Annotated in this window: 40 protein-coding genes, 2 tRNA genes and 1 pseudogene (1 of these 43 running past the window's edge); 36 read left to right on the forward strand and 7 right to left on the reverse strand. The window is 68.7% G+C overall.

What is annotated here, in order from left to right:
- The 3 genes from VFZ09_RS05940 to VFZ09_RS05950 all read left to right on the forward strand — a co-directional run.
- Positions 1–576, forward strand: a 576-nt coding sequence (locus VFZ09_RS05940) for a phosphatase PAP2 family protein (protein ID WP_329726500.1), incomplete at its 5' end; no start/stop codon positions are given.
- A 189-nt stretch (positions 577–765) separates the two neighbouring features.
- Positions 766–1,821: a hypothetical protein gene (locus VFZ09_RS05945; RefSeq protein ID WP_329726501.1), complete on the forward strand. Its 1,056-nt coding sequence runs from the start codon at positions 766–768 to the stop codon at positions 1,819–1,821.
- A 141-nt stretch (positions 1,822–1,962) separates the two neighbouring features.
- The gene (locus tag VFZ09_RS05950) at positions 1,963–5,073 is read left to right on the forward strand and encodes a hypothetical protein (protein WP_329726502.1); all 3,111 of its coding nucleotides are present in this window, start codon (positions 1,963–1,965) and stop codon (positions 5,071–5,073) included.
- Between the two features lie 181 nt (positions 5,074–5,254).
- Here the strand turns inward: VFZ09_RS05950 and VFZ09_RS05955 are convergent, their stop codons facing one another.
- The 5 genes from VFZ09_RS05955 to VFZ09_RS05975 form a co-directional block, all read right to left on the reverse strand.
- Entirely contained in the window at positions 5,255–5,812 is a 558-nt protein-coding gene (locus VFZ09_RS05955) for an imm11 family protein (RefSeq protein WP_329726503.1), read from the reverse strand.
- Between the two features lie 13 nt (positions 5,813–5,825).
- Positions 5,826–6,698, reverse strand: a complete 873-nt coding sequence (locus VFZ09_RS05960; protein WP_329726504.1) for an AHH domain-containing protein — start codon at positions 6,696–6,698, stop codon at positions 5,826–5,828.
- 235 nt (positions 6,699–6,933) lie between these two features.
- Positions 6,934–8,760 (reverse strand): vWA domain-containing protein, encoded by a 1,827-nt coding sequence (locus VFZ09_RS05965; RefSeq protein WP_329726505.1) that lies wholly within the window; start codon positions 8,758–8,760, stop codon positions 6,934–6,936.
- A gap of 60 nt (positions 8,761–8,820) precedes the next feature.
- Positions 8,821–9,924 carry a heparan-alpha-glucosaminide N-acetyltransferase domain-containing protein gene (locus VFZ09_RS05970; protein WP_329726506.1) on the reverse strand — a complete coding sequence of 368 codons (1,104 nt, stop codon included), beginning with the start codon at positions 9,922–9,924 and terminating at the stop codon, positions 8,821–8,823.
- A complete protein-coding gene (locus VFZ09_RS05975; protein ID WP_329726507.1) occupies positions 9,921–10,451 on the reverse strand; it encodes a DUF3105 domain-containing protein in 531 nt (176 codons plus the stop codon). The genes VFZ09_RS05970 and VFZ09_RS05975 overlap by 4 nt, the downstream gene beginning before the upstream one ends.
- Positions 10,452–10,661: 210 nt before the next feature.
- Here VFZ09_RS05975 and VFZ09_RS05980 point away from each other — a divergent pair, with 210 nt between their 5' ends.
- The 8 genes from VFZ09_RS05980 to VFZ09_RS06015 all read left to right on the forward strand — a co-directional run bounded on the left by VFZ09_RS05980 (position 10,662) and on the right by VFZ09_RS06015 (position 19,139).
- Entirely contained in the window at positions 10,662–12,572 is a 1,911-nt protein-coding gene (locus tag VFZ09_RS05980) for a M2 family metallopeptidase (protein ID WP_329726508.1), read from the forward strand.
- A 126-nt stretch (positions 12,573–12,698) separates the two neighbouring features.
- Positions 12,699–12,902, forward strand: coding sequence for a cold-shock protein (locus tag VFZ09_RS05985; RefSeq protein ID WP_324951851.1), 204 nt, complete (start codon positions 12,699–12,701; stop codon positions 12,900–12,902).
- 207 nt (positions 12,903–13,109) lie between these two features.
- Positions 13,110–15,089 carry a hypothetical protein gene (locus VFZ09_RS05990; protein ID WP_329726509.1) on the forward strand — a complete coding sequence of 660 codons (1,980 nt, stop codon included), beginning with the start codon at positions 13,110–13,112 and terminating at the stop codon, positions 15,087–15,089.
- A gap of 108 nt (positions 15,090–15,197) precedes the next feature.
- The gene (locus VFZ09_RS05995) at positions 15,198–15,965 is read left to right on the forward strand and encodes a hypothetical protein (protein ID WP_329726510.1); all 768 of its coding nucleotides are present in this window, start codon (positions 15,198–15,200) and stop codon (positions 15,963–15,965) included.
- A gap of 4 nt (positions 15,966–15,969) precedes the next feature.
- Positions 15,970–16,824, forward strand: coding sequence for an SDR family oxidoreductase (locus VFZ09_RS06000; protein ID WP_329726511.1), 855 nt, complete (start codon positions 15,970–15,972; stop codon positions 16,822–16,824).
- The gene (locus VFZ09_RS06005) at positions 16,821–17,450 is read left to right on the forward strand and encodes an acetoacetate decarboxylase family protein (protein ID WP_329726512.1); all 630 of its coding nucleotides are present in this window, start codon (positions 16,821–16,823) and stop codon (positions 17,448–17,450) included. The genes VFZ09_RS06000 and VFZ09_RS06005 overlap by 4 nt, the downstream gene beginning before the upstream one ends.
- A gap of 14 nt (positions 17,451–17,464) precedes the next feature.
- Entirely contained in the window at positions 17,465–18,490 is a 1,026-nt protein-coding gene (locus VFZ09_RS06010; protein WP_329726513.1) for a polyprenyl synthetase family protein, read from the forward strand.
- Between the two features lie 10 nt (positions 18,491–18,500).
- Positions 18,501–19,139, forward strand: a complete 639-nt coding sequence (locus VFZ09_RS06015) for a hypothetical protein (protein WP_329726514.1) — start codon at positions 18,501–18,503, stop codon at positions 19,137–19,139.
- Between the two features lie 45 nt (positions 19,140–19,184).
- On the opposite strand, the gene VFZ09_RS06020 is transcribed toward VFZ09_RS06015, so the two are convergent.
- Positions 19,185–19,871 carry an FKBP-type peptidyl-prolyl cis-trans isomerase gene (locus VFZ09_RS06020; RefSeq protein ID WP_414640675.1) on the reverse strand — a complete coding sequence of 229 codons (687 nt, stop codon included), beginning with the start codon at positions 19,869–19,871 and terminating at the stop codon, positions 19,185–19,187.
- A gap of 164 nt (positions 19,872–20,035) precedes the next feature.
- On the opposite strand from VFZ09_RS06020, the gene VFZ09_RS06025 reads away from it, so the two are divergent.
- The 15 genes and pseudogenes from VFZ09_RS06025 (at position 20,036) to VFZ09_RS06095 (ending at position 32,549) form a co-directional block, all read left to right on the forward strand.
- Positions 20,036–20,374: a PilZ domain-containing protein gene (locus tag VFZ09_RS06025; protein WP_329726515.1), complete on the forward strand. Its 339-nt coding sequence runs from the start codon at positions 20,036–20,038 to the stop codon at positions 20,372–20,374.
- Positions 20,375–20,476: 102 nt separating this feature from the next.
- Positions 20,477–21,271, forward strand: a complete 795-nt coding sequence (locus tag VFZ09_RS06030) for a hypothetical protein (RefSeq protein WP_329726516.1) — start codon at positions 20,477–20,479, stop codon at positions 21,269–21,271.
- A gap of 9 nt (positions 21,272–21,280) precedes the next feature.
- Positions 21,281–21,670, forward strand: a complete 390-nt coding sequence (locus VFZ09_RS06035; RefSeq protein ID WP_329726517.1) for a PEGA domain-containing protein — start codon at positions 21,281–21,283, stop codon at positions 21,668–21,670.
- A 302-nt stretch (positions 21,671–21,972) separates the two neighbouring features.
- Positions 21,973–22,398 carry a DnaA N-terminal domain-containing protein gene (locus VFZ09_RS06040; RefSeq protein ID WP_329726518.1) on the forward strand — a complete coding sequence of 142 codons (426 nt, stop codon included), beginning with the start codon at positions 21,973–21,975 and terminating at the stop codon, positions 22,396–22,398.
- 125 nt (positions 22,399–22,523) lie between these two features.
- The gene (locus VFZ09_RS06045) at positions 22,524–23,696 is read left to right on the forward strand and encodes an AI-2E family transporter (protein WP_414640676.1); all 1,173 of its coding nucleotides are present in this window, start codon (positions 22,524–22,526) and stop codon (positions 23,694–23,696) included.
- An 81-nt stretch (positions 23,697–23,777) separates the two neighbouring features.
- Positions 23,778–24,500 (forward strand): uracil-DNA glycosylase, encoded by a 723-nt coding sequence (locus VFZ09_RS06050; protein WP_329726519.1) that lies wholly within the window; start codon positions 23,778–23,780, stop codon positions 24,498–24,500.
- Positions 24,501–24,588: 88 nt separating this feature from the next.
- Positions 24,589–24,660 (forward strand) — tRNA-Val (locus tag VFZ09_RS06055).
- A 74-nt stretch (positions 24,661–24,734) separates the two neighbouring features.
- Complete coding sequence (gene thrS, locus VFZ09_RS06060) at positions 24,735–26,663, forward strand: threonine--tRNA ligase (protein ID WP_329726520.1); 1,929 nt, start codon at positions 24,735–24,737, stop codon at positions 26,661–26,663.
- A gap of 61 nt (positions 26,664–26,724) precedes the next feature.
- Positions 26,725–27,474, forward strand: a complete 750-nt coding sequence (gene infC / locus VFZ09_RS06065; RefSeq protein WP_329726521.1) for a translation initiation factor IF-3 — start codon at positions 26,725–26,727, stop codon at positions 27,472–27,474.
- Positions 27,475–27,569: 95 nt separating this feature from the next.
- Complete coding sequence (rpmI, locus tag VFZ09_RS06070) at positions 27,570–27,779, forward strand: 50S ribosomal protein L35 (protein ID WP_043407585.1); 210 nt, start codon at positions 27,570–27,572, stop codon at positions 27,777–27,779.
- Positions 27,780–27,866: 87 nt separating this feature from the next.
- A complete protein-coding gene (gene rplT, locus VFZ09_RS06075) occupies positions 27,867–28,214 on the forward strand; it encodes a 50S ribosomal protein L20 (protein WP_047857553.1) in 348 nt (115 codons plus the stop codon).
- A gap of 153 nt (positions 28,215–28,367) precedes the next feature.
- A complete protein-coding gene (gene pheS / locus VFZ09_RS06080) occupies positions 28,368–29,417 on the forward strand; it encodes a phenylalanine--tRNA ligase subunit alpha (protein WP_329726522.1) in 1,050 nt (349 codons plus the stop codon).
- Complete coding sequence (pheT, locus tag VFZ09_RS06085; protein WP_329726523.1) at positions 29,417–31,828, forward strand: phenylalanine--tRNA ligase subunit beta; 2,412 nt, start codon at positions 29,417–29,419, stop codon at positions 31,826–31,828. Before pheS ends, pheT begins: the two co-directional genes overlap by 1 nt.
- 110 nt (positions 31,829–31,938) lie before the next feature.
- Positions 31,939–32,277, forward strand: a pseudogene (locus VFZ09_RS51555) (integration host factor subunit alpha); the annotation flags it as partial.
- A 195-nt stretch (positions 32,278–32,472) separates the two neighbouring features.
- Positions 32,473–32,549: transfer RNA gene (locus VFZ09_RS06095), tRNA-Pro, on the forward strand.
- 179 nt (positions 32,550–32,728) lie between these two features.
- Here VFZ09_RS06095 and VFZ09_RS06100 read toward each other — a convergent pair.
- The gene (locus VFZ09_RS06100; RefSeq protein ID WP_329726524.1) at positions 32,729–33,097 is read right to left on the reverse strand and encodes a hypothetical protein; all 369 of its coding nucleotides are present in this window, start codon (positions 33,095–33,097) and stop codon (positions 32,729–32,731) included.
- A gap of 124 nt (positions 33,098–33,221) precedes the next feature.
- On the opposite strand from VFZ09_RS06100, the gene VFZ09_RS06105 reads away from it, so the two are divergent.
- The 10 genes from VFZ09_RS06105 to VFZ09_RS06150 all read left to right on the forward strand — a co-directional run.
- The gene (locus tag VFZ09_RS06105) at positions 33,222–34,517 is read left to right on the forward strand and encodes a TIGR02270 family protein (RefSeq protein WP_329726525.1); all 1,296 of its coding nucleotides are present in this window, start codon (positions 33,222–33,224) and stop codon (positions 34,515–34,517) included.
- Positions 34,518–34,636: 119 nt separating this feature from the next.
- Positions 34,637–35,641 carry a DUF2169 domain-containing protein gene (locus tag VFZ09_RS06110; RefSeq protein WP_329726526.1) on the forward strand — a complete coding sequence of 335 codons (1,005 nt, stop codon included), beginning with the start codon at positions 34,637–34,639 and terminating at the stop codon, positions 35,639–35,641.
- A gap of 185 nt (positions 35,642–35,826) precedes the next feature.
- Positions 35,827–36,726 (forward strand): beta-ketoacyl synthase N-terminal-like domain-containing protein, encoded by a 900-nt coding sequence (locus VFZ09_RS06115; RefSeq protein ID WP_329726527.1) that lies wholly within the window; start codon positions 35,827–35,829, stop codon positions 36,724–36,726.
- Positions 36,723–37,112 carry a PAAR-like domain-containing protein gene (locus VFZ09_RS06120; protein ID WP_329726528.1) on the forward strand — a complete coding sequence of 130 codons (390 nt, stop codon included), beginning with the start codon at positions 36,723–36,725 and terminating at the stop codon, positions 37,110–37,112. The genes VFZ09_RS06115 and VFZ09_RS06120 overlap by 4 nt, the downstream gene beginning before the upstream one ends.
- A 10-nt stretch (positions 37,113–37,122) precedes the next feature.
- Entirely contained in the window at positions 37,123–37,650 is a 528-nt protein-coding gene (locus VFZ09_RS06125) for a hypothetical protein (RefSeq protein ID WP_329726529.1), read from the forward strand.
- Between the two features lie 19 nt (positions 37,651–37,669).
- Positions 37,670–38,647 (forward strand): type VI immunity family protein, encoded by a 978-nt coding sequence (locus VFZ09_RS06130; protein WP_329726530.1) that lies wholly within the window; start codon positions 37,670–37,672, stop codon positions 38,645–38,647.
- A gap of 494 nt (positions 38,648–39,141) precedes the next feature.
- Positions 39,142–40,092 (forward strand): efflux RND transporter periplasmic adaptor subunit, encoded by a 951-nt coding sequence (locus VFZ09_RS06135; RefSeq protein WP_329726531.1) that lies wholly within the window; start codon positions 39,142–39,144, stop codon positions 40,090–40,092.
- Complete coding sequence (locus VFZ09_RS06140; RefSeq protein WP_329726532.1) at positions 40,089–41,045, forward strand: efflux RND transporter periplasmic adaptor subunit; 957 nt, start codon at positions 40,089–40,091, stop codon at positions 41,043–41,045. The genes VFZ09_RS06135 and VFZ09_RS06140 overlap by 4 nt, the downstream gene beginning before the upstream one ends.
- The gene (locus VFZ09_RS06145) at positions 41,035–43,275 is read left to right on the forward strand and encodes a peptidase domain-containing ABC transporter (protein WP_329726533.1); all 2,241 of its coding nucleotides are present in this window, start codon (positions 41,035–41,037) and stop codon (positions 43,273–43,275) included. The genes VFZ09_RS06140 and VFZ09_RS06145 overlap by 11 nt, the downstream gene beginning before the upstream one ends.
- 169 nt (positions 43,276–43,444) lie before the next feature.
- A protein-coding gene (locus VFZ09_RS06150) for a non-ribosomal peptide synthase/polyketide synthase (RefSeq protein ID WP_329726534.1) crosses the window boundary here: on the forward strand, positions 43,445–57,671 show its 5' portion. The gene runs 2,969 nt beyond the window's last position; 14,227 of the gene's 17,196 nt are visible here — the first part of the coding sequence; the start codon lies at positions 43,445–43,447; the stop codon falls past the right edge of the window.

The following is a 57,671-nucleotide window of genomic DNA, read 5'->3' on the forward strand; positions in this document are numbered from 1 at the left end:
GGCGCGCCCAAGACGAACGAGTTGACCACGACGGGCTTCACGCCCAACTTCCCGGCCTATCCCTCGGGCCATGCCACCTTCGGTGCGGCCGTCCTGCACATCACGCGCCTCTACCTCGCGTCGATTGGCAAGGCCACCCTCAACCCGGACGGGAGCGATGACGTCGGCTTCGACTTCATCTCGGAGGAGTTCGACGGGGTGAGCCGGGATGTCGATGGCAGCGTGCGCACCCGGCACGTCCGCCGCTATGCGAGCCTGCTGCAGGCGATCGTCGAGAACTCGGTGAGCCGCGTCTACCTGGGGGTGCACTGGCGGTTCGACGGCACGACGGGCGGCTACGACTCCGACGGCAAGGGCCCCTCCGCCACGTTCAACCCGGATCCCGACAGCGTGGTGGTGCCGCGCGACTCCATCGGAGGCGTGCCGCTGGGGCTCGGCATCGCCGAGGCCATCTTCAACAACGGGCTGAAGCCGAGCACCGCCAGCCTGGCCCAGGGGGTGCCCCCGCCGCCGGCCACGCCCTCCAAGGAGGAGCCCCTGGGCCGCCGGCGGGACAAGAAGGACAAGAAGAAGTAGCGGCGGCTCACTTCGAGTGGAGGCGGCGGCCATCGAAGCCGCCGGCTCTCCGATACGATTTGTCCGCCCCACCGACTGGCAGGGCACCCGCTGCCCCTCTCGCACACGCCGGCGGCGAGAGGGGCAAACAACGTGTTGAAGGATTACGGGGCGAGCATCCACGCGGGGTGGCGTAAGGTAGCAGGCTCCATGGTCTCCATCCGCTCTACTGCTCTCTGCTGCATCGTCGTGCTCGGCTTCGTCGCTGCTTGCGGCGAAGAGCCCACCTCCCGCCCCCTGTGCAACAGCGTCGGCGCCGTGCTGTGCGGCGGCGCCTGCGTGAGCACCGAGAGTGATTCGGCTCACTGCGGTGGTTGCGACAAGGCCTGCGCGACCGGCGAGGCGTGTGAGAGCGGCGTCTGCGTCGCGCTCTGTCAGATCGACGGCAAGCAGGTCGCCGCCGGGGCGGTGAACGAGGCGAATTCGTGCGAACAGTGCACGCCGGCGACGTCCGCGACCCAGTGGACGCAACGCGCGGACGGGACGTCGTGCAACCCGGGACAGGTCTGCTCGGCCGGCGTGTGCAGCCCGAAGTGCTTCATCGATGGCGTGGTCCACGCCGCGGGTACGCCGAACCCGGCGAACGCCTGCGAGACGTGCGTGCCGGCGGCTTCGACGACGAGGTGGACGGCGCGCGCGAGCGTTCCGCTGCTGGTCGGCGGCGACGACATCGCGGCGCAAGGCTGGACGACGGTCATGCAGACGCCGAACTCGCTCACGTACGGCGCCGACTACGTTCGCCTCGCGACGTCGACGAACAGCGGCGGATCGACGAGCGGGCAGTTGCTCATCACGCGGCCGAACGCATTCGACGCAGCGAAGCCGTTCAAGCTCCACGTGACGATGCAGGTCGAGTCGGTGAACAACCACAACTCGCTCGACAGCGGCGCGGCCATCATGGGGAGCTTCACGCCGCCGTTCGGCAACGGCACGGATCGTGCGCAGATGCTCTACCTCGACAACGCGGCGATCGGCTGGTCGGACGACACGCAGTCCGCGGCGTTCCCGGTGACCGGCGGCGGGTACCATGTCTACGAGCTGGCGGTGGATGCCGCGAAGGTGGCGACGGTGAGCATTGACGGCGTCACGAAGCTCACGCGGAACAACTTCACGGCGACCGGCACCCTCGCCATCGGCGACCAGACAAACGACCCGAACGTCGACGGAGCGGTGCGGATCAAGTCGGTCGAGCGGCTCTGTCCCTAGGGCCTCAACAGTTCCCCCATTTCTCTCATGCGCTACCCGGTGGAGAACCGAGCCACGGCACCCGGTTCCGTCATCGGCTCCCCCCTCCGCGGGCCAACCTGCTAGAACCCGCACCCCATGAGAAATTCGATTGCGCTTTGGGTGGGGGTCGCAGTCTGTCTGTTCGCGCCGGTGGCCTCGGCGCGCGACTGGTTCGTTCGCGCCGGCTCGGACGGCGACGGGTCGATGGCCCGGCCGTTCAGCGATCCGTGGGAGGCGCTCGACAAGGCCCAGTCGGGCGACGTCATCCACGTCGCGGGCGGCAAATACTTCGGCCGGCTCGGCAATGGCATGTGGGAGGTGCCCGTCGACGACCTGCAGCTGCTCGGCGGCTACGACGCGGACTTCAAGAGCCGCGATCCCTGGAAGAACCTGACCCAGCTGCTCTGGGACAAGAGCTCCAAGAACCGCCCGAAGCAGGAGCGGCTGCTGTCGGCCAAGAAGAGCACCGTCGTCGACGGCTTCACCCTCGATCAGCGAGACCAGTGCCCCTACGAGACGGCGGAGCAGCTCGGCCGCAAGGAGTACCCGTCCTGTGACGGCCCGATGCGGTTCGCGCTCCCGGCCATCGTGCGCAACTGCGTCATCGTGAACCCGGGCTTCGACGGCATCGTCGCGCCGGCCGGCTCCACCCTCGAGAACAACCTCGTGGTGAACGCGGTGAACTGGGGCATCAACATCAACAGCACCACCGACAAGCAGGCCGTCGCGGTGGTGAAGAACAACACCATCGCCTTCACCATGTCGTTCAAGGAGCCTGGCAAGGGCGCCTACAACGGCTCCGGCCTCGCGCTGAAGGCAAACGCCACCGTCACCGGCAACATCATCGCCTTCTCGGACAGCAACGGCATCTACATGACCGCCAACCCCGAGAAGAGCACGCTCGCCGACAACGTGTTCTTCATGAACCTCTACTCGAATCTGAAGTTCTTCTCCGACGGCAAGGACATGCCGGTCGACGACAAGGAGATGGACCTGCTCGAGGAGGTCGGCTTCAAGAAGGTCGCGAACAACGAGGTGAAGAATCCGCAGCTGCCGATCGACGCCGCGTGGCTGGACCAGGTCTCCAAGCGCACCGCCGCCACGCCCGGCAAGCTGACGATGGACGACTTCAACAAGGCGCGCCAGGCGCTCGGGCTCCCGATGATCGCCAAGGGCGGCACGCCACCGTCGGGGGTGGCCCCGGCGATGGACCTCGACAAGGCGCTCAAGCTGCTGGCGCCCAAGGGAGCGGGCCAGGCCGGCGCGCGGGTGAAGCCGCTGACCGTCAGCTTCCAGGAGGTGGCGGCCGCGGCGCCGGAGAAGGCGTACAAGCGGATGGAGGTCAGCGCGTGGCTGAGCAAGCCGGAGGGCGTGGAGGGCCAGCCGATCGAGCTCGTCGTCGCGCTGAGCTCGGTGGCGAACGTGAGCGGCGTGCCGGCCCCGTTCAAGCCGGATGAGCACGCGGGGGTGTTCCTGCACGAGCCGACGGGCAGCTACGGCCGGTTCGTCGGCTTCTACCGGAAGGGCTCCACCGTGCAGCGGGTCGCGGATGCCGCGACCGGCGACTGGGGAGGCTCTGGCCCTCCGCAGAAGCTCTTCCTCGCCAAGGGCACCGTCTACGTGATGAAGGGCTTCCCGAAGGCGGGCTTCTTCGTCGACAGCCTCGAGCCTTACGAGGCGGCCGCGGCGAAGGCCAGCAGCCGTCCGCAGGGCCGGGACTGGTTCGTGCGGGCGGGAGCGAGCGGCGGCGACGGGTCGCGCGAGAAGCCTTTCAAGGATCCATGGCAGGCGCTGGAGAAGGTCGAGAGCGGTGACTCCGTGCACGTCGCCGAGGGCGAGTACTACGGGAAGCTCAAGACGGGCCGCTGGAAGATCGACGCCCCCTTCATCTCGCTCATCGGCGGGTACGACGCGCAGTTCCGCGAGCGCAACCCGTGGAAGCACCCGACGCGCCTGTTCTCGCCCGCCGAGTACAAGGGCCGCCGCGATGGCTACGTCGTCGAGGGCACGGATGACCACACCGGCGCGGTGGTCGACGGCTTCGTGTTCGATCGCGCGACGGACAACAAGTACAAGCCGAATGGCGATCTCGACTACGACCAGTCGGAGAAGCTCGAGCACCTGTGGCTGTCGAAGCCCGAGTGCGTCGTCCGCAACAACCTGTTCGTGAACGGCGCGGAGGGCGCGGTCCGCATCGGCAGCGGCAACACGCTCGAGAACAACATCTTCATGAACCACCACACCCGCACGGTGGTGGTGCAGCGCGGCTTTGGCACCGCGCCGATCATCTTCCGCAACAACACCGTCGCCTTCTCGTGGGACATCCGGTTCGGGCAGGGCAATGGCCGCAACGGACATCTGCTGTCCGTGGAGAACGGGGTCAACGCGATCATCGACGGGAACATCTTCGAGTTCGCCGACAACGACGCGATCCGTCTGATGGCGAACCCCGCCGACGTGGAGCTCACGAACAACACGTTCAACCACAACCTCTGGTCGAACGTGATGCGGCCCCAGGAGAGCGTCACGGTCGATGACAAGACCTTTGGCCAGCTGAAGGACTTCAAGTTCAAGAAGCTCGCGGGCAACCAGGTCATCTCGGCGGGCCTGCCCGTCGACCAGAAGTGGTTCGACGCCTACCTGAACCGCACCGCCTACGTGCCGGGCAAGGTGACGATGGACGACTGGAACCAGCTGCGAGAGATGATCGGCCAGCCGGTGCTCGCCACCGGTGGGCAGGGACCGTCCGGCTTCATGCCGCTCTATCCGTGGGAGAAGGCCCTCGAGCTCTTCCCGGCGAACCCGAAGGTGACCGCCGGCGCGCGCGCGAAGGACCTGCCGGTCTCCTTCACCGGCGTGGCGAGGGCCGAGTCGAACTTCGACTATGAGGACGTCACCTGGGGCGACGCCGCGAAGAGCGCCGCGACGTGGGGCAACCTGGAGGGCAAGCGCGTCGCGATGCGCGTCGTCATCCGCGGCATCGACAACCAGTACCAGCTCCCGGAGCTCTCCAAGGACGAGTACACGGCCTTCACGGTCACCGGCCCCGAGGGAACCGACTCCGGCGGGCTGCCGATGCGGATGTACGTGAAGAAGGGCAGCAAGGCCGAGCGCGCGGTACGCCAGGCGAAGTCGTACAGCTCGGGGACGCCGGAGCAGTGGTACGTCATCAAGGGTGTGGCGCGCGAGCAGCGGCAGCTCATCGCCGAGGTCATCGAGCGCGCCGACTGAGGGCCCGGCTCTGCGCTCGGTGACTGACGACGGACAGGGCGCCTCGGCGTCCTGTCCGTCTCAATCTGGTCCGATCAAGGCGGCGGGCAACCTCGATTGGAAGCGGCGGGAATCGAACCCGCGCCAGGCACTCCCTTCATGAAGCAGCCCCGTCTTTCCAGGCGGGCACCGTCTGGGTGATTCAAACCTCGTCGAACCGGGCGCCCGTCACGCCCAGTCGTTGCATCGCCTCCTTGATGCGCTCCGAGACGATGAGGGCAATCTCCCATCCCCAGGGACGGAAGAGGTGTACGCCTCCGACTTGAGTGGGATCGATCCTCAAGCCGTACACGGAAAAATATTGCCCGGTCTTCTCTGGTACTCCGTCTTCGGGCATCCAGTGATTGACCTCTTCGCAAGCGGCATCATCGATACATTTCACGACGCGCAGCACATTCAAGAGGCAATATTGCTCAGGCTGTGTCTCAACGTTCGCCGGGATGAGCTGTACGTCGGTCGGTGCCAGTTCGGCCAGGACCGAGGCCACCTTGGCGTGGACGACGGGTGCTGTATCCGCCAGGGAGAAGTCGAGCGCTCTTCCGGGCTGGAGGAAGGGAACTCGAACAGGACCGGTGACGCGTAGCGGCTGGCCCTTGAGGAATACGCCACTTAGAGGCTGGCCCGTCCGTGCATCGGTCGGGGTTCCCAGTATCCAACCTCCCGGGACATTCACGTCGTCCATCAGTTGGAAGTAGCGCATTCGCCGCGTATCCCTATCCTGCCGCAGGTGTTGTAATCAACTGGTTCAGTCTTGTCCCAGGAGTCGAGCACTCCACGCCCAATCGCCAAAGCGCTCGCGTGAGTCGTTCACGGCATTGCACCACGCCGACGCAGTCATCCGTGGCGAGCTTCAATACGTCACGAACCTGCCGATGGTACTGCTCGGGATGCGGGCCCCGGTGGCCTTTGACCCTCACCGTGTTGGCGGGGTCGTTCATGGTCATTCCCGCCTTTTCGAATATCTCTCGGAACCTTGGCGTCCACGGCCCTCCACGGGCGTCGGACGTGTCATTCTTGTTGGTGGCGATGTGGTGGATGTCTCCGTCCTCGTCCTCCTCCTCCTCGTCGAGCCGGGCGGGCTTGGGGGCAGGGGACTTGCTGGCCTGCTCGATTTCCGATTTGACCTGTTCGGCCGCGCGGCCGATTTCCCGGAGTTGCTCTTCCAGCACCCGTTTCTGACGGGATTCATAGAGCGTGGGATCCTCATCGCTCTGGATGGTGACCAGGGAGAGGAAGATAACGCCCACTCTCCCGAGCACCGAGACCGTGCTTCGGGCCGCCGTGGCCTCGCCTTCGGCCGCGAGAACCTCGGAGCTTGCCGCGGTGCTCGCTTTGGCGGTGACCATCGTTCGTCCCGTGTTCGCGACGAACTGGTTGTAGTCCGCCAGGGCTTTTTCCGCGCCCGCGAGCTTGCCGCTGAGCAATGCCCACTGTTCCGGCGTGAGCTGGCCACGAGTCGCCGTCAATGCCGCCTTCGCATGGTCCAGACGCGCGGCGATCTCCGCGCTCGTGTCGCCGTAGGCGGGGCCTGTCCCGAGCAGAAGCGCAGCCACCGCGAGCCATGCCCTGACTGCCTTCGCTGACATTTCAGTCTCCTTGGAGTACGCGAGCGTAAACGAGCATCGGGCTCACCCACCATCAAGCTGCCCGGCTGACTCCTTGCGCATCTCCTCGTCCAGCGCGGCGATACCCGGTTGCCCACGGCGAGTGCACGCCTGGCCCCTGCGCGAGGGCCACATAAGGCTGCGTGGTGTTGAAGCTCAAGGCAACCTCTCCTGGAAGCGGCGGGAATCGAAGCCGCCGCCTCCTGCCTCTGTTGGCTCAGCGGCCGTCGCGGGCCATGGAGTTGCCCAGCAGGCCGCGCGCCCGCACCACCAGCTTCGCGAACTCCTCGCGGTCCGCCTGGCCGTCGATGGCGCCCTCGGCGAGCTTCTGCATCGTGGCCAGGTTCCACCCCTGGGCGCTCGGGCTGCCGCGCAGCACGTCCGCCGTGGCCGCCACCGCCAGCGCGAAGCGGAAGTCCGCCGAGGCCCCATCCAGCGTCGCCCGCATCAGCTTCTGCTCGAAGGGGAAGGCCTGCTCGGCCGCCTCGGTGCCGTTGGGCGCCTTGGCGCGGATGCGCACCGTGCCCAGCGGCGCCTTCTCGCCCGTCAGCTCCACCTCGTACACCGCCGTCACGCTGTGGCCCGCGCCGATCTCTCCCGCGTCCACCTTGTCGTCACGGAAGTCCTTGTCCGCGATGTCCCGGTTCTCGTAGCCCACCAGCCGGTAGCGGCTCACCACCTTCGGGTCGAACTCCACCTGGATCTTCACGTCCTTGGCGATCACCTCCAGCGTCCCGGTGAGCTGCGTCTCGAAGACCTTCCTCGCCTCCTTGTAGCTGTCGATGTAGAAGCAGTTGCCGTTGCCCTTGTCGGCCAGCTTCTCCATCAGGTCGTCCCGGTAGTTGCCCATGCCGAAGCCGATGGCGGACAGGGTGACGCCCTCCTTCACGAATCCCTGGATGCTGTTGAGCATGGCATCCGCGGAGACGTTGGGGCCGATGTTCGCATCACCGTCCGTGAGCACCACCACGCGCGACACCGCGTTGCCCGAGGCCTTCTTCACCGCGTGCTTGTAGGCCATCTGCATGCCCGAGCCCATGGCCGTGCCACCGCCGGACTCCAGCGTGTCGATGGCCTTGTAGATGGCCTCCAGGTTGGTGGCCGGCGTGGGCGAGAGCACGTCCCGCGTGCTGCCCGCGTAGGTGACGAGCGCCACCGTGTCGTTCTCGTTGAGGTTCTTCACCGCCAGCTTCATCGCCTCCTTGGCCAGCGGCAGCTTGTCCGGCTGGCTCATGGAGCCACTGGTGTCCACCAGGAAGACCAGGTGCGCGGGCTTGCGCTGCGAGCGCGACACCACCTTGCCCTGCACGCCCACGCGCACGAAGTGGCGCTTCGCGTCGAAGGGCGAGGGCGCTCCCTCGAGGTGCACCGTGAAGGCGCCCTGCTCGGGCGGCGCGTAGCGGTACTTGAAGTAGTTGACGAACTCCTCCACCCGGACGGCGGCGTGCGGCGGCAGCGCTCCCTGGTTGAGGTAGCGGCGCGACACCGCGTACGACGCCGTGTCCACGTCCACCGCGAAGGTGGAGAACCGATCCTTCGCCGTCTCGGTGAAGGCATTGGCGGCGTGGTGGGTGAAGCTGTTGCCCTGCGACTGCGGCTCCGGCTGCTGCACGGCCATGCCCCCCGCGGGCATCGAGCTCATCCGAACGGGAGCAGGAGGAGGCGGCGGCGTGGCGGGGGCGCCTGCCGCGGTGCCCATCATCGGTTCCACCGCCACCGGCCCGGCGAGGGAGGATTGCGGAGTGCCCGGGGCAGCGCGCTTCGCGGGCATCGGCTTCGGGCTCGGCCTGGCGACATCGGCCTTCGCTTCAGAGGCCGCCGCGATAACCCCATCGTCGTCCGACTCGGCCCGCGCGGGCGTGGGTTCCGGCGGGGCAGGGGCGGCGGCCTCCTCCTTCGAGGCCTCGCGCGTCTGGGACTGCCACGCGACCGACTGCTCGGCGCTTCCCCTCGTGCTGGGCGCGTAGCTACAGGCGGGGACGAGGCTCAGGGCGAGGGCGGCGCTCCCCCAGCGGGTCAGGCGGTTCGGCTTGGTCGAGGACATGTGCGCTCCGGTTGTTTCCGTGGGAACGGACGCTCGGAACGCACCACCCGCGATTTGGGTTTATTCGGGCCGGGCGATTTTTTCCCCGAAGCCCTCGCGCAGCGTCTCCCCGAGGAACCGGCCCGCCCGGCGCACCGCGTTCCGGGCCGCGTCCAACCCGACGCACAGCCCGTACGTCAGGCCGATCAGCACCACCGTCAGCAGCGTGTACTGGCCCCAGCCGCTCCGGCCTCCCCACATCTTCTCGAAGGAGAATCCGAAGATGTGGAAGTAGATCAGCGCCTCGTGGAAGAAGTACGCGGACATGGACGACGTGCCGAACGTCTCCACGAAGCGGCGCACCCGGGAGGGCTCCCCATTCGAGGCCGTCCGCCGCTCCAACTCCATCAGCCCGAGCAGCAGCAGGCACACCCACATCCAGCGCTCGGCCGCGTTGGACGGGTTGGTGACGAAGAAGCGGTGCTCCGGGTACATGTCGCGCAGCGGCTCCGCCGCCATCCAGCCCGCGAACCCGAGCCCCACGAGGAACAGCAGGGCCCGGACGAGCCCCGCGCGGCCCTGCTCACCGGCCACGGCCCCCGCGTACGCCCCGAGCCACGTGAAGCCCAGCCACGGCAGCAGGGGGAAGACGGCCCCGGTGGACTTGTTGAGCACGTAGGCCCACGGCCCCTGCGCGGCCTCGCCCAGCGGCGAGAGGAAGAAGACGACGAGCGCCAGCGCCAGCGCCACGCCTCGCAGCACCCGCGGCCTCGAGGCCAGCCAGGCCGCCACGGGCAGGACGAGCAGCAGCGACAATCCCACGCAGTGGAGGATGTCCAGGCGCACCAGCCACTTCGGCTCGCGGAACAGGGGGAACCACATCCAGTTGACCAGCGTGGCCACGCCGAGCACCTGCAGGGCCCGGCGCAGGTTGCGCCCGAACCGCTCGCTCCGCTTGCCACTCGCGGCGCTGCGGACCAGCAGCATCGCGAGCGCGAAGCCCGCGGCGAAGAGGAAGGACGGCGCCACCAGCCCGTCGATCATGAGCAGGTGCTTCGTCGTCTTGCTCTGGCGCAGCTCGGGGGTCAGCAGCACCAGCGCGTGGCACTGGACCATGAACAGCACGGCGATGCCGCGCAGCCAGTCGATGGCGCGGACGCGCTCGGAAGTGGGGGAGGCACTCATGGCAGGCAGGCGAGCTCGGGTTCGGGGGCTTCGGCGTCCTGGTGCTGCAGCAGGCAGCGGATGGCGTTCGCGTCTGGCGCGTCCCCACCCCAGGAGCGCCGCCACAGCAGGCCGGCGACACGCGTGGGAATCCGCGAGTCCGGAGCGACGATGGCGCGGATCACGCCGTTGCTGCCGGCCTTCGCCTCCTGACGCAAGGACTCCAGCGTGGCGACGATCTCGGGGCAGCCCTCGGGACAGTTGTAGAGGAAGACCGCGTGCCCGTGCTCCAGGTTGTGCAGCCACACGCACCGGTTCTGCTCGGCGTCGTGGACCCGGCAGCGCACGGTGTCACCGCAGTGGTCCCCGCTCGTGGGCGGGTTCAGCCCGTCTCCGCACGCGGTGCTCGTGCAGGTGAGGTGCCTCGCGGTCGCGGGCGGGGGGGACAGGGTGATGCCGTAGCGGGAACAGTCCTCGGGGTCGCTCGGGCCACAGGCGAGCAGGGAGGACAGCAGCAGGGCGGGGAGGGCACGGTGGAACAGGGACATCGGGGCCCTCTTACCACGGGTGCAACGCATGGGCTCAACCCGGGACACGCGATACCGTCACCCCGACCCTCTCCCGGAGGGCGAGGGAGGAGGGGGCGCGGGATTGTGTCCTCGTGGATGGGGCGGTTTCTTGGAGGCCCTGCTCGTGAACACCCCCGTCACTTTGAAGGTGCGCTGCCCGAGGGCCTTCCTCTACGGTTGCGCCCCGACATGAACAGCACCTCTCCCTTCAAGTCCCTCGTGCGCGCGGCCCTCGTGGTCGTCCCGCTCATCACTTCCTGTACGCCCTCGGCGCATGGCTCCACCGCCGGCTCCGCCGAGGAGACGCGCCCCGCCGCCGCCGCGCACGCCGCGGAGCCCCAGAAGCCCGCCGAGGCCGCGCAGCCCACCGCCGAGGACGCGCGCCAGTTCGCCGCCCGGTTGAACGCGGACCTCAAGCGTCTGTGGACGCGGCAGGCCACGGCCGACTGGGTCAAGGCCACGTTCATCACCGAGGACACCGAGCGGATCGCGGCCTTCGTCAACGAGGAGGTGCTGGCCTACGTCAGCGAGGCCATCAAGCAGGCCGCGCGCTTCAAGGACGTGCAGGGCCTGGACGCGGACACCTCGCGCACGCTGCACCTGCTGCGGGTGTCCTCCACGCTGCCCGCGCCGAGCGATGCGGAGAAGCGCGCGGAGCTGGCCGCCGTCGCCGTGAAGCTCGATGCCCTCTACGGCAAGGGCAAGTACTGCGGCAAGGACGGCAAGGGTCAGTGCAAGGACCTGGGCGAGCTGTCCGATGTGCTGGCCAAGAGCCGCAACTACGACGAGCTGCTGGAGGCGTGGACGGGCTGGCACACCATCTCGACGCCCATGCGCCCGCTCTACCAGCGGCTGGTGGAGCTCTCCAACGAGGGCGCCCGGGAGATCGGCTTCGCGGACACCGGCGCGCTCTGGCGCTCCAACTACGACATGCCGCCCGAGGCCTTCGAGAAGGAGGCCCAGCGGCTGTGGGGGCAGGTGAAGCCCCTCTATGACGATCTGCACTGCTACGTGCGCGCCAAGCTGGCCAGGCAGTACGGCGAGGACAAGGTGCCCGCTGGCAAGCCCATTCCCGCGCACCTGCTCGGCAACATGTGGTCCCAGGAGTGGAACAACATCTACTCCATGGTGGAGCCCTACAAGGGCCAGCCCAGCCTGGACGTGGACGCCGAGCTGAAGCGGCAGAACTACGACGCCCTCCGCATGGTGAAGCTGGGCGAGAGCTTCTTCACCTCGCTGGGGCTCAAGCAGCTCCCGGAGACGTTCTGGCAGCGCTCGCAGTTCACCAAGCCGAGGGACCGCGAGGTGATGTGCCACGCCAGTGCCTGGGACATCACCTACGACAACGACGTGCGCATCAAGATGTGCATCAAGCCCACCGAGGAGGATCTGATCACCATCCACCACGAGCTGGGCCACGACTACTACTACACGTACTACTACAAGCTCCCGGTGCTCTATCAGTCCGGCGCGCATGACGGCTTCCACGAGGCCATCGGCGATGCGATCACCCTCTCCATCACCCCGGGCTACCTCAAGCAGCTGGGCCTGCTGAAGGAGGTCCCCAAGGGGGACAAGGGCCTCATCAACCTGCAGATGAAGGACGCCATGGAGAAGGTGGCCTTCCTGCCCTTCGGCCTGCTGGTGGACCAGTGGCGCTGGGAGGTCTTCTCCGGGCGGGTGAAGCCGGAGGACTACAACAAGGCCTGGTGGGCGCTGCGCGAGAAGTACCAGGGCGTGCGCGCGCCGGTGGAGCGCACCGAGAACGACTTCGATCCGGGCGCCAAGTACCACGTCCCCGCCAACGTCCCCTACACGCGCTACTTCCTGGCGCGCATCCTCCAGTTCCAGTTCCACCGCGCGCTCTGCCAGGCCGCGGGCCAGAAGGGCGCCCTCCACGAGTGCTCCATCTACGGCAACAAGGAGGCCGGCAAGCGGCTCCAGGCCATGCTCGAGATGGGCGCCAGCAAGCCCTGGCCGGACGCGCTTGAGGCCCTCACCGGCCAGCGGGAGATGGATGCCTCGGCGATGCTGGAGTACTTCGCCCCGCTGCGCACCTGGCTCCAGGAGCAGAACAAGGGCCAGAAGTGCGGCTGGTAGGGCATCCCGGGAGTAGACACGGGTAGAGGCCCCGCCTACACTTTACGCCCGTCTGGTTGGGGTCCGACCAGCCAGGTGCGGGCGCCGGATTTCGGCGCCCGTCTGTCTGAAAGAAGAAGAGAGCAAATGGCAACTGGTACCGTGAAGTGGTTCAACGATGCGAAGGGCTTCGGGTTCATCACGCAGGATGGCGGTGGCGAGGACGTGTTCTGCCACCACTCCGCCATCAACATGGATGGGTTCCGTACCCTGGCCGAGGGTCAGCGGGTCGAGTTCGAGGTGACCCGGGGTCCCAAGGGCCTGCAGGCGCAGAACGTGCGCGCGGCGTAATCCGGCTGGCTTCGTCGCGTTGTTCCTGAAAAGGGTCCGTCCCCTGGGGGCCGGGCCCTTTTTCATGTCTGGAGTCCTCGCGTGTCCCTCTCCCCATCCAGGTTCCTCGTGAAGCGTGCCGCGTTGTTTCCCCTGCTGGCCGCGCTCGGTTGCGCGTCCGGCCCGTCCCCTGTCCCGGCGGGTGCTCCGCCCGCGGAGGCCCGTCCCATGAAGCACACCGCCGATCTCCCCGCCCTGAAGGCCGAGCTCGTCTCCCGTCATGGCGAGGCGCAGCGGGCCCGCATCGAGCGGGGCGTGGAGCAGGTGGCCGCGCTGTGGCGCGACGAGGACGGGGACCTGGCCGCCTTCGTGCGCGAGCACTTCGTCACCGGCGAGACGCAGCTCGAGGCCACCCTGGCCCGGTTGGAGACGGCCTTCGAGCAGATCGACGGCCACATGAATGAGATCAGCCGGGAGCTGCGGCGCCCCACGGACCTGGACCTCGGGCCGCTGCTGCCGGTGGATTCGCTGCTGGCCGCGTATGCCCCGGCCGCGCACGCCACCGAGGATCTCTTCCGGGCGAAGCCCGGCTTCGTGGCGCTGCTCAACTTCCCGCTCACCACGCTGGCCGAGCGGATGGAGAAGGGCCCCGGCTACACGCGCCGCCAGTGGGCCGAGGCCCGGCTCACCGGCCGCTTCAGCAGCCGCGTGCCCGCCGAGGTGCGCCAGTCCTCCGCGCGCGCGGGCGCGGACGCGGACCTCTACGTCGCCGAGTACAACGTCTGGATGCACCACCTGCTGGACGAGCAGGGACGCCGGCTCTTCCCCTCGGGGATGCGGCTGATCAGCCACTGGAACCTGCGGGACGAGCTGAAGTCCCGCTACGCGGATGCAGAGGGCGTGGCGAAGCAGCGGATGATCGTCAAGGTGATGGAGCGGATCGTCACGCAGAGCATCCCCGCGGCGGTCATCGACAACCCTCGGGTGGACTGGAATCCGTTCACCAACGAGGTGAAGGCGGCGCCGGCCAGCGAGGTGGAGAAGGACGCGCCCGAGCGCCCGGTGGTGCTGGACGGCAAGCGTGAGGAGGACGTGCGCTACGCGAAGCTGCTGGCGCAGTTCCACGCGGCGCGGATGGAGGATCCGTACGTGCCGGTGGCGCCCACGGCCGTTGCCCGCAGCTTCGAGCTGGGGCGCGAGCTGCCCGAGGCCCGGGTGAAGGCGCTGCTGGAGCAGGTGCTGACGTCACCGCTGGTGCCCCGGGTGGCCAAGGAGATCGAGTCCCGGCTGGGCCGGAAGCTGGAGCCGCAGGACCTGTGGTACGCCGGCTTCAAGTCGAGCGGGATGCTGTCCGAGGACGAGCTGAACGCGCTGACGCGCCAGCGCTACCCGACGGCGGAGGCATTCGCCAAGGATCTGCCGCGCATCCTCCAGGGGCTGGGCTTCTCGAAGGAGAAGGCGGCCTTCCTGGCGGCGCACATCCGGGTGGATGCCTCGCGTGGGGCGGGACACGCGCTGCAGGCGGCCCGGCGCGGAGACTTCCCCCGGTTGCGCACGCGGGTGGGCCCGCAGGGCATGGACTACAAGGGCTACAACATCGCCGTGCACGAGCTGGGGCACAACGTGGAGCAGGTGTTCTCGCTCTACTCGGTGGACCACACGTTGCTGGCGGGCGTGCCCAACAGTGCCTTCACCGAGGCGCTGGCCTTCGTCTTCCAGGCGAGGGACCTGGAACTGCTGGGACGTGCGAAGCCGGACGCGGCCAGTGAGCGCGAGCGGGTGCTCAACGACTTCTGGCAGACGTGGGAGATCGCCGGGGTGGCGCTGGTGGACGTCGCCGTGTGGCACTGGCTGTACGAGCACCCGGACGCCACGCCCTCACAGCTGCGCGAGGCGGTGGTGCGCATCGCCCGGGAGACGTGGGACCGGTACTACGCGCCGGTGCTGGGAGGGCAGGGGACGCCGCTGCTCGGCATCTACAGCCACATGATCTCCTATCCCCTGTACCTGATCGACTATCCGATGGGACACCTGATCTCCTTTCAGATCGAGGAACACCTGAAAAAGGCAGGCAACCTGGGAGCGGAGTTCGAGCGGATGGCGAGCCAGGGCGCGCTGACGCCGGACGTGTGGATGACGAACGCCACGGGTGCTCCGGTGAGCGCCGAGCCGTTGCTGCGGGCCACCGAAGCCTCGCTCGCCCGCTGAATGGCGCCGGGCGCGGTCCCGGGTGTTCAGTTTCAGTCAAATGTTGTATGGATTCTCGCGTCATCGGGCCTGGAGTGAACATCCGGGCCCCTGCTTGCGAGAAAGCCCTTGACCACCACCGCTGAACTGAACGCCCTGACGGCAGGTGTAGACCCGCGAGCCTTCGATCCCTTCTCCTGGTTCAACATCATCGGGGAGATTGGCTGTGTCTTCTGGATCATCGCCTATGTCTTCGCCATCCGGCAGGGATTCAGGGACCGGGCGTATGGGCTCCCCCTTGTCGCCATCTGTCTGAACTTCGCCTGGGAATTCCTGGCGTCCTGGGTCATCCCGAATCCCGTGCCGCTGTGGCATGCGTTCGACCGCATCTGGTTCTTCGTGGATGTGGTGATCGTCTACCATCTGCTGCGCTACGGGGCCTCGCTGCAGCGCATCCCCGAGGTGCGCCGCTACTTCTACCCGATCGTGGCGGTGACCACGGTGATGGGAGGCATCGGGCTCTACACCTTCTATCTCCAGTACCGGGACATCCTCGCGCTGGTGGGCGCGTTCATGGTCAACCTCATCATGAGCGTGTCCTTCATCTTCTTCTATTTCGAGCGCCGCCATCAGGGAGGGCGTGGGCTGTCGGTGCCGGCGGCGTGGTGCAAGATGTTGGGGACGCTCGGCACGTCCATCGAGTGTCACTACGTCATCGGCCTGGCCGAGCCATGGCTGCCCAGCCTGTCCTTCCTGCACTTCGTCTGTGTGTCCATCTTCCTGGTGGATCTGCTCTACGCGGTGATGGTGACGAGGTGGGCGGCCCAGGTGGCGCGTGGACAGGTGACGCCGCTCGAGCAGGTGGAGCCGCGGGAGCCGATGCTCGAGGCCGCCTGAGTCCATGTCCGGAAACGTGCCGCTGAGCGGACGGGTGTGTCTGGTGACCGGGGGGGCGTCCGGTATCGGTTGGGCGCTGGTGAAGGCCCTGGCGCGCGAGGGCGCCTGCGTCCATGCGTGTGATGTGTCCACCGAGAACCTCGCGCGGGTGGAGGAGGAGGCGCGCCGCGAGGGCCTGGCCGTGCACCTGGCCCGCTGCGACGTGGCGGACCGGCGGGACACGGAGCGCTGGGTGGCGGACGTGGTGGCGCGCGAGGGGCGGGTGGACGTGCTCGTCAACAACGCCGCCTTCATCCGCTGGGAGTCCGTGGAGGCCATGCCGGTGGAGGACGCCGAGCGCACCATGCGGGTGGGCTATGACGGCATGGTGTACGCGACGCGCGCGGTGCTCCCGCACATGCGGGCGGCCGGCCGCGGGCACATCGTCAACCTCGGCTCGCTGGTGGGGCGTGTCTTCGTGAAGGGGCCCTCGGCGGCCTATGCCGCGGTGAAGGCCGCCATCGACGCCTATACGCAGGTGCTGCAGATCGAGCTGGAGGGCTCGCCCCTGCGCGTCACGCTCGTCCGGCTGGCGGCGGTGGCGGGCACGCAGTTCTTCGGGCGCCACGTGGACTCCGCGCGCATGCCGCGCATCGCGGACCTGGTGCCCCCGCTGGCGCCCGAGGCGGTGGCGAAGGCGCTCGTGCGGGCGATCCGGCGGGGCGAGCACCACGTGGATCTGCCGCGCTTCCTGCCCGCCGTGTACCTGCTCTTCGCGCTCGCCCCGGGCCTGACGCGCTGGTTCGCCACCGTGGGTGGGGCGGGGCGCCGGGACTATTCGCTACCTCGCGGCGGTGTCCGCACGGGAGATCCGTCATGACGCAACAGACCGAGTTGGCCGAGGTTCCCTATCCGCCCGCCCCCTGGCACATGCGCGGGGAGTGCTGGGGAGGGTGGGTGAAGGCGGACCGGGACGTTCCCTGTCCGGCGCCCTGGAAGCCGCTGCTCTCCTCGCGCATGGCCATGGTGGTGCTGATGCGCTACCGCGAGGGGACGCTCCAGTATGACGAGCTGATGGTGGGCCCGCTGGTGCGGCACGGCCTGCGCATGGGCCTGTGGATCCCCCATATCTGGGTGACCAGCGAGGCGTCGCTCTGGGGCGGCCGCCGCATGTGGAGACTCCCGAAGGAGCTGGCCACCTTCTCGTGGGAGGAGGGGCGCGTGCGGGTGGCGGACGCCTCGGGTCCCATCGCCACGTTCGGGCTGGGGCAGCGCTCGGGCTTCTGGCCCCCGCTCCCGGTGCCCATGCCTGGCGTCGGAGGCGCTCCGGGCGGGTGGACCACCTTCGTGGGGTGGATGAGCGCGCGGATCGCACCGGGAGGACTCCGGGTGGACGAGTGGTCGGAGCGTTTTCCGTTCCGCCTCCAGGGCCCGGCCTCGTTCAGCGTCAGGGCCCAGAACATGTCCCTCACCGTGCCCGGTCCCACCGTCGTGACCGGGTTCTGAAGGAGGAGAGAGCCATGATGTACGACTTCGATCTGAGCGCCCTGCGCGACGCCATGCGCGCGCCGTTTCCCAGCATCGCGCCCCAGCTCGAGCCCTTCTACGCCATGCTCGAGTACCACCTGGGCTGGCGGGACGAGCGGCTCCAGCCCCAGTTCGGCGCGGCGGGCAAGCTCGTCCGGCCGCGGCTGTGCACGCTCGCCTGTCTCGCGGTGGGGGGACAGGCCGAGCAGGTGCGTCCGCTCGCGGCCGCCCTCCAACTGCTGCACGAGATGACGCTCGTGCACGACGACATCCAGGATCGCAGCGAGCAGCGCCGTGGCCGCTCCACGGTGTGGCGCCGCTGGGGCGATGCCCAGGCCATCAACGTGGGGGATGCGCTGCTCATCCTCGGGCAGATGGCGCTCGAGCGCCTGATGGCCGCGGGCTACCCGCCCAAGCTGGTGCTGGACATCATCCGCGCCATCAACCAGACGGCGCTCGCCATCTGCGAGGGGCAGTACCTGGACCTCGCCTTCGAGGAGCGGCTGGATCTCACCGAGGCGGACTACCTCGCCATGGTGGAGCGCAAGACGGCGCGCCTGCTGGGCATCTCGCTGCGCACGGGCGCGCTGGCGGGGGGCGGTTCCCACGACGCGGCCACCCGCCTGGAGGAGTATGGGATCGCGCTCGGCCTGGCCTATCAGGCCCAGGATGACGTGCTCGGCATCTGGGGAGATCCGGTGGTGACGGGCAAGCCCGTGGCGGATGACCTGTACCGCCGCAAGAAGAGCCTGCCCGTCGTCCACGCGCTGTCCCACGCGGTGCCGGAGGATCGCGAGCACCTGCGGACGCTGCTCACCACCCCCGAGCCGGCCGACGCGCACGTGCAGGAAATGCTGGACATCCTCGCGCGGGCCGGCTCGCGAGCCGCCACCGAGCAGACGGTGTCCCGCTACTCGCGCCTCGCGTGCGATGCGCTGGCGAAGGTGCCCCAGTGCCCGCCCGCGGTGCGCGAGGAGCTGCAGACGTTGGCGATGGCGCTCAAGCTGCGGACGTCATAGGCACGAGGGAATGTCGATGGAAACCCACTCGGTGGACGTGTCGCCCCCGCTGGCCCGGCCGGGCAGTGCCCTGGACCGGTTGTGCCGCGTCACCTCGTACGTGCTGCACCCGGTGTTGATGATGCTGGCCACCTCGCTGCTGCTGTCCCTGTACGCGCACGGCAACGCGCCGAGGGCCCTGGGCGAGGCGAGCCTGCTGCTGCTCGGGCTGCTGCCGGGCCTGCTCTACCTCGCGGTGGGGGTGGCGCGGGGCAAGTTCAGCCACCTGCACCTCCTCAACAAGGAGGAGCGCCACGTCGTCCTTCCGCTGGTGGTGCTAGGCCTGCTGGCGGTGTTCCTCTCGTACAAGCTGGTGGGCGCGCCCGTGGAGCTGGAGCGGGGCGTGGCGCTGGGCACGCTCGGAGGCGTGGGCGTGGTGGCCATCACCCGCTTCTGGAAGATCAGCCTGCACTCGTCCGTGGGGGCGGGTTGCGCGGCGCTCTTCGCCACCACGTCGCCCGTCACCTTCGGGGTGCTGGGAGCGCTGGCCCTGCTCTCCGGCCTGTCGCGCCTGCCCATCCGCCACCACACGCCCGCCCAGGTGCTGGTGGGCTGGGCGTATGGGCTCGCGGTACCGCTGTTTCTCCAAGCCGTGCTGCCGCCCCTGTGAGCGGCGGGGTGGGGGGCACGAACTCCGCCCCCCACCCGGGACTGCCTACTTCTTGGGCTGCGGCTCCGCCCGGGGCACGTCCGCGCCCTGGCCGCCGATGCTGAGCAGCTCGATCTCGAACACCAGGGTGGAGTTGGGCGGGATGTAGGGGGGCGAGCCCTGCTCGCCATAGGCCACCTTCGACGGGCACACGAGCTGCGCCTTGCCGCCCACCTTCATCTTCTGCACGCCCTCGGTCCAGCAGGCGATGACGCTGCCGAGGGGGAACTCGGCGGGCTCGCCCCGTTTGTAGGAGCTGTCGAACTCGGTGCCGTTGATGAGGGTGCCGCGGTAGTTCACCTTCACCTTGTCGGTCGCCTTGGGGCTGGGGCCCGTGCCGGCCTTGAGCTCCTTGTAGACGACGCCCGAGGGCAGCTTCTTGGCGCCTTCCTCCTTGGCGGCGGCCTCCAGGAACTTCTGTCCGGCGCGCTCCTGCCGAGACTTGGCGAGCGGCTGCAGGTTGGCCCCGTACTTCTCCAGCTCCACCGCCGGCTTGGCACCCGTGGCCGCGTCCGTGATGCCCTTCTTGACGAGCTCGAGCTCCGCCGGGCTCAGATCGAACATCTTGACGCTCCGGCCGATCGACAGCCCCAGCGCGTAGATCGTCTTCTCCTCCTCGGTCTTGAGCTCCTGTGCATTCGCCTGCAGCCCGGTGAGGGCGAGCATGACCGCGGCCAACATTCCCAATCGCATGTGACTCCGCCTTTCCTTCAGTGACGGCGGAACAATAGGTCCGCCCGTCTCTTCCCGCTGGCGGTTTTCTTGCCCTCCGGCCGGATGCCCCTACGCTCGCCACAGGTTGCTGCGGCGCTGAAGCGTGCTGTAGCGGTGTCCCGGCCATCGGGAGGGCGAGAGAGATGAGCGACAAGCGGAAGAACGCGCGGGTTCCCCTCGACATCTACCTGAACAAGTACATGGGGGGCGTGCCGTACATGGCGCGCGCCGCCGACATCAGCCAGGAGGGAGTGAGCCTGGCGCGCCTGCTCGAGCCCGAGCAGGACACCCGGCGCGTGGGGCTCCAGTTCCAGCTCCCTGGCTCCACCGAGGTCATCTACGCCGAGGGCGAGGTGGTGCGCGAGTGGGTGGAGGCCGGCGCGAGCCAGGACGAGCGCTCGGGCGTGCGCTTCACGCTGCTCACCCAGCGGCACCGCCAGTTGATTGATGACTACGTGACACGCAGCGCGCAGGCGCACTGAGCCGCGCCCCGTTGGCGGGGGGGCGGGCGGGCCTTCCTTGACCTGACTCGGAGGGGGCCGGTTGAATCCGGCGCTCCGAGAAACGGGAGTGGGGAGGTTCACGTGAGGCGTGCACTGTGGGCGTGGGTGCTGGCGGTTCCGCTGTCGGCACTGGCGCAGGGTAACGGGGTGGATTGGCAGCGGCAGGTCCTCCGGGTGACGGGAGATGGGCCGCCGGACGTGAAGGCCTCCAACCCGTCCCAGGCGAGGTTGGGCGCGGAGCGCTCGGCGAAGGAGGACGCCTTCGCGGATCTGCTGGAGCAGGTGAAGGGCCTGCGCCTGCGCGCGGACAGGACCGTGGGCGAGGAGATGGCCCGCGAGGAGACCCGCCGGCAGATCGAGGACGTGCTGCGCGGCTACAAGGTCGTCCAGAAGCGCTACTTCTCCGATAGCGGCGTGCAGATGGAGGTGGAGGTGCCGCTCGGGGCGTTGACCTCGGTGCTGGTGACTCCGGCGTCCGCGGGCACCGCCGCGCCCGCCACGGCGGAGCCAGCGGAGACGAAGCCGGCGGAGACGAAGAAGGACGCGCGGGCGAAGCACACCGGGCTGGTGGTGGACGCGCGGAAGCTGGGCATGACGCCGGTGCTGGCGCCGCGGGTGCTCGATGAGTCCGGCCAGCCGCTCTATGGCCTGGAGGCGTTGTCCGCCGAGGCCCGGAAGAGCACGGGCGTGGCGGGCTTCTTCAAGAGCCTGGAGGCGGCCCGGAAGTCGGAGCTGGTGGGCGCGAAGCCGCTGGTGCTCGAGGCGGCGCGGCTGCAGGGCTCGGATCTGTTGCTGGGGCCGGACGCGGCGAAGGCACTCGCGGGGCTGGACCCGCGCCTCCTGGCCGAGGGCCGGGTGGGGATCCTCATCAAGTAGAGGCGCGCGATGGACCCGGAGAGGACGAAGCGGAGTCGTGGGGGGTGGGCCCTGGTGGGGCTGGTGCTCGGGTGTGCCTCGGGGCCCGGGCAGGTGGAGTCTCCGGCGGCGGATCAGGCGCGCGAGCTGATGCGCGCCATGCGCTCGCGCAACGGCAACCTGTTGTTGCGGTGCGAGCCCGAGGACGCCGAGGTGTACCTGGACGGAGTGCTCCAGGGCGTGTGCACCGACTTCGGTGGCAAGCCGAGCGGGCTGCGGGTGGGCCTGGGGCTGCACCGCATCGACGTGAAGAAGGACGGCTACTGGCCGTACACCACGTACTTCGAGCCCAGCAATGCCCGGGCGGGGCTGACGATCACGCTCAAGTCGATGGCGCCGGAGCGCGGCGGCTCGGACTGATCCACCGCGAGAGCTCCTGAGACAGGGAACAGGAGCCTTTCGCGTAGCGGCCTGTAGCACCCTGTAGCGGCTGCTACATGTATCACGTGCGGGGGCCGATATTCCGGCTCCGCGGAGCGTTGACGCCCGGAGGATCAGCGGAGCCGGGGCTAGACGATGCGGGTGGGACGGCGCAGATCGCGGGGCATGGATCACGCCGATCAGTGCGGCCTTCTCGTGTTCGAGGAGGGTGGCACGGCGTTCCCTACGCCGGGGGAACAGGACGTGGACACCAGGAGCCGGACCCAGGGGAGGCGTTGAGCATGGCCGGGTTGGACTGGGTACAGGTGGACGTGGGGTTTCCCATGAGCCTCCCCGTGGTGTGCGCCGCTCGCACCCTGGGGATGGAGCGCCGGGCCTTCGTGGGGGCCATGGTGGAGCTGCAGATCTGGGCGGTGCAGGCCGGGGCACCGTCCGTGGACGTGTCCACGGAGGCGGGCCGCCGCTGGCGGGAGTGCCTCGCGTGGCTGCATGACCATGGGAAGCGGTACGCCCTGACGTGGCTGGCGCAGGCCCGGGCTGTGGACGTGGAGGACGGACGCCTGGTGCTCGAGGTGCCGGACGCGCACTTCCGCCAGTGGGTGCAGGAGCACTACGGCCAGATGGTGGAGCAGCTCGCCCGGGAGCTGGGTCTCGAGGGCGTGTGCTGGCGGGTGGCCGAGGGCATCCGTGCGCCGCTTCTGGGATAGACCGGGTAGTATCCAGCGGACGAACGGAAGAGGAGCCCGCCATCGGACGCAACAAGAGAGGCAAGGCGCGCGCGGAGAAGGCGCCAGTGGCGAGGGTCGCTCCAGCGGAGACATCCCTGCACGTGGTGAAGACCGAAGCGGAGCAACGGCCGGCCCCCGAGCCGAGGCCGGAGCCCCTGCTCGTGGAGCCACCGCCCGCCGAGGGCGAGCTCTCGGAGGCCGAGGCGCGGCGGGTGGATTTCGCCTGGTCGGCGGCCATGGTGGGCTCGCTGGCGCTGGTGTTCGCGCTGCTGTCGGTGTTCGGCGGGGTGGCGGTGCCGGTGCTGCTGGCGCTCGCCATGGCGTACGTGCTCAACCCGCTGGTGACCGCCATGGAGCGCCGGGGACTCAACCGCACCCTGGGGACGAGCGTGGTGTTCACCGGGAGCCTGCTGCTGCTGATCGGCGCGGTGCTCTACCTCATCCCGGTGTTCCGGGAGGAGGCGGTGAAGCTGCCGGACTTCTTCCGCCGGGCGAGCGAGCGGGTGGTGCCGCAGGTGGAGTCGTTGCTGGGACGTCCGTTGCCGGAGCTGTTGCGCCAGCGCATGACGGAGCTGGGGGCCCAGGCGTCGGAGATCCTCCAGAGCGCGGGGCCCACGGCGGCGCGGCTGGTGGCGAGCTTCGCGGGCAACACGGCGCGGGTGGTGGCCACGTTGCTGGGCCTGCTGGTGGTGCCGGTGCTGGGCTTCTTCTTCCTCCAGGACTATCCGGAGCTGGTGGGCAAGGTGAAGGCCCTGGTGCCGCGCCGGGCGGTGGGGCTGGTGAGCCGGCGCTTCTCCGAGGTGGATGACGTCCTGTCCGCCTTCGTGCGCGGGCAGATCACCGTGGGGGCGATCCTCTCGGTGCTCTACGGTACGGGCCTGTGGTTCGCGCGCATCGACCTGGCCATCGTGATTGGCGTCATCGCCGGGTTCGGCAACATGGTGCCCTACCTGGGGACGGGGCTGGGGGTGGTGCTGGCGGGGCTGGGGCTGATGCTGTCCTGGCAGGGTCCGTGGCAGCTCGCGGCGGTGGCGGGCACCTTCGTGGTGGGCCAGATGGCCGAGGGCCTCTTCATCACCCCCAAGGTGGTGGGCGACAAGGTGGGCCTCTCGTCGGTGGCCGTGATCATCGCCATCCTGGCCTTCGGAGAGCTGTTCGGCTTCACCGGCATCCTGCTGGCGGTGCCCACGACGGCCATCCTCAAGGTGGTGTGGAGCGTGGTGGTGGAGCGCTACAAGCGGACCGGCCTCTACACGGGCGGGCAGCCTGGCCCCTGAGCCTCGCGCGACCCGGCCCGAATCCGTCCCGTGGAGTAGACGGTGGCGGAGGGGTAGGGCGGGGCGCTAGGGAAGGGGACCGTGGCGAAGAGCAAGACACCAGGGACGGGCGCGGCGGGGCTCGCGCGCCTTCACGACGAGATCATCACCTGCCGGGCCTGCCCCCGGTTGGTGGAGTGGCGCGAGCAGGTGGCCCGGGAGAAGCGCCGGGCCTTCCGCGACTGGACGTACTGGGGCCGGCCGGTGCCCGGCTTCGGGGACCCCCAGGCGGAGCTGGTCATCCTCGGACTCGCGCCAGCGGCCCATGGGGCCAACCGGACGGGCCGGGTGTTCACCGGGGACCGCTCGGGGGACTTCCTCTTCGCCGGGCTGCACCGGGCGGGCTTCGCCAACCAGCCCCGGAGCGAGCACCAGGACGACGGCCTCGCGCTGACGGGGGCCTACATCGTCGCGCCGTGCAAGTGCGCCCCGCCGGACAACAAGCCCCTGCCGGAGGAGCTGGCCCGGTGTGCCCCCTTCCTGGACCGGGAGATGGCCCTGCTACCCGTCCAGGTGGTGCTGACCCTGGGGGGCATAGCCTGGAACGCGACGCTCGCCTGGCTGGAGAGGGCGGGGGTGTCCATCCCCACGCCGCGGCCGTCCTTCGGACACGGGGCGGAGCTGGCCCTGCCGGGGGCCCCGGTGCTGTTGGGCTGCTACCACGTGAGCCAGCAGAACACGCAGACGGGCCGGCTCACCCCCGCCATGTTCGACGCCGTGATGGCCCGCGCCCGGGTGCTGATCGAAAATCGCCAGGGAACATGACGTACCCATGTCGGTGTTTCCTTGACAGCTCCGGGCTGCCCATCGTATTCCCCGCCCATCTTCGACGGCGGCAGTCGCGGCGGCGAACGGGTCGTTAGCTCAGCGGTAGAGCACTACCTTGACACGGTAGGGGTCAGTGGTTCGATCCCACTACGACCCACTTCAGTACGGGTTTTCAACTGCGGGCGGCAAGGCTGATGAGCCTGCCGCCCGCGTTCTTTTCCGAGGTCTCGCATGGCGGATCAGATCACGGTGACCCTCCCCGATGGCAGCCAGAAGCAGGCACCCCGGGGCACGACCATCGCGGACTTCGTGCGCGACAGCATCGGGGCGGGCCTGGCCAAGGCCGCCCTCTTCGCGCGCGTGAACGGCCAGGACATGGATCTGGCCCGTCCGCTCACCGAGGACGTGAAGCTGCAGATCTTCACCTCCAAAAGCCCCGAGAGCCTGGAGCTCATCCGGCATGACGCCGCCCACGTGGTGGCCAGCGCCGTGCAGCGCCTCTTCCCGGGCACGCAGGTGACCATCGGTCCCGCGACGGAGGAGGGCTTCTACTACGACTTCTTCCGCGAGAAGCCCTTCACGCCCGAGGACCTCGAGAAGATCGAGGCCGAGGCCAACAAGGAGATCGCCAGCAACCTGCCCTTCGTCCGGACGGAGATCTCCATGGACGAGGCGATCAAGCTCTTCGAGGACAAGGGCGAGAAGTTCAAGGTCGAGATCGTCAAGGACATCGCGGCCAAGGGCGCCAAGACGCTCACGCTCTACACCCACGGCGACTGGGTGGACTTCTGCCTCGGGCCCCACGCTCCGAGCACCGGGAAGATCGGCGTCATCAAGCTGCTGTCCACCAGCGGTGCGTACTGGCGCGGAGACCATCGCAACCCGATGCTCCAGCGCATCTACGGCACGGCCTTCTTCGACAAGAAGGCGCTCCAGGAGTACCTCAACCGGATGGAGGAGGCCCGCAAGCGCGATCACCGCAAGCTGGGCAAGGAGCTGGATCTCTTCCACTTCCACCCGTACTCGCCGGGCGCGGCCTTCTGGACCCCCAAGGGCACCACGCTCTACAACACCCTGGCCGCCTTCATGCGCCGCATGACGAGCGAGACGGGCTACGTCGAGATCAAGACCCCGCTGCTCTACAACAAGGGCCTGTGGGAGACGAGCGGCCACTGGGGCAAGTACAAGGAGAACATGTTCCTCGTGCTCGACAGCGAGTCCGGGGAGCATGACTTCTCGCTGAAGCCGATGAACTGCCCGAGTCATCACCTGTACTACGGCTTCAAGAAGCACAGCTACCGCGACCTGCCCCTGCGCCTGCACACCCAGGACGTGCTCCACCGCAACGAGGCGGCCGGCTCGCTCGGTGGCCTCACCCGCGTGCGCCAGTTCGCCCAGGACGACGCCCACATCTACTGCATGGAGAGCCAGATCCCCGACGAGGTCCGGCGCTTCGTGCAGCTGCTGGATCGCGTCTACAAGGCCGTGGGTCTCTCCTACGCCGTGAAGCTGTCCACCCGGCCCGAGAAGCGGCTCGGCGATGACTCCCTGTGGGATCGCGCCGAGGCCGGCCTCAAGAGCGCCCTGGAGGGGCTCGGCCTGGAGTACGAGCTCAAGCCCGGCGACGGCGCCTTCTACGGCCCGAAGATCGACTTCGACGTGTCCGACAGCATCGGCCGCAAGTGGCAGCTGGGCACCATCCAGCTCGACTACCTCGCCCCCGAGCGCTTCGATCTCACCTACATCGGTGACGACAACGCCGAGCACCGCCCCGTGGTGCTCCACCGCGCCATCTTCGGCTCCTTCGAGCGCTTCATCGCCATCCTCATCGAGCACTTCGCCGGTGCCTTCCCCGCGTGGCTGGCCCCCGTGCAGGCCGTGCTCGTCACCGTGGCGGACCGCCAGAAGGACTACGCCCTCAAGGTGCGCGACCAGCTCCGCGCCAAGGGCTACCGGGTGGACTTCGACGAGCGCGGCCTCACCCTCAACGCGAAGATCCGCGACGCCCAGCTCCAGAAGATCCCCTTCACCCTGGTCATCGGCGACACCGAGGTCGAGGGCGGGGGCGTGTCCCCCCGTCGCTACGGCGGCGAGGACCTCAAGACCATGAAACTGGAGGCCTTCGAGGCCCTCCTGGAGAAGGAGGCCGCCTGGCCGTGAGGCCCCTCGGGGGGGTCCTGGGTCATGATCACCCCTTGACTCCCTATCGCTGGCAAGTATCTTGCCCCCCTTCAGAGGGGAGTACCTACTCCCACGATCTGGAGGGAGTCACATCGCTCGCGACCAAAGAACGAACCGCCGTATTCGCGCTCGCGAGGTCCGCGTTGTAGGACCTGAGGGCGAGCAACTAGGAGTCCTGCCGATCGAAGCAGCGCTGGATCGGGCTCAGTCCGCGGGGATGGACCTCGTCGAGGTCAACCCCATGGCCAAGCCGCCAGTCTGCAAGATCATGGACTACGGCAAGTTCAAGTATGAGGAGAAGAAGCGAGCCTCGGAAGCGAAGAAGAAGCAGGTCGTCGTCCACCTGAAGGAGATCAAGCTCCGTCCCAAGACCGAGGAGCACGATTACGAGTTCAAGGTCCGCAACGTGCGCCGCTTCCTCGAGGAGGGGAACAAGGCCAAGGTCACGATCATGTTCCGTGGCCGGGAGATCACGCACAAGGAACTGGGCTCGGCCATCCTGGATGACGTGGTCAAGGATTTGAAGGACGTGGCGGTGGTGGAGCAGATGCCGAGGCTGGAAGGGCGGCAGATGTTCATGATCATCGCCCCGAACCCGAAGGTGGCGGCCCGGGCGAGGGAGATGGCCCGGCAGCAGGCGGCGGCGGCGGAGAAGAGCGAGAAGGGCGAGGGCGGGAAGAAGAACGAGGTGGCGGGCTCTGCCAGGCCCGAAGGTCAGCAGGCGGCGGCTCAGGCCCCGGTGCCTGCTCCCACGGCAAGCGCTCCGGCGCAGGCCGAGGGCGCGAAATAGTTGGACCCGGCTGGCGGCTTCCAAGCCGTCAGCCCTGACACACGCTGACGGCGATTCGCTGCGGCGGATGGGTAGTTGAAGGAAGGAACCGCAAGATGCCCAAGTTGAAGACCCGTAGCGGCGCCAAGAAGCGCTTCCAGGTGAAGAAGACCGGCAAGGTGAAGTTCGGCAAGGCCTTCGGCAAGCACCTCTTCACCCACGCCAAGAGCCAGAAGCTCAAGCGCGATCACCGTGGCACCGGCCATCTGAAGGACATGGATGGCAAGAAGGTCGTCAAGGAGATGTTCCCCTACGGGGCGAACTAGCCGTACGCAGTCAAGAGGGCCCTGTCGGTGCGGTGAACAACCGGAGCCGGGGGTTTTCAAACACCTCGCAGCAGTCAGGAGTCAGCAATGCGCGTCAAGAAGGGTTTCAAGGCTCGTCGCCGTCGTAATCGGATTCTGAAACTGGCCAAGGGTTACCGCGGCCGCCGCAAGAACTGCTACAAGCGGGCCAACCAGGCCGTGGAGCGCGCGCTCGATTACGCCAGCCGTGATCGCGCCGTCCGCAAGCGGAACTTCCGCTCGCTGTGGATCGTCCGCATCAACGCGGCCGCCCGCACCGTGGGCCTGTCCTACTCGCGGCTGATCGCCGGCCTGGCCAAGAACAAGATCGCCCTGGATCGCAAGGTCCTGTCCGAGATGGCCATCGTGGATCCCGCCGGTTTTGCCGCTGTCGCCAACATCGCGAAGGCGGCCTGAGTGTGACGGCCGGCCCTGAAGCCGGCCTCGAAAGTGAGCGGCCGCGGTCTTCCTGTGAAGGCCGCTGCCACTCGCGGGTTTGAAACGGGCTGCCCCCAGGGCGGCCCTTTTTTTTGGCCCCGGCCCGGCCGGGAAAAGGGAGGCGAAGTCCCCATGCGAGATCGCTTGCAGGCACTCGCGGACGCGGCGCGGCGGGAGATCTCCGTCGCCTCGGAGCCGTCCGCCGTCGAGGCGCTCCGAATCCGCTACCTCGGCAAGAAGGGCGAGCTGTCCGGTGTCCTCGGAGGGATGGGCAAGCTGCCCCCCGACGAGCGCCGCGCCCTCGGCGAGGTGGCCAACCAGGTCAAGGCGGAGATCGAGAAGCTCCTCGCCGAGGCCGTCCAGCGCGCGGAGGACGCGGCTCTGGAAGCCGAGCTGCGCGGCCCCAGGCTGGACGTGACGCTGCCCGGCCGCGCCGCCAGGCCCGGCAGCCGCCACCCGGTGTCCCGGACGATGGAGGAGATCGTCCGCACCTTCCAGCGGCTCGGCTTCGAGGTGGCCCACGGGCCGGAGATCGAGCTCGACTACTACAACTTCGAGGCGCTCAACCTCCCGAAGGATCACCCCGCGCGCGACATGCAGGACACCTTCTACGTGGACGAGTCCTCGCTCGGCCACGCGAAGAAGGCGGACAGCTCGCCGCTGCTGCGCACGCACACGTCCCCGGTGCAGGTGCGCTTCATGCTCAACCGCAAGCCGCCCTTCCGCGCCGTCATGCCCGGCCGCGTCTACCGGCGTGACTCGGACATCACCCACACGCCCATGTTCCACCAGGTGGAAGGGCTGCTGGTGGACAAGGACGTCAGCTTCGCCGAGCTCAAGGGCACCCTGGATGCCTTCGTGAAGGCCTTCTTCGGCTCGGACACGCGCACGCGCTTCCGCCCGTCCTTCTTCCCCTTCACCGAGCCCTCGGCCGAGGTGGACATCTCCTGCACCTCGTGCGGCGGCAAGGGCTGCCGCATCTGCAAGCAGACCGGCTGGCTGGAGGTGCTCGGCAGCGGCTCGGTGCACCCCAACGTCTTCAAGTACAGCGGCTATGACCCCAACGAGGTCTCCGGGTACGCGTTCGGCATGGGCGTGGAGCGCATCGCCATGCTGCGCTACCGGATCGACGACCTGCGGATGATGTTCGAGAACGACGCGCGCTTCCTGGAGCAGTTCTGATGAAGATCTCGGTCAAGTGGCTCGGTGACTATGTGGCGCTCCCGGCGAGCGCCGACGAACTGGCGCGCAAGCTGACCGCCGTGGGTCTGGAGATCGAGGGCCTGGAGCGCCCCGGCGAGGGTCTGCGCGGCGTGGTGGTGGCGCAGATCAAGGAGTCCGTCCAGCACCCCAACGCGGACAAGCTGTCCGTGACGAAGATCGACATGGGCGGCCCGGAGCTGCTGCAGGTCGTCTGCGGCGCCAAGAACTTCAAGGTCGGCGACAAGGTGCCGCTGGCCACCCTCGGCACGAAGCTGCCCAATGGCGTGGAGATCAAGCAGGCCCCCCTGCGCGGCGTGGACAGCTTCGGCATGCTCTGCTCCGCCAAGGAGCTGGGCATCTCCGAGGAGTCCTCCGGCCTGCTCATCCTCCCGCAGGACCTGAAGCCGGGAACGCCCATCGCCCAGGCGCTCGGGATGGATGACGTGGTGCTGGAGGTGAACGTCACCCCCAACCGTCCGGATGCCCTGTCGCACCTGGGCGTGGCCCGCGAGGTAGCCGTGGCCACCGGCGGCACCCTGCGTCCGCCCCAGCCGAAGCTCGCCGAGTCCGGCGCCCCCGCCTCCGAGAAGGCGAAGGTGCGCGTCGAGGACCCGGTGCGCTGCCCGCGCTACGCCGCCCGCGTCATCGAGAACGTGAAGATCGGTCCCTCGCCCCAGTGGCTCCAGGACCGGCTCAAGGCCTGCGGCGTGCGCCCCATCAGCAACGTGGTGGACGTCACCAACTTCGTCCTCCTCGAGTACGGCCAGCCGCTGCACGCCTTCGACCTGGACAAGGTGGCCGGTCAGGAGATCATCGTCCGCACCGCGAAGCCGGGCGAGAAGATGACCACGCTCGACGGCAAGGAGCGGGCGCTGTCTCCCGAGGACCTGCTCATCTGTGACCGCGACCGGGCCCAGGCCCTCGCCGGCGTCATGGGCGGCCAGGACAGCGAGGTCAGCGCGGGCACCACGCGCGTGCTGCTCGAGTCCGCCCACTTCCAGCCCTCGAGCATCCGCCGCACCTCCAAGCGCCACGGCCTGCACACCGAGGCCTCGCACCGCTTCGAGCGCGGCGCGGACCTCGACGCCGTCATCCCCGCGCTGGATCGGGCCTCGGCCCTCATCGCCGAGTTGGCCGGTGGCACCGTGGCCCCGGGCCGCATCGACGTGCACCCGAACATCCAGCCGCCTCGCCGCGTGACGCTGCGCTACGGCCGCGTAGAGAAGGTGTTGGGCGTGGCCATCCCCGAGGCCGAGTGCCGGCGCATTCTCAGCACCCTCGGCTTCCTGTCGGTGGGGGAAGGGAATGGGCAGACGGTCTTCGAGGTGCCCCGCGCCCGCGTGGACGTGGAGCGCGAGGAGGACCTCATGGAGGAGCTCGCCCGCGTCTACGGCTACGACAACATCCCCGCGAAGCTGCCCCGTGGCCTCGCCGAGCTGGGCCCCGAGCCGGCCACCGCCGAGGCCGAGCGCCGCGTCCGCCAGGCCCTCTCCGGCGTGGGGCTGAGCGAGGTGGTGAACTACTCCTTCGTCGCGCCGCGCTCCCTGGAGGTGCTGGGCGGGAAGGACAAGCCCGTCACGCTCCTCAACCCGCTGAGCGTGGAGCAGTCGGTGATGCGCACCAGCCTGCTGCCGGGCCTGCTGGAGAACCTCTCCCGCAGCGTCCGTCACCAGGTGGAGTCCGTGGCCCTCTACGAGACGGGCCGCGCCTACTTCCAGGATCCCGAGGGTGGTCAGGGCCAGCGTCCCGCCGCTCGCGAGGTGCACCGTCTGGGAGGTCTCGTGTGGGGCCTGCGTGGCGGCCGGACGTGGACGCAGAAGGACGCCCGGGCGGACTTCTATGACGCCAAGGGCGCCCTGGAGGCCGTGCTGCACGCGCTCCATGTGGACGGCGTCCGCTTCGTCCCCGCCGAGGCTCCCGCCTACCACCCCCGCGCCTGCGCCCGGGTGGAGCTGGCCGATGGCACCGTGCTCGGCCACGTGGGCGAGTTGCACCCGCGCGTCACCAAGGCCCTGGACCTGCCCCGCGACGTCTTCGTCTTCGAGGTGGACACGGCGCCCCTGTACGCCGCCTCCCGCCTGGTGCCCGAGTACCAGGGCCTGCCGCGCTTCCCGGCGGTGCTCCGGGATCTGGCCGTCGTGGTGCCCCTGTCCCTCCAGAACGACGAGGTCCGCCGCGTCATCCTCGAGGTCGGTGGCCCCCTGGTGGAGGACGCCCTCATCTTCGACGTCTACACCGGCAAGCCCATCCCCGAGGGCCACAAGAACCTGGCCTACGCCATCCGGTACCGCTCGCCCGAGCGCACGCTCACGGACGCGGACGTGACGGCCGCCCACCAGCGCATCATCTCCGAGGTCAACCAGCGCCTGGGTGGTGCCCTGCGGACCTGACGTGGTGGGTTCGCGCGAAAACCTGAGTGAAACCGGTGGGTTGACAGCTGTCAGGGAAGGCTGTCACAGTCCGCCGGGTTCACCGCAGAGAGGGGCGCGAAGGTACTCGCATGACCAAGGCGGACATCATCGAAGGGGTCTACGAGAAGGTCGGCTTCTCCAAGAAGGAGTCGGCGGAGATCGTCGAGCTCGTCTTCGACACCTTCAAGGAAACGTTGGAGCGCGGGGACAAGATCAAGATCTCGGGGTTCGGCAACTTCCAGGTGCGCCAGAAGAAGGCGCGCGTGGGCCGCAACCCGCAGACCGGCAGGGAGATCGAGATCTCGGCCCGCCGCGTGCTGACCTTCCGGCCGAGCGCGGTCCTCAAGGCCGCCCTCAACGGCGAGCAGATTCCCGAGAACCACTCGGAGCTGGACGCCGCCGAGGACGCCGCCGCCGACGCGGCCGAGGCCGCTGGCCTGGATCCCGAGGATCTGGACGAGGAGCTGGAGGAGGTCGAGGAGTACAAGGCCTCGGCCGGAGGAATGAAGGCCAAGGCCGAGTGAGTTTTTGAAGGGCCGCCCGATCTCGTGCTTGACCTGTGGTTCGGGTGACGGCATAAGGCAGCCCATCTCGCCGACGGGAACGCCGACGAGACGCCGCAACGGGGCGTAGCGCAGCCTGGTAGCGCACTTGCTTGGGGTGCAAGTGGTCGCTGGTTCAAATCCAGTCGCCCCGACCAAAGAAGGCCCTGGAGTTTCACCGCAAGGTGGGCTCCAGGGCCTTCGTTTTTTTTGGGCTCCCGGACTCCCGCGAAACAGGCCGTGGAGAACGGCCTCGGTGAGCTAGCGGTCGTGTGGCGCAGCGCATGGAAGTGCAGCGAGCAAGGCGTCGCCCGAGGTCAGAGCGCGCAGCACAGCCTCAATTTCGGACGCGAGCACATGCCCTCGCACCGCGTTGAGCGCGAGCTCGAAGCTGGGGCGCTTCCGGGCGAGGAAGTCGACAGCACGACGGGGTTATGTCCTTCTCGTCCGCGGGCACGACGTCGAAGTGCCCGCCCATGAAGCCCAGCGCCCCGACACCGGCGTTGCGGCCCTTCACGGTGAGCACCACGCAGGGGGGGGGCTGGTTGCTGGGAGCATCCAGGGACTCTGCCTGGATGAATCCGCTTTGAAGGTGCGACGCCAGCGTGTCCAGCGCCACCTGGGCGGCCAGCCACTGCTCTGGCACCAGTCCCTCGCCAGGGTTGTTCTGCAGCTTCGGGGTCAGGGCAATGAGACGTCGGAACATATCACCAAAGGCCGGTACATTGTACGTATCGGCCTCGGTGTATTGCCTCTACATCTCCGCACCCGTCCGCCGCTCGCAAGTGGGCACACACTCGACTTATGCTCACTGCGGCATGAAACCCGTGATGATGGACGTTTTGGAGGAGCACCTCGACGAGGCGACGTTCCTCTGGTCTCAGTGGGAGCGAGCTCTCGTGGCTGCCGACTGCAACCTGTCGGATACCGCGAAGCGTGAGGAGCGGCTGCTGGTCCATCTGGATGGGTTGGTAGTGGGAGGCGAAAGTGCCGTGAACGAGTTGTTGCTACCAGGCCTGCACACAGACGAGGCCGAGCGGATCTCTGCCTCGGCTTTGGCGCTACTCGCCAACAACGGGGAGCGGGGACTCAAGGAGATCCTGTGGGTGCTCGACTCAGGCGACGATGTGCAGCGCGCGGCCGTAGGACGCGCGCTGGAACTGAGCAGGCGCAATGGGCTGGAAGCAGTGCTGCTCAAACGTCTTGCGGCGGATGATAGGGCCTTGCGGCTCCTGGCATTTCAGGTGCTGGCATTCCGCGGAGTAGTTCCTCCAGAGATAAGGAAGCAGTGGCTTTACCATGATGATGCCGAGCATTTGATCGCCGCACTGCGCGCTGCGCGGGCTCTTCCCCGGGATCTTGTCATGGGCCTCCTGCCGCGACTTCTCATGGATTCGCACCCCGGAGTGCGCGGGGCCGCCATCATGGCGGGGCTTGTCTTAGGGACTCGCATGGCATGGAAGACGTGCCGCAAGGTGGCCGAAGAGAGAGGAGCAGGTCACCGGCAGTGCTTAGTCGTGCTAGCGCTCGGCGGAGACGAGCGAGAAACGGAGTGGCTGGTCAGCTTGCTGCGCAAGCCAGAATTGAGGCCCGATGTGCTCTGGGCGCTTGGATTCAGCGGACAGGTTATTGCTGCGGATGCGTGTCTGGAATGGATGGAGGACACCAAAGCAGCGGCCTTGGCTGGCGAAGCGTTCTCGGCCATCACGGGACTGAAGTTGGAAGGGGAGTACCAAAAGATAGTGGAGGAGGAGGAGGAGGCTCTAGTTCCGTTAGAACAGGAGGATTTGGATGCCAATCTGCTGCCATCGCCGGAGGCGAGCCTTCCTGTGCCGATCCGCGATGCCGTTGAGAACTGGTGGCAGCAGGCTCGGAAGAACTTCGAACGTGGTGTCCGTTACCTTCGAGGGAGCAAACTCGACGCTGCGGGTCTCTTGACGGCAATCGGGCGCGAGTCGATGCGACGCCGTCACGTGCTCGCGTTGGAACTGTCAATCCGAAGTCGAGGTGCGCATGACATCCAGACGAGGGCCTTCACTGGCAGGCAGCACGCGGAACTGGAGGCAGCCCTGGCCGGACGTACGAGTTTCTCGATAAGTCCGTTCACAAGCCTTTTCGGGGCTTGACGTAGGAGCCCGTCTCACACGGTTGCGCTCCATATTTTCTCACGCCCAGATGCGATTGACCTATCTCTCTTCCTTACCTACAGTCTCCACGCTGCTGCTCATCAACCGAGGGCCGTCGCATGTGGGAGATCCGCAACCACACACCATTTGCCGCTGCCTCGATCGTCACCATCGATAAACGTGGCGAAAAACATTGGGTCGTGGTTGTCAAGGGTACATTCCACATTGGAAACGGGGGGGCGATCGATATTGCGGACCAACAGGTAGAGCCCAAACTGGCTCCCGAGTACCGCGGGAAAGAGGGGGAGTCGAGTCTGATCTACGAGCAGGATTTGATCGCTGCTAAGCCCCGCACGGACCTCTATCTCAACGCCACGGCCTATGCGCAACGCGGTCAGCCCTGCACCGAGCTCTTGGTGGGCATCAGGACGCCCTGCGGACAGAAGGCGCTTCTGATCCGCGGCGATCGCAAGTGGGAGCGGAACCTTGTACGGCAGTTGGTGCCAACGTCCCCACTGCCCTTCGTGCGGATGCCGATCATTTTTGAGCGCGCCTACGGCGGATATGACCGGGAGGATCCCGAGCCAGCCAAACACCGTCTTGATCAGCGCAATCCAGTAGGCACGGGCTTCTGTACCAGTGACGGGCACCGCTTGGGCAAGCCGCTTCCTAATATAGAACTTCCGACTGAGCCGCTGGAAAAGGGGCCTGCCGGATTCGGAGCGCTCTGCAGTTACTGGGAACCGAGGAGCCGGTATCAGGGCACCTATGACGATCAGTGGGTGAGGACTCAAAAGCCGTTGCTGCCGGCCGACTATGATCCACAATTCCTTCAATGCGCTCCCGTCGATCAACAGTTCGATCCCCCGCTGCGCGGCGGCGAGCGCATTGCTCTGGTGAATTTGACACCAAGCGGCGCTTTGCAGTTCGATCTTCCGAAGCGCTACTTCACCTTCACCACGCACATCGGACGGCGGAGCCTCACACATCACGCCAAACTCAATACAGTTGTGATCGAACCCGATCACTCAAGATTGATCATGGTCTGGCACAGCACCCTGTCGTGTCATCATGACATTGACAACATCGATTCCACCCGGATCATCGAGAAGCGCTATGTGTGACTCTCCACAACCGGGCTTCCGGTCTCGGCCGAGGTGAAGCAGTGGGCACTCAGACCTGCATTATCGGGTTGGGGGCGCGGACTCCTGTGGGGCTCAGTGCTTACCCCTCAGCCATGGCGGTTCGCGCCGGGATATGCCGGATCCAACAACACCCCTTCATGATTGATAGGTCCGGCGAGCCTTTCATGACCGCCATGGACCGGACCCTGGGCGAGCAGGTGCGGAGTAAGCGCATCCTTGAACTCGCCACCAGCGCCTTCGATGAAGTCATCGAATGCCTGCCTCCGAAGCGCAAGATGAGGCTACCGATTTATCTGGGCCTCCCGGAGCTGAGCCCGCTCTTCACCCGGGACGATGCCCGGTGGATCTTCGATCGCTTGGCGCAACACGCCGCCTCCGTATGTGTTCCTGAGATGACCGTCATCACTGAGGGAAATGCATCGGGCCTCGTGGGGCTGGAGCGAGCGGTCGCTGAGCTGCGCAGCGGCCAGGCGGAGTGCTGCCTCGTGGGTGGCGCTGACTCCTTCATGGATCCCGATCTCCTTGAGTCCCTGGATGAAGCCGGGCGGGTTGCATCCTCCAGCAACCGTTGGGGCTTTCCGCCCGGTGAAGGCGCGGGTTGGCTCGCCGTGTGCAACGCTGAATTCGCCCGCCGGTTCAAACTCAAATCGCTGGCAAGAATCGCAGGAGTGGCCATGGCCCAGGAGGAGCATGCAATGCACACGAGAACCGTGTGTGTGGGCCAGGGGCTCGCGCAAGCCATACGCGAGGCAACCGCCGAGGCGGGAATGCCCATCACCAAGCAATACTGCGACATCAATGGCGAGCGTTATCGGGAGGACGAGTTTTCATACGCCATCCTGCGCGTCCCATCCGCTACGATCGTGAATGCAGTGGACTATGTCGCTCCAGCTGACTGTTGGGGACATACCGGTGCCGCCACGGCGCCCCTGCTCCTGATGCTGCCAATCGTCAGCGAGGAAAGGGGCTTCTCGCCCGGTGCTGCCCCGATGGTGTGGTGCGGTTCGGAGTCCGGCCTCCGCGGTGCGGCTGTGCTTCACTTCAATCAAGAAGGAGCGCGATGAACGTCACGGTCAATACCCCACGAACGCCTGTTACTGAAAATAGCAACGGCATCAAATTGGCCGCCTTGCCAAATGTTTGCAAGATGCCAGGGCCACCCGCTCCTTTCGTTCCCACGCCGCTGCCCAATATCGGTAAGTCGGACAACTCGCCGCAGGGCTTTTCGACCTCGGTCACGGTGACGGGTAAGAAGGTCGCGATCAAAGGTGCATCCTTCAAGAGCACAGGGGACGTGGCGAGCCAGGGAACGGGGGGCGGGTTGATCTCCGCCAGCACTCAGGACGTCACCGAATTCGTTGGTCCTGGCTCGATGAACGTCAAGATAGAAGGCAAGAACGTCCAATTGCTGGGCGACATCATGACCAACAACAAGAAGAACTGCATGTGAGTGGGCCCTCATGACAATGGTCAGTCAAAAATCGGGCAGTCCAGTCACCGCGCAGATGGTGCTCCAGGAAATCCTCTGTGAGTGCCACAAAAATACTAAGCCAAAGCCGGAAGACACCTGCACTTCGCTCGGAGAGGCTAAGCACGAGTGTTGCGATATGGCCATCCAGAACCATAAAGCGCCACCCCATATCGCTGGAGAGCGAGGGTATGCGAGCGACGGCAGCCGCCTGACGCAGAGCCGCGCCCAGATGAAAGCCGCCGGAACGCTGAAGGGCACACTGTGGCCGGACGCATGCTCCACTGATGCTGCCGGCAACCCGACGCAATTCTTCGATTTCAAATTCGTCTGCCCTGGTGGAACACAGTACTACGACAAACGGACGGGCGAGGTCCGCTTCTCTCGGGGAAAAGGGAACCCAGGCGCGGATTTCTACTTCCCAGAGGGCAAATCACAATATGATCGCTATCTGAAGTTAAGCATGAGGCTGGGCGTTACCGAGATGCCCACGCCACTCACCAGCCAGTCCTGCCGCTAGTCAGCCTGGAAGGCAGTCAATGACGAGACGAGAACTGAGTTTCCTTGCGAAGACCCGGGCCTACGACGGTGACGAGGTAGTCGTGGTGCGGCCCGGAATGGCACTCCTGCTCTACACGGCTGCTCCACTGCCGGCAGCCAATGCCGCGACAGCCGATGTCCTTGAGAGCTACCTTCGATTCATCCCCGAGGGAGCGATTGCGACGACCTACGTCACCAGCGAGGATGAATATGTGCAGGGCGGTTGGGAGCCATTTGACCTCGGCCGGCGCACCCACCTGCTCAACGACTTGCGAACGATGCCGGTTACCGAGGATATCGAGGGATATGGATTCGTGCTCTCCTCAAGTAGTGATGGCCAGGCTGGCCAGTTTGGCGCCCGCTATCGCGGCTCGACCCTCGCGGAGCCCATCTTCCCGAACGAGACCAGCCTCCTGCGGCTGGAGTTCCCCTGGGACTTCCTGAACACGGTCGAAGACAGCGTGTTCCTCGCGTTCATCAGAGAGGCCGCTGAACTGTTCCCATTCTCCACGGGTCATGCTGGGATGTCGTTCATCTACACCATCTCGTACGAGGTGGAGGCACGAGAAGAAATCCAGAAGCTGGTTCCCCGATTCTTGGGGTTTGATCCTGCTTACGATTGGGTCAAGAACTGGATGCGCGGCAGGGTTCTAACCGCGCACTGGCTCAATCTCCTCGATAACGAGACAGCGGAGGCACTCGGGGGAGAAGAGAAGCTACGGTCAGCGCTCGAGGGTTGCGAGGTCCAGCGCCTACGAAACGGCTTGTTGATTCGTGGAGCCAGACATCCCCCGGTTGGAGATGTGAACCGCGGTGCGGGTGACCTCGGGCTGCTCCCTCTAGTCGCCAAGGTCCTAAGGCCGCGACGGTTCGAGCATTCAGCTCCGCTCCATCTCGGCCTTCCGGACGAGGCGGCTGGACAGGCGTGGCTGGAGCGATTCGATCTCCGTCCTGCTCTGGCCTGGGACAATCGATAACGGCATGGCCGTACGGAGTGTGTCGGCCCAGTTGCTCAACTCGCATGTAGACGCGCCAGCGCCAGCGCACCGCGCCCTGCGTTATTCGCACCGCGTTGAAGATGCGGACGTGGGGCAATTCGTACGCACGGCTGGTAATCCGTGGCCCGGCACACCCCAGCCGCTCCGCAACCTCCCGGACGGTCAGCAGCCGGCCAGACCCCGAGGCCACGGGTGCCACCGAGGCGGGGCCCAGCAGCAAGCTAGCCGCAAAAATCTAGGGTTTTGGAGTACTGGCTGGGACGGCTGGACAACTTCGGATGAGGAAACCCGAGTGTTTACGGTGGGTTGTGAACCGCTGGTTAGGGCTGGACGGCTCCCTAGGTTCCTTGAGGTGCAAGGGGCCGCTGGTCCAGTTCCAATCGCCTCGACCAGAGAAGGCCCTGGAGTTTCAACCCTAGCTCCCCCCCTGCGTGAGCTTCGGGCCCGGCGGCAGATCCCCTACGATGCGGGCGATGGCTTCACGCGCGTTCATCGGAGGGCTGGCCCTGATCCTGCTCTCCCTCCTGGGAGGTGTGGCGTGGCTCCGCCCGCGTTCCCACCCGGAGCGGGGTGGTGTGACGCCGACCCCCGGGAACGCCGTGGCCCGGAGTGTTCCGGAAGACACCACCGACAAGGGCCTGCTGGGCGTGGTGATCTCCGATGCGTCCGTGAATCTCGCCGCGAGGCTGGAAGGGCGCGTGGAGGACGTGCGCGTTCAGGTGGGCAGCGTGGTGCGCCGGGGTGAGGTTGTCGCGACGCTGGACTCCGCGGGCACGCGGCAGGAACTGGCCATCGCCGAGGCGGCGCTGTTGTCCAGCCGCGCCGAGCAGCAGGTGGCGGCGCTGTCGCTGAAGCAGGCCCAAGAGCGGTTGCAGCGGCGGGAGGATCCCGCACAGCTCTCGGTGGGCGCCATCTCCCAGGAAGAGGTGTCCGCGGCGCGCTTCGAGCAGCAGCTCGCCGAGGCGAAGCTGGCGCAGGCCCAGGCGCGCGTGCAGGAGCAGGAGGCCCGTGTGGCCCAGCTGCGCCAGCGCGTGGAAGAACTGGTGGTGCGCGCTCCCTTCGACGGTCAGGTGGCCGGGCGCTTCACCCATCCCGGCGCACTGGTGCAGCCGGGGCAGGCGATGGTGCACGTGCTCCGCCGTGGAACGCCGCAGGTGCGCTTCGCCATCCCCGCTCAACAGGTGCAGCGCGTGGAGGTGGGGCAATCGGTGCGCGTGGAGGTGACCGAGCAGCAGCGGGTGCTCCAGGGGCGCGTGAGCCAGGTGGCTCCGGAGGTGGATGTCGCCTCCCTGATGATCTTCGCGCTCGCGGACGTGGAGGTGCCCCCGGGTGTCTTCGTCCCCGCGGGCACGACGGTGCGGGTGAAGCCGGCGGCCAGTGCGCAGGCCCCGCAGGCGGGCAGTACGGTGGGGGCGCGGCAGTGAGCGAGCAAGGCCAGGGCAAGCCGTCCATCTTCCGCAAGGAGGCGCTGGAGTACTACCAGCACTACCGCAGGCAGGAGGGCGATGTGTTGCAGCTCGCCCCCGGCTGGACGCGTTGGACGTACGCGCTGCTGATGGGCATGTTGGGCGTGGGTCTGCTCGTGTGTCTGATCGGCACGGTCTCCGAGTACGCCTCCGGCAGCGCGGTGGTGCGGATCGAGCGGCGCACGGAGGTGACGACGCCCGCGGGTGGTGTGGTGGCCTCGGTGCTGGTGCAGCCCGGTCAGCGCGTGGAGGCCGGACAGCTCCTGGTGACGCTGCAATCCGAGGAGGAGCGCCACACGCTCACCCGCGTCCAGCACGAGCTGGAGCTGAATCTGGTGCGCTACATGCGCGATCTGACGGATCAGTCCGCCCGCCTGGCCCTCACGGCGCTGCGGGCCGAGCAGGAGCTGGCCCAGGCCCGCGTGGAGGCTCGCTCCCTGCGCGCTCCCGTGGCGGGCGTGGTGGGGGCGCTGCGCATCCAGCCCGGACAGTTCCTCACCGCGGGCACCTCGGTCGCGTCGCTGGTGGAGGACGATGCGCCGGTGTTCCTGCTGGCCTTCCTGCCCGGCTACTACCGGCCCTTCCTCGAGCCCGGCATGCCCCTGCGCGTGGAGCTGGCTGGCTTCCACTACGACTACCGCGAGGTGCTCATCGAGTCGGTGGGCGATCAGATCATCGGCCCCGGTGAGCTCAAGCGCTACCTGGGGCCGGACCTGGGCGATGCGGTGAAGGTGGACGGCCCCATCGTCCTGGTGCGGGCGAGAATCCCCTCGCGGACCTTCACCCACGAGGGGCGGGTGCTGGACTTCTTCGATGGAATGCCCGCGCGGGCGGAGGTCGCGGTCCGCTCCGAGCCCATCATCCTGACGCTGATCCCGGGACTCAAGGCCCTCTTCCCCCATGACGACTGAGCAGACGCCCTCCGAGCACAAGCCCGGGTTCCTGGAGCGCTTTCCCGCGCTCAAGCGGCTGCAGGCGCGGCTGAAGACCCTGCCCGAGGTGCGGCAACTGTCGGTGGCGGACTGCGGCGCCGCGTGCATGACCATGGTGCTGGGCTACCACGGCCGGGAGATGAGCCTGGACCAGGTGCGCGCGGTGACTGGTATCGGCCGTGATGGCATCTCCGCGCGTACGCTGCTGGAGGCCGGGCGCCGCCTGGGTCTCCGGGGACGCGCCGTCGCCATCGACCTGGATCGGCTCGAGCACCTGCCCACCGGCACCATCCTCCACTGGGACTTCAACCACTACGTCGTCTTCGATCGGCTCGTCCGCGGCCAGGTGCAGATCGTCGACCCCGCCCAGGGACGGCGCCTCGTGTCCATGGAGGGCTTCAGCCGGCACTTCACCGGCGTGGCGCTCCTCTTCGAGCCGGGCGAGGACTTCCAGCGGATCGTCACGCCTCGCGCCGGAGCCTTCCGCTACCTGGTGCCGCTGCTGCGCCAATCCGACACGCTCAAGCGCATCATCGTGCTGTCGGCCACCCTCCAGCTCTTCGCGCTCGCCGTCCCCATGCTCATGGGCATGGTCGTGGACCGCGTGGTGCCTCGGGGTGACTACCACCTGCTCGCGGTGCTGGCCCTGTCCCTGTCCGGGCTCGTCCTGTTCCACCTCATCGCCTCGCTGCTGCGCGGCCACCTGCTCCTGGAGATGCGCACCCGCATCGACTCGGGCATGACGCTGGGCTTCCTGGACCACCTGGTGGGCCTGGCCTTCTCCTTCTTCCAGCTCCGCCCGGCCGGCGACCTGATGATGCGCGTGGGCATGCAGTCCAAGGTGCGCGAGGTCCTCTCCTCCACCGTCATCTCCACGATGCTCGATGGGTCGCTGGTGCTGCTCTACTTCGTGCTGCTCTTCCTCGTCAGCCCGTGGATCGGCCTGGTGGTGCTGGGACTCAGCGCGATCCAGGTGCTCGTCTTCCTGGTGACGCGGGAGCGGCGGCGCAGCCTGCTGTCCCAGAGCCTGGAGCTGGATGCGAAGAACCAGAGCTATCAGATCGCCATGCTCACCGGCATGCAGACGCTGAAGTCCTTTGGCGCCGAGCGGCGGTCCGTGGAGTCCTATTCGCATCTCTACGTGGACGTGATGAACGTCACGCTCGAGCGCGGGCGCCTGGGGCTCTGGGTGGAGTCGCTCACGAGCATGCTGCGGCTGGCCTCGCCCCTGGTGCTGCTGGTGGTGGGGGCCTATCAGGTGCTCGAGGGGCGGCTGTCCCTGGGCGAGATGCTGAGCCTCAACGCGCTGGCGGGCGCCATGCTGGTGCCCCTGGCCAACCTCATCGCCGTGGCCGGTGAGTTCCAGCTCCTGGGCAGCTACCTGGAGCGCATCAACGAGGTGCTGGACGCGCCCCCCGAGCAACCCCGCGACAAGGCGGCCATGCCGGTGAAGCTCGAGGGCGCCATCGAGCTGGAGAAGGTGTCGTTCCGCTATGGCACCACCTCGCCCCTGGTGGTCCAGGACGTGTCCCTGAAGATCGCCCCGGGGCAGATGATCGCCATCGTGGGGCGCTCGGGAGCCGGCAAGTCCACGCTGGCCAACCTGCTGCTCGGGCTCTACCTGCCCACCTCCGGCCGCGTCGCCTATGACGGCCTGGATCTGACGAACCTGGACCTGCGCTCGCTCCGGTCACAAATGGGTATCGTTCTGCAGGATCCGTCCTTCTTCGGCTCGTCGCTGCGGGACAACATCGCCCTGGCGGAGCCCGAGCTGCCCCTGGAGCGGGTGATCGAAGCCGCGAAGCTGGCCTGCATCCACGACGACATCGTGGCCATGCCCATGCAGTACGACACGCTCCTGGTGGACCGCGGCTCGGCCCTGTCCGGAGGCCAGCGGCAACGCTTGGCCCTGGCGCGAGCCCTGGTGCACCGCCCCGCGGTCCTCCTGCTGGATGAGGCGACGAGCGCGCTGGATGCCATCACCGAGGCCCAGGTGCAGCAGGCCCTCGCGAGCCTGAAGTGCACGCGCGTCGTCATCGCCCACCGGTTGAGCACCGTCCGCCGGGCGGATGTCATCGTCGTCATGGACGCGGGACGCGTGGTGGAGACGGGCAGCCACGAGGAGCTGGTGGCGCGCGGCGGCTATTACGCGAAGCTCGTCAACGCGCAGATGGATCAGCCCGCCACGCCCAGGGCCCGGGCAGGGTAGGCCGAGTCCCAGGCTCCGCGAATCCAAGAGCCTCGAACAGCCATCCGCCGGGTGTTGGAGGGGCCTCGGGCAGGTACCCGACCGGCCGTCCTTTCGCCTGAACTGTTCAGCAGGCGGCACTCTATACTGCCGCCGCTTGTCCGCGCCCGCTTCGACCCCCCAGGAGCCCATGAGCCTTCCCGGTCAACCGTCCTCCGCCACCACGCTCCTGGAGCTGCTCGAGACGCGCGCCAGCGCCCAGTGCGAGCAACCCCTCTACACCTTCCTGGAGGAGGGCGAGGAGCAGGTGGTGAGCTACGCGGCCCTGGACCTCCGGGCCCGGCGCATCGGCGCGATGCTCCAGTGCCTGGCGCGGGCCGGAGAGCGCGCGGTGCTGCTCTATCCGCCCGGCCTGGAGTACGTCGCGGGCTTCTTCGGTTGCGTCTACGCGGGGCTGGTCGCCGTGCCCGCGTACCCGCCGGAGCCCACGCGGCTCGAGCGCACGCTCCCGCGGTTGCGCGCCATCATCCGCGATGCGCGCGCCAGCGTGGTGCTCACCATCTCCTTCATCCGCGAGATGGGTGAGAGCCTCTTCGAGCAGGCCCCGGAGCTCGCCGCGCTGCGCTGGGTGGCCACCGACGCCATCGACGAGGGCGTGGAGGCCGGGTGGCAACGGCCCGAGGCCACGCGCGACTCGCTGGCCTTCCTCCAGTACACGTCCGGCTCCACCGGCGATCCCAAGGGCGTGCGGCTCAGCCACGGCAGCCTGCTGCACAACCTGTCCCTCATCTCGCGCGCCTTCGAGGTCCGGGCCGACAGCGTGGGCGTCATCTGGCTGCCGCCGTACCACGACATGGGCCTCATCGGCGGCATCCTCCAGCCGCTCTACGCCGGCTTCCACACGGCCCTCATGTCCCCGCTCGCCTTCCTCCGGCGCCCCCGGCTCTGGTTGGAGGCGCTCTCCCGCTTCGGCGGCACCATCAGCGGCGGGCCCTGCTTCGCGTTCGATCTCTGCGTCCGCAAGGTGCCTCCCCCCGAGCGCGAGGGGCTGGACCTGAGCCGCTGGGAGCTCGCCTTCTGCGGCGCCGAGCCCATCCGCCCCGAGGTGATGAGCCGCTTCGCCGAGGCGTTCGCTCCCGCTGGCTTCCGCTCCGAGGCGTTCTATCCCTGCTACGGCCTCGCCGAGGGCACGCTGATCGCCTCGGGCGGCAAGAAGGGCGAGGGCGTGCTCGTCCGCATCTGGGAGGCCGCCGCGCTGGAGCGCAACGAGGCCGTGGCGGCCGTGGACGGGCCCGGTGCTCGTCCGCTGGTGAGCTGCGGCAAGGTCATGCCCGAGCAGTCGCTCCTGATCGTGGATCCGGAGACGCGGCGGGCGTGCCCCGAGGGCAGGGTGGGGGAGATCTGGATCTCCGGCCCGAGCGTGGCCCACGGTTACTGGGAGCGCCCCGAGGAGAGCGAGGCCGCCTTCCAGGCGACCGTGGTGGATGGGGGCCCTGAGCGGTTCCTGCGCACGGGGGACCTGGGCGTGCTCCATGGCGGCGAGCTCTTCGTCGTGGGCCGGCGCAAGGATCTGATCATCCTCCGGGGCCGCAACCTGCACCCGCAGGACCTCGAGCTGACGATGGAGCGGAGCCACCCCGCGCTGCGGCCCGGATGTGGCGCGGCGTTCTCCATCGAGGTGGAGGGCGAGGAGCGGCTCGCGGTGGTGTACGAGGTGGATTCGCGCAAGCCCTGGACGCCCGACGAGGTGGTGGGCGCGCTCCGCCGCAGCCTGTCCGAGGCGCACGAGGTGCAGCTCCATGCACTGGTGCTGCTCGAGCCCGGTGCCCTGCCGAAGACGTCCAGCGGGAAGATCCAGCGCCGCGCCTGCAAGGCCGAGCTGCTCGCCGGTTGGCCTCGCGCGCTCCTGTTCTGGCGGGATACGGACGGGGTGGCGCGAGGGCAGGGGACTCCGGTGCTGGAGGCTCCCGCCCATCCGGTCTCCGTCGAGGAGCTGGAGACCTGGCTCGTGGCCCGGCTGTCGGCGCGGCTCCGCGTGCGTCCTGAGGAGCTCGCGAAGGATGTGCCTATCACGAGCTTCGGTCTGGACTCGCTGGCCGCCGTCGAGCTGGCCCATGAAATCGAGAACCTGGGCGCCGTCCTCCGCATGGACGAGCTGCTCCATGGGCCGACCGTGGCCGCGCTGGCCCGGACGATCTTCAACGCGCGGGACGCGGGGCTCCCGTCCATTCCCCGCCGTCCGGATGGGGCCGGGGCACCGCTCTCGTCCGCGCAGCAGCGGCTGTGGCTCTTCGAGCAGCTCGAGCAGGGTAAGCCCGCCTACAACCTTCCCTCCGCCCTCCGGCTCATGGGCGAGCTGGATGTGGCGGCGATCGAGCGGAGCTTCACGGCCCTCCTCGAGCGGCATGAGATCCTCCGGGCCACGTTCCTCGAGGTCGATGGCTCGCCCCGGCAGGTCATCTCGTCCACGCCTCCGTCCGTGTTCCGGCTCGTGGAGCTTCAGGCGGTGCCCGCTTCGGGACGTGAGGAGGAAGCGCTCCGGCTGGCCCGGGAGGAGGCGAGTGCTCCCTTCGACCTCGTGCGCGGCCCGCTGCTCCGGGTCACGTTGATCCGCCTGGACGCTCGCGAGCACCTGCTCGTCGTGGTGATGCACCACATCGTCTCGGATGGTGCGTCCTTCGCCCTCGTGGCCCGGGAGTTGAGCGCGCTCTACGCGTCCTTCGCCCGGGGGGCCTCGGCTTCCCCGCAGCCGCTCCCCGTCCAGTACCCCGATTACGCGCTCTGGCGCCGCGAGCGGGAGACCGATGCGGCCCTCGCGGAGTCTCTGTCCTGGTGGCGGCAACGGCTGGCCGGTGCTCCCTCCGCCCTGGAGCTGCCCACCGACAGGCCCCGTCCTGCCTCGCCGTCGTACCGGGGCGCTCGCGTTCCGCTGCACCTCTCCGAGCCGCTCACCGCCCGCCTGGAGACCCTGGGCCGCGGCGAGGGCGCCACGCTCTTCATGACGCTGCTCTCGGCCTTCCAGACCCTGCTGCTGCGTCACTTGGGCCAGGAGGACCTGTGCGTTGGCACTCCCGTCAATGGCCGGGATCGCGCCAGCCTGGAGGGGTTGATCGGCTGCTTCCTCGATCTCCTCGTCCTCCGCACGTCCCTCTCCGGCGATCCCTCGTTCCGCGAGCTGCTGGCCCGCACCCGGACCACGTCGCTCGAGGCCTTCGCCCATCGCGATGTCCCCTTCGAGCGCATCGCCGAGACGCTTCCGTCCTCGCGGGACCGGAGCCGTGCTCCGCTGTTCCAGGTGCTGTTCGTCCTCCTGCCCGAGCCCGGTGCGGAGCTCGCGCTGCCCGGCCTGGAGGCTCGCCGCGTGGAGCTCGATCCGGGTGCCACGGCCTATGACCTGACCCTGTCCCTCGCGCATGGCGCCGGGGGCCTGGAGGGCTGGCTCGAATACGCCACGGACCTCTTCGATGCCTCCACCGTGACCCGCATGGCGGAGCGGTTGCTCGTGGTGCTGGAGGCCGTCGCCGCCGACCCGGACCAGCGGCTCTCCGCGCTCCCGCTGCTCCCGGAGCACGAGCGGCGTCAGGTGCTGGTGGACTGGAATGCCACGCGCACCGAGTACCCGGAGGCGTGCGTCCATGCGCTCTTCTCGGCCCAGGCCGCGCGGACACCCGAGGCGGTGGCCGTCGTCTGTGGCGATGAGTCGCTCACGTACCGGGAGCTGCAACTGCGGGCCAACGCCGTGGCTCGCCGGCTTCGTGCCGCGGGCGTGGGCCCCGAGGTGGTGGTCGGCCTCTGCGCGGAGCGCTCGCTGGAGCTGGTGACGGGACTCCTGGGCATCCTCGAGGCCGGGGGTGCCTATCTCCCGCTGGATCCCTCGTACCCCGAGTCCCGGCTCGCCTTCATGCTGGAGGACTCCGGGGCGCCCGTGGTGCTCGCGCACCGGCATCTGGTGGGCGCGCTCTCGTCCGGTGCTCGGACCGTGGTTCCCCTGGATCCGCCCGGCTCGCCCGAGCTGGCCGAGGAGGCCCCCGCGACCGGCGTGGGCCCGGACAACCTCGCGTACGTCCTCTACACCTCCGGCTCCACCGGCCGCCCCAAGGGCGTGCTGATCCCCCACCGCAACCTCGCCAACTTCTTCACCGGCATGGATGCGCGCGTCGGCGCGGCGCCGGGCTCGTGGCTCGCCGTCACCAGCGTGTCCTTCGACATCTCCGTGCTGGAGCTGCTCTGGACCCTGGCTCGCGGCTTCAAGGTCGCCGTGCAGGGTGAACAGGGCGCGCTGGCCGCCGCTCCCCGCCGCACTGGTCGCCGCAAGCCCCTGGGCTTCAGCCTCTTCTACTTCGCCGCGGATGACGGCGCGCAGCAGGGAGGCGACCGCTACCGTCTGCTCATGGAGGGTGCGCGCTTCGCGGATCGCCACGGCTTCGAGGCCGTCTGGACTCCCGAGCGTCACTTCCACTCCTTCGGCGGGCTCTACCCCAATCCCTCCCTCACGGGCGCGGCGATCGCCGCCGTCACCGAGCGCGTGGGCATCCGCGCCGGCAGTGTCGTCCTCCCGCTGCACCACCCTGTGCGCGTCGCCGAGGACTGGGCCGTCGTCGACAACCTCTCCAAGGGGCGCGTGGGCCTGTCGGTGGCTCCGGGCTGGAACGCGGATGACTTCGTGCTCGCCCCCGAGCGCTATGCCGAGCGCCGTGCGCTGGCGATGCGCGGCCTGGACACCGTGCGGCGGCTCTGGCGCGGAGAGACCGTCTCCCTTCCCGGTGGCACAGGCGCTCCGGTGGAGGTCCGCATCCGCCCGAGCCCCGTGCAGCGCGAGCTGCCCGTCTGGCTCACCGCCGCCGGCAACCCCGAGACGTTCCGCGAGGCGGGCCGGCTGGGCGCGGGCGTCCTGACGCACCTGCTCGGCCAGCGGTGGGACGAGCTGCGGGAGCGCGTGGCCCTCTACCGCGAGGCCTGGCGCGAGGCCGGCCACCCGGGCGAGGGACACGTCACGCTCATGCTCCACACCTTCGTGGGGCAGGACCTGGACCAGGTGCGCGCGACGGTGGAAGGGCCCTTCCGCCGCTACCTGAGCAGCTCCGCGGACCTGATGCGTGGCCTGGGGCGGACCTTCGGGTTGGAGCCCTCGTCCGTGCAGTCCGGGGACCTGGAGGTGCTCGCCCAGCGCGCCTTCGATCGCTACTTCGAGGAGGCGGGCCTCTTCGGAACGCCTCGGACCTGCCGCGAGCAGGTGGCGCGGCTCGAGGCGCTCGGCGTGGACGAGGTGGCGTGCCTCATCGACTTCGGCGTGGACTCGGACACCGTGCTGGCCAGCCTGCCCGCGCTGGATGCCCTGCGGCAGCGCTCCGAGCGCGACTTCCGCCTCCAGGGTCAGCACGGCCTGACGGTGCCCGCGCAGATCCGGCGCCACGGCATCACCCATTTGCAGTGCACGCCCTCGCTCGCCCAGGCCCTGCTGCTGGAGCCCGAGGCCCCCGAGGCGCTCGCGGGTCTGTCGCGGCTGATGGTGGGTGGTGAGGCGCTCGCGGCGGACCTCGCGGCCCGGCTGCGCGGCGCGATCGGTGGCGAGCTGCTGAACATGTACGGCCCCACCGAGACCACCATCTGGTCCTCCACGCACCGCGTGGACGGGGCCTCGGGTCCGGTGCCCATCGGCACGCCCATCGCGAACACCTCGCTCTATGTCCTGGACGCGCGGCTGCGGCCCGCTCCCATTGGCGTGCCCGGGGAGCTGTTCATCGGTGGCGCCGGTGTTGCTCGCGGCTACCATGCCCGGCCCGAGCTGACCGCCGAGCGCTTCCTGCCGGATCCGTTCAGCGCCCAGGCCGGTGCCCGGATGTACCGGACCGGAGACCTCGCGCGCTGGCGGGCGGATGGGACGGTGGAGTTCCTCGGCCGCGTGGATCATCAGGTGAAGATCCGTGGCTTCCGCGTGGAGCCCGGTGAGATCGAGGCCGTGCTGGAGAAGCATCCCGGCGTGCGGCAGGCGGTCGTGGCCGCTCGCGAGGACTCGGCCGGCGGTGCGCGGCTGGTGGCCTACGTCATCCACCGGCCGGAACAGGCGGCCTCCACGGACGCGCTGCGCGCCTTCGCTCGCCGGCTCCTGCCCGAGCACCTGGTGCCTTCCGCCATCGTGCCGCTCGACGCGTTCCCCCTCACGCCCAATGGCAAGGTGGATCGCAAGGCGCTGCCCGCGCCGGATGGACTGCGCGAGGTGGCTCGGGAGTTCATTGCCCCGCGCACCCGCACCGAGCAGCGCGTGGCGGAGATCTGGTCCGCCGTGCTGGGCGTCGAGCAGGTGGGGGCGGGGGATGACTTCTTCGCGCTCGGTGGGCACTCGCTGCTCGCCGCTCGCGCCATCTCCCGGCTCCGCGATGCCTTCGGCGTGGAACTGGCCCTGCGTGAGCTGTTCGAGGCCGGCACCGTGGCCGCGCTCGCCGAGCGCATCGACGCGCTCCCGAAGACGGCTCCCCGGACGCCTGCCCTGGTGCCGGGCTCCCGCGAGGGCGCGCTGCCCCTGTCCTTCGCCCAGCAGCGGCTCTGGTTCCTGGAGCAGCTCGATCCCCAGAACGCCGCCTACAACGAGGCCGTGACGGTCCGCGTCGACGGCGTGCTCGATGTGGCGGTGCTGGAGCGCTGCCTCCTCGAGGTGGTCCGGCGCCACATGAGCCTCCGGACCACCTTCCACGCCGAGGACGGCAAGCCCGTCCAGGTCATCTCCCCGGAGGTCCGGCTTCCGCTGGCCCGCGTCGACCTGACGGGGCTCTCCGGCTCCGCCCAGGCGGAGGCGGTCTCGCGGATCGCGGGCGAGGAGTCCCTGCGGCCCTTCGCGCTCGTCTCGGGGCCGCCGCTGCGGGTCTCGCTCATGCGCCTGGGCGAGCGCGAGCATGTGCTGCTCGTCGTGCTGCACCACCTCGTGTCGGATGGGTGGTCGCTGGGCGTGCTGGTCCGCGAGGTGGCCGCGCTCTATCCGGCCTTCTCCGCGGGCCAGGCCTCGCCCCTGCCGGAGCTCTTGCTCCAGTACGTGGATTACGCCGCCTGGCAGCGTGGGTGGCTGCGAGACGAGGCCCTGGAGGCGCAGCTCGCGTACTGGCGCACCCGGCTGGCGGGAGCGCCCCGGTCGCTGGAGCTGCCCACGGATCATCCCCGGCCTCCCGTGCGCAGCTCCCGGGGCGCGAGCCGGCACTCGCTCCTGAGCTCCGAGCTCTCCCAGGCCGTGAAGGACCTGGCCCACCGCGAGGGCGCGACCCCCTTCATGGTCCTGCTCGCGGGCTTCTCCGCCCTGCTGTCCCGCTACAGCGACCAGGAGGACCTCTGCGTCGGCACGCCCGTGGCCGGCCGCGACCGCACCGAGCTGGAAGGGCTCATCGGCTGCTTCGTCAACACGCTCGTGCTGCGCGTGTCGACCGCGGGCAACCCGTCCTTCCGCGAGCTGCTCGGCCGCGCCCGCGACACCGTGCTGAGCGCCTTCGCCCACCCGGACGCCCCCTTCGAGAAGCTCGTGGAGGTGCTCCAGCCCGAGCGCGACCTCGGCCGCGGCCCGCTCTTCCAGGTGATGCTCGTGCTCCAGGAGGATCCGCTGCCGGAGCTGTCCCTGCCGGGTCTCCAGCTGCGCGTGCTGGAGCAGGAGAGCCACACGTCCAAGTTCGATCTGCGCCTCAGCCTCATGGAGACGGCCGCCGGATTCTCGGCGACCCTCGAGTTCAGCACCGATCTCTTCGAGCCCTCCACCGCCGAGCGCATGCTCGCGCACCTGCGCGTCCTCCTGGAGAGCGCCGTTCACGAGCCGGCCCAGAGCGTCCACGAGCTGGCGCTGCTGACGCCCGAGGAGCGCCGCCGCGTGCTGGTGGAGTGGAATGACACGCGGCTGCCTCGCGAGCCGGAGGCGTGCCTGCACCGCCTCATCGAGGCCCAGGTGGATCGCTCGCCGGACGCGGTGGCCGTGTCCTTCGAGGGCGCGCACCTCACGTACCGGGAACTGGATACCCGTGCGAATCAGCTCGCCCATCATCTGCGCGCCCGGGGTGTGGGCCCGGACCGGCTGGTGGCGCTGTGCACCGATCGTTCGCTCGAGATGGTCGTGGGGCTGCTCGGCATCCTGAAGGCGGGTGGCGCCTACGTGCCGCTGGATCCCGAGTACCCGCGCGAGCGGCTCGAGTACATGCTCGCCGATGCGTCGGCGCCCGTGCTCCTCACCCAGGCGCGGCTCGCCCCGGGTCTGCCTCACGGCGATGCGGCCGTGGTGTGTCTGGACTCGGAATGGGAGGCCGTGGCCCGCGAGTCCACCGAGCGCCCGCGGGCCGTGCTGTCTGGCGGCAATCTGGCCTACGTCATCTACACCTCGGGCTCCACTGGACGGCCCAAGGGCGCGATGAACTCCCACGCCGCCATCTGCAACCGGCTCCTCTGGATGCAGGAGGCGTACGGGCTGGACGCGGAGGATCGCGTCCTCCAGAAGACGCCGTTCAGCTTCGACGTCTCCGTCTGGGAGTTCTTCTGGCCGCTGATGACGGGCGCCCGGTTGGTGATGGCCCGGCCCGGTGGGCACCGGGATCCGGCGTACCTCACCGGTGTCATCTCGAGCGAGCGGATCACCACGCTGCACTTCGTGCCCTCCATGCTGCGGCACTTCCTGGAGGCGCCCGAGCTGGATGCCCGCTTCAGCCCCAAGCGTGTCATCTGCAGCGGCGAGGCCCTGCCTCCAGACCTGAGGGATCTCTTCCACGCGCGGCTGCGCTCGGAGCTGCACAACCTCTACGGGCCCACCGAGGCCGCCGTGGACGTGACGTTCTGGGCGTGCGAGCCCGAGGACCGGCGGCCGCTGGTTCCCATCGGTCGCCCCATCGCCAACGCGCGGATGTACGTGCTGGACGAGCACCTGCGTCCGGTGCCTCCCGGTGTCCCCGGTGAGCTGTTCATCGGGGGTGTGCCGCTGGCCCGTGGCTACTGGCGGCGGCCCGAGCTGACCGCCGAGCGCTTCGTTCCGGATCCGTTCGCGGAGACTCCGGGCGGCCGGCTGTACCGGACCGGGGATCGCGCCCGGTTCCTGGCGGATGGCGCCATCGAGTACCTCGGCCGGTTGGATGACCAGGTGAAGGTGCGCGGCTTCCGCATCGAGCTCGGGGAGATCGAGTCCGCGCTGCTGCGGCATCCGCATGTGCGCTCGGCCGCGGTGGTGGTGCGCGGGGACGTGCCGGGGGATCGCCGCCTCGTGGCCTACGTCGTCCCCGCCGGAGAGGAACTCGCGCCTCAATCGCTGCGCTCCTTCCTGGGCAGCTCGCTGCCCGAGTACATGGTGCCCTCGGCCTTCGTGTCCCTGGAGGCACTGCCGCTCTCGCCGAGTGGCAAGCTGGATCGCCGGGCACTCCCCGCGCCGGCTCGCGCACGGGCCAGCAGTGGCGAGGCCTCCGTCGCGCCTCGCGATGACATGGAGCGCCGGCTCGCGGAGATCTGGGCCGGGGTGCTTGGGGTGGAGCGAGTGGGTGCCCACGATCGTTTCTTCGAGCTGGGTGGGGACTCCATCCTCGGCCTCCAGGTGATTGCTCGCGCCCGGCAGGCGGGATTGCACCTCACCGTCCGGCAACTCTTCCAGCACCAGACCCTGGCCGAGCTGGCCCTCGCGGCTGGAACGGGACGGGCCCTTGGCGATCAGGGGCCGGTGTCCGGACCGGTGCCGCTCACGCCCATCCAGCGGTGGTTCCTCGAGCGGGAGCTGCCCGAAGCGCACCACTTCAATCAGGCGCTGTTGCTGGAGACGCGCGAGCCGGTGGACGCCGCCCTGCTGGAGCAGGCGCTGCGTGCACTGGTGGAGCACCATGATGCGCTCCGCTCGAGCGTGAAGCGCGTGGGGACGGGTTGGCAGCAGAACTGCGCTGCCCCGGGACGCGAGGTGTCGCTGCGCCGGGTGGATCTGTCCACGCTGCCGGAGTCCGAGCAGGCCGTGGAGCTGGAGCGTGTCTCGGCCGAGGTGCAGGCCAGCCTGTCGCTGGACGAGGGACTCCTCGTGCGCGCGGTGCTGTTCGACCGGGGGCCGGAGCGGACCGGCCGGCTGCTGCTGGTCATCCACCACCTCGCCGTCGATGGCGTCTCCTGGCGCGTGCTCCTGGAGGACCTCACGATCGCACTGCACCAGTTGGGCCGGGGCGAGCCGCTCGCGTTGCCCGCGAAGACGACGTCCTTCCAGACCTGGGCGCGCCGGTTGGAGGCGCATTCGCGGTCGGAGGCCGTCGCGGCGGAGCTGCCCTTCTGGTTGGAGGAGACCACGGGCGACGTGCCGACGTTGCCTCGGGATCGGCAAGGAAGCAACACGCCCGGCTCCGAGCGCACCGTCACGGTGACGTTGGAGCCCGAGGTGACGCGGGCGCTCCTGCACGAGCTGCCGTCCGCCCTGCGCGCGGGCGTGGATGAGCTGCTGCTCGCGGGCGTGGCCCGGGCCCTGTCTCGCTGGAGTGGCCGGAATCGGCTGCTCATCGACGTGGAAGGACACGGGCGCGAGGAGCTCTTCGAGGACGTGGACCTCTCGCGCACGGTGGGTTGGTTCACCGCGCTGCATCCGGTCCGCCTGGAGCTCCAGGACGCGGCTCCCGAGAAGGCGCTCGAGGCGGTCCGCGCCGCGAGGGAGCGGCGGGCGGGCAGGGGACTCGGCTACGGCCTGCTGCGCTACCTGCGCCAGGATGCGGCCTCCGAGCAGCTCCGCGCACGGCCCTCCGCCGAGGTCTGCTTCAACTACCTCGGGCAACTGGACGCGGGCGCGCTGGGTGCGTCCCGGTTCGGCCTCGCGCCCGAATCCGTGGGGCCCTCGCATGGGGCCGGTGGACTCCGGAGCCATGTGCTGGAGGTGGTGGCGCGTGCGGCGGGTGGGCGCCTGGAGCTGTCCTGGGTGTACAGCGAGTCGTTGCATGCCCGCGAGACGATCGAGGCGCTGGCCGCCGATTGCGCGGAGTCGCTCCGGGCGCTCGCGCGCACCGGTGCCTCCGAGGAGAGTTACCCGCTCTCTCCGCTCCAGCACGGACTCCTGTTCCAGGTGCTGCTGGAGCCCGGGACGGAGGCGTACTTCGAGCAGCGGAGCTGGACGCTCACCGGGGCGCTCGATGCTCCCGCGCTTCGTCAGGCCTGGGCGTTGGTGATGGAGCGCCACCCCGCGCTGCGCACGGACTTCCAGTGGGCGGGCCTGGATGAGCCCGTCCAGGTGGTGCGGACGCATGTGGAGCCGCCGTGGAGCGAGCTCGACTGGCGCGGCGTTCCGGCGGAAGAGCAGGCGTACAGGCTGGAGTCCTTCCTTCGCGAGGACCGGGCCCGTGGCTTCGATCTGACGCGGGCGCCCCTGATGCGCTTCACGTTGATCCGGCTGGGGGAGCAGGCCCACCGGTTCGTCTGGAGCTTCCACCACCTGGTGCTGGACGGATGGAGCCTGGCGCGGGTGCTCTCGGAGGTGCTCGAGGCCTACGCGGCGCTCGTCCGTGGCGAGGCGTGGCGGCCCCTGCGTGCGCTGGACTTCCGCGCGTACATCGAATGGCTGGGACGGCGGCGGCCCGAGCGGGACGAGGCGTTCTGGCGCGAGCTGCTCGCGGGCGTGGACGCTCCGACCCCGTTGCCGGGAGAGGGCGAGTCCGGTGTCGCGAGTGGAGCGGGCGAGCGGGAGGCCGTGCTCGACGCGCGGACCACCACGGCGCTCCAGGACTTCGCGCGGCGTCACGGTCTCACGCCGAGCACGCTGGTGCACGGCGCGTGGGCGTTGCTGCTGTCGCGGTACGGGGCGGGCGAGGATGTCGTCTTCGGCACCACGCTCGCGGGCCGGCCGCCGGAGCTGCCGGGCATCGAGGAGGCGGTGGGGTTGTTCATCCACTCGCTGCCCGTGCGCGTCCGGATTCGCACGGGCGAGGAGCGGGTCCCCTGGTTGCGCGAGCTCCAGGCGCGGCTGGTGGAGCTGGGCCAGCGCGAGCACGTTCCGCTGGCGCGCATCCAGGGCTGGAGTGACATTCCCCGGGGTACGCCGCTCTTCGAGAGCCTGCTCGTCTTCGAGAACTATCCGATCGATGCGGCGCTCGAGCGGGGCGTGGCGGGCCTGTCGCTCGGGGATTTCCGCCCCTTCGAGCGCACGCACTACCCGTTGACCGCCGTGGCCGTGCCGGGCCGCGAGCTGCACCTCAAGCTGCTGTTCCGCTCCGAGCGTGTCTCCGCGGACGCCGCCACGCGGCTGCTGGCGCACTGGCGGACACTGCTGGAGGGAATGGTCTCCGCTCCGGAGCGGCGGCTCGGAGACGTGCCCCTGTTGTCCGCCGCCGAGCGCCGTCAGGTGGTGGTGGAGTGGAACGCCACGCGGACCGCGTTCCCGCGTGAGGCCACGATCCACGCGCTGTTCGAGGCCCAGGTGGCCCGGACGCCCGGCTCGGTGGCGGTGTCCTTCGGTGACGTCTCGCTCACCTACGCCGAGCTGGAGCGCCGGGCGAACCGGCTGGCGCATCGCCTCCTGTCACTGGGTGTCTCGAGAGGCTCGGCCGTGGGCCTGTGCGTGGAGCGCTCGGCGGAGCTGATCGTGGGCGTGCTGGGCATCCTGAAGGCCGGTGCCGCCTACGTGCCGTTGGATCCCGCGTACCCGAGCGAGCGTCTGGCCTGGATGATCCAGGACGCCCGCGTGCCCGTGCTGCTCACCCAGCAGCGGCTGCGGGACGGACTGTCGGCGGGGTCCGCGCGCGTGCTCGCGCTGGATGGGGCAGGGGAGCTCGAGGGGCTTCCCGACACGGCTCCGGAATCCACGGCCTCCGCCGAGGATCTCGCCTACGTCATCTACACCTCGGGCTCCACGGGCGTGCCCAAGGGCGTCTGTGTCCCGCACCGCGCCGTGGTCCGGCTGGTGGTGGAGACGGACTTCATCCAACTCGTGCCCGAGGACCGTGTGGCGCAGGCGTCCAACGCCTCGTTCGACGCGGCCACCTTCGAGATCTGGGGCGCACTGTTGCATGGGGCCCGGCTGGTGGGCGTGGAGCGTGAGGTGGCGCTCGCGCCGAGGCCGTTCGCCACGTGGCTGCACGAGCAGCGCATCAGCGTCCTCTTCCTCACCACGGCCTGGTTCAACCAGATCGCCACCGAGGTGCCGGACGCCTTCCGCGGGCTGCGGCAGCTCCACTTCGGCGGCGAGGCGGTGGATCCGCGGCCGGTCCGCGCGGTCCTCCGCGAAGGGCCGCCGCAACGGCTGCTCCACGTCTACGGTCCCACCGAGAGCACCACCTTCGCTTCCTGGCACCTCGTGCGCGAGGTCCCCGAGGGCAGTCAGACGCTCCCCATTGGCCGGCCGCTGGCCAACACGGAGCAGTACGTGCTCGATGAGTCACTGGAGCCCGTGCCGCCGGGCGGAGCAGGGGAGCTGTGGATCGGCGGAGACGGCCTGGCCTGGGGTTACCTCGGGCGGCCCGAGCTGACCGCGGACCGATTCCGGCCCCACCCGTTCAGCGCCGAGCCCGGAGCCCGGCTGTACCGGACCGGCGATCGCGTGCGGCTCCAGGCGGATGGCTCGGTCGTGTTCCTCGGCCGCGTGGATGCGCAGGTGAAGGTGCGCGGCTTCCGCGTGGAGCCGGGCGAGATTCAGGCGGTGCTGCTGAAGCACCCCGCGTTGCGCGAGGCCGCCGTGCTGGCGCGCGAGGATGCCGCTGGAGGTTCGCGGCGGCTCGTGGCCTATGTCGTGCCGGTGGCGGGCCAGTCCATCGAGGGACGCGCGCTGCATCGCTTCCTCGCGGAGCGGCTGCCCGAGTACATGGTGCCGTCCGCCTTCGTTCCCCTGGAGCGGCTGCCGCTGACGCCCAATGGCAAGGTGGATCGCCGCGCGCTCCCCGCGCCCTCCGAGGTGCCGGGCGAGGGGGATGCTTCGTACGTCGCTCCGCGTGGGCCCGTGGAGGAGCTGCTCGCGGGCCTCTTCGGCGAGCTGCTCGGCGTCTCGCGCGTGGGCGCCCATGACAGCTTCTTCGAGCTGGGTGGGCACTCGCTGCTGGCCACCCGCGTGGTGTCGCGCGTCCTCGCCACCTTCGGGGTGGTGCTGTCGCTGCGAGAGTTGTTCGAGGCGCCCACCGTGGCGCGGCTGGCCGAGCGCATCTCCACGGCCCGCCAGCTCCCCCAGGCGGTGCGCCCACCACCGATCGTCCCCGTGCCCCGCGAGGGCTCCCTGCCGCTGTCCCTGATGCAGGAGCGCCTCTGGCTGCTGGATCAACTCCAGCCCGGCACGTCCCTCTACAACGTCTCCTGGGCCTCCTGGCTGGAAGGCTCCCTGCACCTGCCCGCCCTGGAGCGGGCCCTGTCCGGGCTGCTCCAGCGTCACGAGGCGCTGCGCACCACCTTCGTGCTCGAGGCGGGCGAGCCCGTGCAGCGGATCCACCCCCAGGTGGAGCTGTCCCTGCCGGTCGTGGATCTCCGCGAGCTGCCCA

It is taken from the genome of Archangium sp. (assembly GCF_036277355.1).
GTDB lineage: Bacteria > Myxococcota > Myxococcia > Myxococcales > Myxococcaceae > Archangium.

Coding starts and splice junctions, on each gene's coding strand:
- VFZ09_RS06130 (WP_329726530.1), top strand. CDS start 37,670: ATGACGAGACGAGAACTGAGTTTCCTTGCGAAGACCCGGGCCTACGAC.
- VFZ09_RS06145 (WP_329726533.1), top strand. CDS start 41,035: ATGACGACTGAGCAGACGCCCTCCGAGCACAAGCCCGGGTTCCTGGAG.
- VFZ09_RS05985 (WP_324951851.1), top strand. CDS start 12,699: ATGGCAACTGGTACCGTGAAGTGGTTCAACGATGCGAAGGGCTTCGGG.
- VFZ09_RS05970 (WP_329726506.1), bottom strand. CDS start 9,924: ATGAGTGCCTCCCCCACTTCCGAGCGCGTCCGCGCCATCGACTGGCTG.
- VFZ09_RS06020 (WP_414640675.1), bottom strand. CDS start 19,871: ATGCGATTGGGAATGTTGGCCGCGGTCATGCTCGCCCTCACCGGGCTG.
- VFZ09_RS06040 (WP_329726518.1), top strand. CDS start 21,973: ATGGCCGGGTTGGACTGGGTACAGGTGGACGTGGGGTTTCCCATGAGC.
- rpmI (WP_043407585.1), top strand. CDS start 27,570: ATGCCCAAGTTGAAGACCCGTAGCGGCGCCAAGAAGCGCTTCCAGGTG.
- VFZ09_RS05980 (WP_329726508.1), top strand. CDS start 10,662: ATGAACAGCACCTCTCCCTTCAAGTCCCTCGTGCGCGCGGCCCTCGTG.
- VFZ09_RS05990 (WP_329726509.1), top strand. CDS start 13,110: ATGAAGCACACCGCCGATCTCCCCGCCCTGAAGGCCGAGCTCGTCTCC.
- VFZ09_RS06010 (WP_329726513.1), top strand. CDS start 17,465: ATGATGTACGACTTCGATCTGAGCGCCCTGCGCGACGCCATGCGCGCG.
- VFZ09_RS06135 (WP_329726531.1), top strand. CDS start 39,142: ATGGCTTCACGCGCGTTCATCGGAGGGCTGGCCCTGATCCTGCTCTCC.
- VFZ09_RS06035 (WP_329726517.1), top strand. CDS start 21,281: ATGGACCCGGAGAGGACGAAGCGGAGTCGTGGGGGGTGGGCCCTGGTG.
- VFZ09_RS05945 (WP_329726501.1), top strand. CDS start 766: ATGGTCTCCATCCGCTCTACTGCTCTCTGCTGCATCGTCGTGCTCGGC.
- thrS (WP_329726520.1), top strand. CDS start 24,735: ATGGCGGATCAGATCACGGTGACCCTCCCCGATGGCAGCCAGAAGCAG.
- VFZ09_RS06125 (WP_329726529.1), top strand. CDS start 37,123: ATGACAATGGTCAGTCAAAAATCGGGCAGTCCAGTCACCGCGCAGATG.
- VFZ09_RS05955 (WP_329726503.1), bottom strand. CDS start 5,812: ATGCGCTACTTCCAACTGATGGACGACGTGAATGTCCCGGGAGGTTGG.
- VFZ09_RS06105 (WP_329726525.1), top strand. CDS start 33,222: ATGATGGACGTTTTGGAGGAGCACCTCGACGAGGCGACGTTCCTCTGG.
- pheT (WP_329726523.1), top strand. CDS start 29,417: ATGAAGATCTCGGTCAAGTGGCTCGGTGACTATGTGGCGCTCCCGGCG.
- VFZ09_RS06120 (WP_329726528.1), top strand. CDS start 36,723: ATGAACGTCACGGTCAATACCCCACGAACGCCTGTTACTGAAAATAGC.
- VFZ09_RS06005 (WP_329726512.1), top strand. CDS start 16,821: ATGACGCAACAGACCGAGTTGGCCGAGGTTCCCTATCCGCCCGCCCCC.
- VFZ09_RS06115 (WP_329726527.1), top strand. CDS start 35,827: ATGACCGCCATGGACCGGACCCTGGGCGAGCAGGTGCGGAGTAAGCGC.
- rplT (WP_047857553.1), top strand. CDS start 27,867: ATGCGCGTCAAGAAGGGTTTCAAGGCTCGTCGCCGTCGTAATCGGATT.
- VFZ09_RS06015 (WP_329726514.1), top strand. CDS start 18,501: ATGTCGATGGAAACCCACTCGGTGGACGTGTCGCCCCCGCTGGCCCGG.
- VFZ09_RS05965 (WP_329726505.1), bottom strand. CDS start 8,760: ATGTCCTCGACCAAGCCGAACCGCCTGACCCGCTGGGGGAGCGCCGCC.
- VFZ09_RS05960 (WP_329726504.1), bottom strand. CDS start 6,698: ATGTCAGCGAAGGCAGTCAGGGCATGGCTCGCGGTGGCTGCGCTTCTG.
- pheS (WP_329726522.1), top strand. CDS start 28,368: ATGCGAGATCGCTTGCAGGCACTCGCGGACGCGGCGCGGCGGGAGATC.
- VFZ09_RS06100 (WP_329726524.1), bottom strand. CDS start 33,097: ATGTTCCGACGTCTCATTGCCCTGACCCCGAAGCTGCAGAACAACCCT.
- VFZ09_RS06025 (WP_329726515.1), top strand. CDS start 20,036: ATGAGCGACAAGCGGAAGAACGCGCGGGTTCCCCTCGACATCTACCTG.
- VFZ09_RS06000 (WP_329726511.1), top strand. CDS start 15,970: ATGTCCGGAAACGTGCCGCTGAGCGGACGGGTGTGTCTGGTGACCGGG.
- VFZ09_RS06110 (WP_329726526.1), top strand. CDS start 34,637: ATGTGGGAGATCCGCAACCACACACCATTTGCCGCTGCCTCGATCGTC.
- VFZ09_RS05975 (WP_329726507.1), bottom strand. CDS start 10,451: ATGTCCCTGTTCCACCGTGCCCTCCCCGCCCTGCTGCTGTCCTCCCTG.